General features: G+C 73.3%; 51 protein-coding genes and 1 pseudogene (1 of these 52 running past the window's edge). 24 read left to right on the forward strand and 28 right to left on the reverse strand.

What is annotated here, in order from left to right:
• Positions 1-130: 130 nt before the first annotated feature.
• Positions 131-1,252, reverse strand: a complete 1,122-nt coding sequence (locus ACZ5WG_RS06130) for an LLM class flavin-dependent oxidoreductase (RefSeq protein WP_468721009.1) — start codon at positions 1,250-1,252, stop codon at positions 131-133.
• 49 nt (positions 1,253-1,301) lie between these two features.
• On the opposite strand from ACZ5WG_RS06130, the gene ACZ5WG_RS06135 reads away from it, so the two are divergent.
• Together ACZ5WG_RS06135 and ACZ5WG_RS06140 are read left to right on the forward strand one after the other, a co-directional pair.
• Entirely contained in the window at positions 1,302-1,949 is a 648-nt protein-coding gene (locus ACZ5WG_RS06135; protein WP_468721011.1) for a helix-turn-helix transcriptional regulator, read from the forward strand.
• Positions 1,950-2,137: 188 nt separating this feature from the next.
• Positions 2,138-2,827 carry a glycerophosphodiester phosphodiesterase gene (locus ACZ5WG_RS06140; RefSeq protein ID WP_468721013.1) on the forward strand — a complete coding sequence of 230 codons (690 nt, stop codon included), beginning with the start codon at positions 2,138-2,140 and terminating at the stop codon, positions 2,825-2,827.
• A 27-nt stretch (positions 2,828-2,854) separates the two neighbouring features.
• Here ACZ5WG_RS06140 and ACZ5WG_RS06145 read toward each other — a convergent pair whose 3' ends face one another.
• On the reverse strand, positions 2,855-3,394 hold the full coding sequence (locus ACZ5WG_RS06145) for a GNAT family N-acetyltransferase (protein WP_468721015.1): 540 nt from the start codon (positions 3,392-3,394) through the stop codon (positions 2,855-2,857).
• A 144-nt stretch (positions 3,395-3,538) separates the two neighbouring features.
• On the opposite strand from ACZ5WG_RS06145, the gene ACZ5WG_RS06150 reads away from it, so the two are divergent.
• On the forward strand, positions 3,539-4,069 hold the full coding sequence (locus ACZ5WG_RS06150; protein ID WP_468721017.1) for a DUF5134 domain-containing protein: 531 nt from the start codon (positions 3,539-3,541) through the stop codon (positions 4,067-4,069).
• Between the two features lie 91 nt (positions 4,070-4,160).
• A complete protein-coding gene (locus ACZ5WG_RS06155; RefSeq protein ID WP_468721018.1) occupies positions 4,161-5,099 on the forward strand; it encodes a M56 family metallopeptidase in 939 nt (312 codons plus the stop codon).
• 27 nt (positions 5,100-5,126) lie between these two features.
• Here the strand turns inward: ACZ5WG_RS06155 and ACZ5WG_RS06160 are convergent, their stop codons facing one another.
• Positions 5,127-5,891 carry a dienelactone hydrolase family protein gene (locus ACZ5WG_RS06160; protein WP_468721019.1) on the reverse strand — a complete coding sequence of 255 codons (765 nt, stop codon included), beginning with the start codon at positions 5,889-5,891 and terminating at the stop codon, positions 5,127-5,129.
• A 285-nt stretch (positions 5,892-6,176) separates the two neighbouring features.
• Here ACZ5WG_RS06160 and ACZ5WG_RS06165 point away from each other — a divergent pair, with 285 nt between their 5' ends.
• Complete coding sequence (locus ACZ5WG_RS06165; RefSeq protein ID WP_468721021.1) at positions 6,177-6,806, forward strand: TetR/AcrR family transcriptional regulator; 630 nt, start codon at positions 6,177-6,179, stop codon at positions 6,804-6,806.
• A 12-nt stretch (positions 6,807-6,818) separates the two neighbouring features.
• Here the strand turns inward: ACZ5WG_RS06165 and ACZ5WG_RS06170 are convergent, their stop codons facing one another.
• A complete protein-coding gene (locus tag ACZ5WG_RS06170) occupies positions 6,819-8,291 on the reverse strand; it encodes an LVIVD repeat-containing protein (protein ID WP_468721022.1) in 1,473 nt (490 codons plus the stop codon).
• A 102-nt stretch (positions 8,292-8,393) separates the two neighbouring features.
• On the opposite strand from ACZ5WG_RS06170, the gene ACZ5WG_RS06175 reads away from it, so the two are divergent.
• A complete protein-coding gene (locus ACZ5WG_RS06175) occupies positions 8,394-9,047 on the forward strand; it encodes a DUF305 domain-containing protein (protein ID WP_468721024.1) in 654 nt (217 codons plus the stop codon).
• A 52-nt stretch (positions 9,048-9,099) separates the two neighbouring features.
• A complete protein-coding gene (locus tag ACZ5WG_RS06180) occupies positions 9,100-10,461 on the forward strand; it encodes an FAD-dependent oxidoreductase (RefSeq protein WP_468721025.1) in 1,362 nt (453 codons plus the stop codon).
• Between the two features lie 246 nt (positions 10,462-10,707).
• On the opposite strand, the gene ACZ5WG_RS06185 is transcribed toward ACZ5WG_RS06180, so the two are convergent.
• From ACZ5WG_RS06185 to ACZ5WG_RS06195, 3 genes are all read right to left on the reverse strand, one after another.
• Positions 10,708-11,061, reverse strand: coding sequence for an ArsR/SmtB family transcription factor (locus ACZ5WG_RS06185; RefSeq protein WP_468721026.1), 354 nt, complete (start codon positions 11,059-11,061; stop codon positions 10,708-10,710).
• An 89-nt stretch (positions 11,062-11,150) separates the two neighbouring features.
• Complete coding sequence (locus tag ACZ5WG_RS06190; protein WP_468721027.1) at positions 11,151-12,284, reverse strand: NADH:flavin oxidoreductase/NADH oxidase; 1,134 nt, start codon at positions 12,282-12,284, stop codon at positions 11,151-11,153.
• An 80-nt stretch (positions 12,285-12,364) separates the two neighbouring features.
• Positions 12,365-13,723 (reverse strand): wax ester/triacylglycerol synthase family O-acyltransferase, encoded by a 1,359-nt coding sequence (locus ACZ5WG_RS06195; protein ID WP_468721029.1) that lies wholly within the window; start codon positions 13,721-13,723, stop codon positions 12,365-12,367.
• A 214-nt stretch (positions 13,724-13,937) separates the two neighbouring features.
• Here ACZ5WG_RS06195 and ACZ5WG_RS06200 point away from each other — a divergent pair, with 214 nt between their 5' ends.
• The 3 genes from ACZ5WG_RS06200 to ACZ5WG_RS06210 all read left to right on the forward strand — a co-directional run bounded on the left by ACZ5WG_RS06200 (position 13,938) and on the right by ACZ5WG_RS06210 (position 16,770).
• Positions 13,938-15,029 carry a WD40/YVTN/BNR-like repeat-containing protein gene (locus ACZ5WG_RS06200; RefSeq protein ID WP_468721031.1) on the forward strand — a complete coding sequence of 364 codons (1,092 nt, stop codon included), beginning with the start codon at positions 13,938-13,940 and terminating at the stop codon, positions 15,027-15,029.
• Positions 15,030-15,052: 23 nt separating this feature from the next.
• Positions 15,053-15,739, forward strand: coding sequence for a uracil-DNA glycosylase (locus tag ACZ5WG_RS06205; protein ID WP_383510959.1), 687 nt, complete (start codon positions 15,053-15,055; stop codon positions 15,737-15,739).
• Between the two features lie 110 nt (positions 15,740-15,849).
• Positions 15,850-16,770 (forward strand): sirohydrochlorin chelatase, encoded by a 921-nt coding sequence (locus ACZ5WG_RS06210; RefSeq protein ID WP_468721033.1) that lies wholly within the window; start codon positions 15,850-15,852, stop codon positions 16,768-16,770.
• 90 nt (positions 16,771-16,860) lie between these two features.
• Here the strand turns inward: ACZ5WG_RS06210 and ACZ5WG_RS06215 are convergent, their stop codons facing one another.
• From ACZ5WG_RS06215 to ACZ5WG_RS06240, 6 genes are all read right to left on the reverse strand, one after another.
• A complete protein-coding gene (locus ACZ5WG_RS06215) occupies positions 16,861-17,946 on the reverse strand; it encodes a lactonase family protein (protein ID WP_468721034.1) in 1,086 nt (361 codons plus the stop codon).
• A gap of 59 nt (positions 17,947-18,005) precedes the next feature.
• Positions 18,006-19,142 (reverse strand): nitric oxide synthase oxygenase, encoded by a 1,137-nt coding sequence (locus tag ACZ5WG_RS06220; protein ID WP_468721035.1) that lies wholly within the window; start codon positions 19,140-19,142, stop codon positions 18,006-18,008.
• A gap of 244 nt (positions 19,143-19,386) precedes the next feature.
• Positions 19,387-20,880, reverse strand: a complete 1,494-nt coding sequence (locus ACZ5WG_RS06225) for an FUSC family protein (RefSeq protein ID WP_468721456.1) — start codon at positions 20,878-20,880, stop codon at positions 19,387-19,389.
• Between the two features lie 274 nt (positions 20,881-21,154).
• Positions 21,155-21,811, reverse strand: coding sequence for a class I SAM-dependent methyltransferase (locus ACZ5WG_RS06230; RefSeq protein WP_468721036.1), 657 nt, complete (start codon positions 21,809-21,811; stop codon positions 21,155-21,157).
• A 115-nt stretch (positions 21,812-21,926) separates the two neighbouring features.
• On the reverse strand, positions 21,927-24,131 hold the full coding sequence (locus tag ACZ5WG_RS06235) for an FUSC family protein (RefSeq protein WP_468721037.1): 2,205 nt from the start codon (positions 24,129-24,131) through the stop codon (positions 21,927-21,929).
• A 63-nt stretch (positions 24,132-24,194) separates the two neighbouring features.
• Complete coding sequence (locus tag ACZ5WG_RS06240; RefSeq protein WP_468721039.1) at positions 24,195-24,788, reverse strand: histidine phosphatase family protein; 594 nt, start codon at positions 24,786-24,788, stop codon at positions 24,195-24,197.
• 24 nt (positions 24,789-24,812) lie between these two features.
• On the opposite strand from ACZ5WG_RS06240, the gene ACZ5WG_RS06245 reads away from it, so the two are divergent.
• Both ACZ5WG_RS06245 and ACZ5WG_RS06250 read left to right on the forward strand, forming a co-directional pair.
• Positions 24,813-25,571, forward strand: coding sequence for a YoaK family protein (locus ACZ5WG_RS06245; RefSeq protein WP_468721040.1), 759 nt, complete (start codon positions 24,813-24,815; stop codon positions 25,569-25,571).
• A 206-nt stretch (positions 25,572-25,777) separates the two neighbouring features.
• Complete coding sequence (locus ACZ5WG_RS06250) at positions 25,778-26,290, forward strand: RNA polymerase sigma factor (protein WP_468721042.1); 513 nt, start codon at positions 25,778-25,780, stop codon at positions 26,288-26,290.
• Here ACZ5WG_RS06250 and ACZ5WG_RS06255 read toward each other — a convergent pair.
• From ACZ5WG_RS06255 to ACZ5WG_RS06265, 3 genes are read right to left on the reverse strand one after another with little or no spacing between them, the layout of a single operon-like run.
• Entirely contained in the window at positions 26,217-27,239 is a 1,023-nt protein-coding gene (locus tag ACZ5WG_RS06255; RefSeq protein ID WP_468721043.1) for a MerR family transcriptional regulator, read from the reverse strand. The two genes, ACZ5WG_RS06250 and ACZ5WG_RS06255, sit on opposite strands and share 74 nt — an antisense overlap.
• 37 nt (positions 27,240-27,276) lie before the next feature.
• Positions 27,277-28,653, reverse strand: coding sequence for a cryptochrome/photolyase family protein (locus ACZ5WG_RS06260; RefSeq protein ID WP_468721044.1), 1,377 nt, complete (start codon positions 28,651-28,653; stop codon positions 27,277-27,279).
• On the reverse strand, positions 28,650-30,335 hold the full coding sequence (locus ACZ5WG_RS06265; RefSeq protein ID WP_468721045.1) for an SDR family oxidoreductase: 1,686 nt from the start codon (positions 30,333-30,335) through the stop codon (positions 28,650-28,652). The genes ACZ5WG_RS06260 and ACZ5WG_RS06265 overlap by 4 nt, the downstream gene beginning before the upstream one ends.
• Before the next feature lie 130 nt (positions 30,336-30,465).
• Here ACZ5WG_RS06265 and ACZ5WG_RS06270 point away from each other — a divergent pair, with 130 nt between their 5' ends.
• A complete protein-coding gene (locus ACZ5WG_RS06270) occupies positions 30,466-30,945 on the forward strand; it encodes an Lrp/AsnC family transcriptional regulator (RefSeq protein WP_030296745.1) in 480 nt (159 codons plus the stop codon).
• Between the two features lie 47 nt (positions 30,946-30,992).
• Positions 30,993-31,697 carry an HAD family hydrolase gene (locus tag ACZ5WG_RS06275; RefSeq protein WP_468721046.1) on the forward strand — a complete coding sequence of 235 codons (705 nt, stop codon included), beginning with the start codon at positions 30,993-30,995 and terminating at the stop codon, positions 31,695-31,697.
• A 17-nt stretch (positions 31,698-31,714) separates the two neighbouring features.
• Here ACZ5WG_RS06275 and ACZ5WG_RS06280 read toward each other — a convergent pair whose 3' ends face one another.
• Genes ACZ5WG_RS06280 through ACZ5WG_RS06290 form a run of 3 tightly spaced genes read right to left on the reverse strand, consistent with a single transcriptional unit; the run spans position 31,715 to position 34,191 of the window.
• The gene (locus tag ACZ5WG_RS06280; protein ID WP_468721048.1) at positions 31,715-32,548 is read right to left on the reverse strand and encodes a hypothetical protein; all 834 of its coding nucleotides are present in this window, start codon (positions 32,546-32,548) and stop codon (positions 31,715-31,717) included.
• Complete coding sequence (locus ACZ5WG_RS06285) at positions 32,535-33,461, reverse strand: ABC transporter ATP-binding protein (protein WP_468721049.1); 927 nt, start codon at positions 33,459-33,461, stop codon at positions 32,535-32,537. Before ACZ5WG_RS06285 ends, ACZ5WG_RS06280 begins: the two co-directional genes overlap by 14 nt.
• A gap of 40 nt (positions 33,462-33,501) precedes the next feature.
• Entirely contained in the window at positions 33,502-34,191 is a 690-nt protein-coding gene (locus ACZ5WG_RS06290) for a sporulation-delaying protein SdpB family protein (RefSeq protein WP_468721050.1), read from the reverse strand.
• Here ACZ5WG_RS06290 and ACZ5WG_RS06295 point away from each other — a divergent pair.
• Positions 34,138-35,019 (forward strand): annotated as a pseudogene (locus ACZ5WG_RS06295) (cytochrome P450). The gene ACZ5WG_RS06290 and the pseudogene ACZ5WG_RS06295 overlap by 54 nt on opposite strands.
• Positions 35,020-35,070: 51 nt before the next feature.
• The gene (locus tag ACZ5WG_RS06300; RefSeq protein ID WP_468721457.1) at positions 35,071-36,174 is read left to right on the forward strand and encodes an FAD-dependent oxidoreductase; all 1,104 of its coding nucleotides are present in this window, start codon (positions 35,071-35,073) and stop codon (positions 36,172-36,174) included.
• A 62-nt stretch (positions 36,175-36,236) separates the two neighbouring features.
• Here ACZ5WG_RS06300 and mltG read toward each other — a convergent pair whose 3' ends face one another.
• Both mltG and ACZ5WG_RS06310 read right to left on the reverse strand, forming a co-directional pair.
• Positions 36,237-37,124, reverse strand: a complete 888-nt coding sequence (gene mltG / locus ACZ5WG_RS06305; protein ID WP_468721051.1) for an endolytic transglycosylase MltG — start codon at positions 37,122-37,124, stop codon at positions 36,237-36,239.
• A gap of 62 nt (positions 37,125-37,186) precedes the next feature.
• Complete coding sequence (locus tag ACZ5WG_RS06310; RefSeq protein ID WP_468721053.1) at positions 37,187-39,103, reverse strand: ABC transporter ATP-binding protein; 1,917 nt, start codon at positions 39,101-39,103, stop codon at positions 37,187-37,189.
• 86 nt (positions 39,104-39,189) lie between these two features.
• On the opposite strand from ACZ5WG_RS06310, the gene ACZ5WG_RS06315 reads away from it, so the two are divergent.
• From ACZ5WG_RS06315 to ACZ5WG_RS06330, 4 genes are all read left to right on the forward strand, one after another.
• Positions 39,190-39,651, forward strand: coding sequence for a MarR family winged helix-turn-helix transcriptional regulator (locus ACZ5WG_RS06315; protein WP_266631687.1), 462 nt, complete (start codon positions 39,190-39,192; stop codon positions 39,649-39,651).
• A 68-nt stretch (positions 39,652-39,719) separates the two neighbouring features.
• Positions 39,720-42,656, forward strand: coding sequence for an FAD-binding and (Fe-S)-binding domain-containing protein (locus ACZ5WG_RS06320; protein ID WP_468721055.1), 2,937 nt, complete (start codon positions 39,720-39,722; stop codon positions 42,654-42,656).
• A 145-nt stretch (positions 42,657-42,801) separates the two neighbouring features.
• A complete protein-coding gene (locus ACZ5WG_RS06325; RefSeq protein ID WP_468721057.1) occupies positions 42,802-44,655 on the forward strand; it encodes an ABC transporter ATP-binding protein in 1,854 nt (617 codons plus the stop codon).
• On the forward strand, positions 44,652-46,433 hold the full coding sequence (locus ACZ5WG_RS06330; RefSeq protein ID WP_468721059.1) for an ABC transporter ATP-binding protein: 1,782 nt from the start codon (positions 44,652-44,654) through the stop codon (positions 46,431-46,433). The genes ACZ5WG_RS06325 and ACZ5WG_RS06330 overlap by 4 nt, the downstream gene beginning before the upstream one ends.
• A gap of 90 nt (positions 46,434-46,523) precedes the next feature.
• On the opposite strand, the gene ACZ5WG_RS06335 is transcribed toward ACZ5WG_RS06330, so the two are convergent.
• Positions 46,524-47,315, reverse strand: coding sequence for a metal-dependent hydrolase (locus ACZ5WG_RS06335; protein ID WP_133898761.1), 792 nt, complete (start codon positions 47,313-47,315; stop codon positions 46,524-46,526).
• A gap of 145 nt (positions 47,316-47,460) precedes the next feature.
• Between ACZ5WG_RS06335 and ACZ5WG_RS06340 the strand changes: the two genes are divergently transcribed.
• From ACZ5WG_RS06340 to ACZ5WG_RS06350, 3 genes are all read left to right on the forward strand, one after another.
• A complete protein-coding gene (locus tag ACZ5WG_RS06340; protein ID WP_468721061.1) occupies positions 47,461-49,983 on the forward strand; it encodes a DEAD/DEAH box helicase in 2,523 nt (840 codons plus the stop codon).
• 106 nt (positions 49,984-50,089) lie between these two features.
• Complete coding sequence (locus tag ACZ5WG_RS06345; RefSeq protein ID WP_468721062.1) at positions 50,090-50,992, forward strand: acyl-CoA thioesterase; 903 nt, start codon at positions 50,090-50,092, stop codon at positions 50,990-50,992.
• A gap of 32 nt (positions 50,993-51,024) precedes the next feature.
• Positions 51,025-51,426, forward strand: coding sequence for a YchJ family protein (locus tag ACZ5WG_RS06350; RefSeq protein ID WP_468721064.1), 402 nt, complete (start codon positions 51,025-51,027; stop codon positions 51,424-51,426).
• On the opposite strand, the gene ACZ5WG_RS06355 is transcribed toward ACZ5WG_RS06350, so the two are convergent.
• Both ACZ5WG_RS06355 and ACZ5WG_RS06360 read right to left on the reverse strand, forming a co-directional pair.
• Positions 51,390-52,259 (reverse strand): DUF6397 family protein, encoded by an 870-nt coding sequence (locus tag ACZ5WG_RS06355; RefSeq protein ID WP_468721065.1) that lies wholly within the window; start codon positions 52,257-52,259, stop codon positions 51,390-51,392. The two genes, ACZ5WG_RS06350 and ACZ5WG_RS06355, sit on opposite strands and share 37 nt — an antisense overlap.
• Before the next feature lie 104 nt (positions 52,260-52,363).
• Positions 52,364-52,762: a roadblock/LC7 domain-containing protein gene (locus ACZ5WG_RS06360; RefSeq protein ID WP_468721459.1), complete on the reverse strand. Its 399-nt coding sequence runs from the start codon at positions 52,760-52,762 to the stop codon at positions 52,364-52,366.
• A 108-nt stretch (positions 52,763-52,870) separates the two neighbouring features.
• Here ACZ5WG_RS06360 and ACZ5WG_RS06365 point away from each other — a divergent pair, with 108 nt between their 5' ends.
• A complete protein-coding gene (locus tag ACZ5WG_RS06365; RefSeq protein ID WP_468721067.1) occupies positions 52,871-53,299 on the forward strand; it encodes a PPOX class F420-dependent oxidoreductase in 429 nt (142 codons plus the stop codon).
• A gap of 33 nt (positions 53,300-53,332) precedes the next feature.
• Here ACZ5WG_RS06365 and ACZ5WG_RS06370 read toward each other — a convergent pair whose 3' ends face one another.
• The 4 genes in view from ACZ5WG_RS06370 to ACZ5WG_RS06385 are tightly spaced (at most 17 nt apart) and all read right to left on the reverse strand, a layout consistent with a single transcriptional unit that may run on beyond the window.
• Positions 53,333-53,998 (reverse strand): GTP-binding protein, encoded by a 666-nt coding sequence (locus ACZ5WG_RS06370; protein ID WP_468721068.1) that lies wholly within the window; start codon positions 53,996-53,998, stop codon positions 53,333-53,335.
• Positions 53,998-54,387 carry a DUF742 domain-containing protein gene (locus ACZ5WG_RS06375; protein ID WP_468721069.1) on the reverse strand — a complete coding sequence of 130 codons (390 nt, stop codon included), beginning with the start codon at positions 54,385-54,387 and terminating at the stop codon, positions 53,998-54,000. The genes ACZ5WG_RS06370 and ACZ5WG_RS06375 overlap by 1 nt, the downstream gene beginning before the upstream one ends.
• 17 nt (positions 54,388-54,404) lie before the next feature.
• Complete coding sequence (locus ACZ5WG_RS06380) at positions 54,405-54,848, reverse strand: roadblock/LC7 domain-containing protein (protein ID WP_468721070.1); 444 nt, start codon at positions 54,846-54,848, stop codon at positions 54,405-54,407.
• Positions 54,848-55,431: the 3' end of a sensor histidine kinase gene (locus ACZ5WG_RS06385; protein ID WP_468721072.1), read on the reverse strand. The gene runs 2,071 nt beyond the window's last position; the window shows 584 of its 2,655 coding nt (coding positions 2,072-2,655); its start codon lies off the right edge, out of view; the stop codon is at positions 54,848-54,850. The genes ACZ5WG_RS06380 and ACZ5WG_RS06385 overlap by 1 nt, the downstream gene beginning before the upstream one ends.

Genomic DNA, 55,431 nt, shown 5'->3' on the forward strand with positions numbered 1-55,431 from the left:
CCCCTCTTCCCCCCCTCCGACCGACGTTTTCCCCCCTTCCTCCCCCCGGGGTTCTCTTTTCCCCGCCTCTGGGGGCACCCCCCCCCCCGCGGGGGGGGGGACCCCCCCCCCCCCCCCCGCGGGCGCGGGCTCACTCGCCGCGGAAGTGCGGGATGACCTTCTCGCCCCACTGCCGCAGCGTCTCCAGGCAGGCCTCCTGCGGCACCGTGCCCATCTGGATCAGGCACATGATCTCGTCCGCGCCCGCCTCCTTCAGCCGCTGCACGTACGCGATGGCGTCGTCGGCGCTCCCGTACGCGTGGTCGGCGCGGAACGTGGCTGTCGACGTGGGACGCACCGGGATGTCGTGCTCGTGCAGCCGGGCCACCACCTGCTCGGCCGCCCTGTGCATCTCCGCCGCCTCGTCGGCGCCCGCGACCACGGCCTCGTCCGGGATGCCGGTCCCGCCGTACCAGTGGCCGATGGACTGGGCGAAGAACCGCTGGCCCCGGATGCCGATCCGGCGCGCCTCGGCCGGGTCGTCCAGCACGATGGTCGGGCAGAGCACCGAGAAGTGGTCGTTGACCTCGGTCGAGACGAAGCGGGCGCCGTCCCGGCCGGCCACCGCCCCGTCGTACACGGCCCGCATCCCGGCGATGGACTCCGGCCCGGCGAAGCCCATCACCAGGGCCCCGACCCCCAGTTCCGCGGCCTGTACGAGGGTCTCGGCGCGGCTGCACGCCAGGAACAGCGGCGGATGCGGGGTCTGCCGCGGCCGGGGCAGGATCGGGTGCGGGGCGATGTCGATCAGCTCGCCGTGGTACTCCAGCTCCTCCTCCTGCCAGGCCTTGCCGATGATCCGCAGCGCCTCCTCCACCTCCTGGGCGGTCCGCTCCCTGTCGACCCCGCACAGGGAGGTCTCCTGTTCGGTGCCGCCGCGCCCGGCGCCCAGGTCGAGGCGGCCGCCGGAGAGCAGGTCGAGCATGGCGGCCCGTTCGGCGACCCGGACCGGGTGGTTGAAGTTGAACGGCATGCAGACGACCCCGTGACCGATGCGTATGGTGTGCGTCCGGGCCGCGACCCAGGTCAGGAAGACCTCGGGTGCGCTCATGTGCGCGTACCACTTCAAGGAGTGGTGCTCGACGGCCCAGATCCGGTCGAAACCCATGCGCTCGGCGAGCACGGCCTGTTCCACGCAGTCGTGGATGACCTGGTGCTCCCGTTCCACGGTCGGGTCGGCGAGCTGAGCTTCGAAGATCACGGAGAATTTCACGATGCCTCCAGGGTTGCGTCCCGTGCCCGGCCACACTTCAATTCGGAATATGACTAGTAGTCATACGTCGAAGAAGCAAGACCTTCCGCCGACCGCATGGGCGGTGCTCGGGCTGCTGTCCTTCCCCGGGGAGCGCACCGGGTACGAGCTGAAGAAGTGGGCGGACTCCTCCCTGCGCTTCTTCTACTGGTCCCCGGCCATCAGCCAGATCTACGCCGAGCTGCGCCGGCTCGAGGAGCTGGGGTACGCGGCCTCCGCGCGCTCGGGCCCCGAGGAGGCCCGGGCCAAGCGCCGCTACGCCATCACCGACGCCGGCCGCGAGGCCCTCGCCGGCTGGGCCTCGGACACCGCCGAGGCCGGTCCCCCGGTGCTCAAGCACGGGCTGCTGCTGCGGGTCTGGCTCGGCCACCTCGCCGAGCCGGACCGGCTGCGCGCGATGGTCCGCGAACACCTGGAGCGCACCCGGGGCGAACTGGCCGCCGTACGGGAGGCCGTGGAGCAGGCGGGCGACGTGCCCCAGTGGGCCTTCCCGGCGCTCGCGCTGCGCTGGAGCGAGCGCCGGCACCTGGCAGAACTGGAGCTGGGCGAGGCCTTGCTGGCGGATCTGGCAGAGCTCTCCGGGACCGGGACGGGGGCCCGGAGCGGAGCCGCGGACCCGGAGCGTCAAGGCGGCGGGGACGCGCCCACGCCCGGGTGACACGGCAGGGCCGCCCCGGGGCCCGCGGCGGCGTACAGCCCTGGCGGGAACCGGCCGACGGCCTCGTTCCGAGCGCTGCACGGGCGGTCTCATCGCATCCCCGGCGCACTAGCATGCGTCCTCACCGCGCGGCCGGCAGGGACACCGCGACCGCGCGGGGAGCCGCCGTCGACGGAAGCGAGAGAACCTTGACTTTCCTCACCATCGGTCACCGCGGGGTCATGGGTGTCGAACCTGAGAACACCCTGCGGTCGTTCGTCCGAGCGGAACGTTCCGGAATGGACGTCATCGCTCTGGACGTGCAGCTGAGCAAGGACGGCGTGCTCGTCGTCCTGCACGACGCCGAGGTGGACCGGACCACCGACGGCGCCGGGGCCGTCGCCGATCTGACCCTGTCCGCGCTGCGCGAGCTGGACGCCGGCCAGGGCGAGCACGTGCCGGCCTTCGAGGAGGTCCTGGACGCCGTCCGGACCCCGCTCCAGGTGTCGGTCCACGACGGGGCCGCCGCAGCCGCGCTGGCGGAGCTGGTCCTGCGCCGCGACCTGAGCGCGCGGGTGGAGGTGGCCTCCTGCCACGACGAGGTGCTCGCCGAGACGACCCGGCTGCTGCCGGGCGTGCGGAGCGTGCTCCATGCGGACCTGAGTGGCGGGGCCGAGGACGTCGTGGCCCGGGCCGTGGCCTCCGGCGCGCTCACGGTCGCCCTGAACATCCGCGAACTCACCCTGGACACGGTGGAGTCGGTCCACGCGGCCGGGCTGAAGGTGACCGGCTGGACCGTCAACACCCTGCAGCAGCTGCGGCTGGCCCGGGCCCTCGAACTGAACGGTGCGGCCACCGACTTCCCGGAGATCCGCAGCACGGGCCGGTTCCTGGCCTGACGGCTGCGCCCGGCCCGGGCTCCCGCGCTACAGCGGCTTGACCAGCAGCTCGAAGGCCAGGTCGTCGCGGAGCGGGATGCCGAAGCGCTCGTCGCCGTACGGGAAGGGGCTCAGCTCGCCGGTGCGCCGGTAGCCGCGGCGCACGTAGTAGGCGATGAGCTCCTCCCGTACGTTCACCACCGTCATCCGCATCTCCTTGGCGCCCCAGGTCTCGCGGGCGCGGCGCTCCGCCTCGGTGAGGATCTCCTTGCCGAGGCCGCCGCCCTGCAGCCCCGGGCGGACCGCGAACATCCCGAAGTAGACGTGGTCGCCCCGGTGTTCGAGCTGGCAGCAGGCGACGAGCTCACCCGCGCGCTCGACGACGAGCAGGACGCTGTCGGCGGAGTCGATGATCGCGCGGACCCCCTCGGGGTCGGTGCGCTGCCCGTCGAGGACGTCCGCCTCGGTGGTCCAGCCGGCCCGGCTGGCGTCCCCGCGGTAGGCCGACTCGACGAGCACCACCAGTTCCGGTACGTCCGCTTCTACGGCACTGCGGAAGTTCAGGGCGGTGGGGTGAGCGGTCGACATCGGGGCTCCGTTCGGCTCGGCGGCATATGACATGCCCGGTGCGGCACCGAGAGCCTAACCCGGGGCGGCGTGCGGGCGTCCGGGCCGGGGCATCTCTTCCGGTGACGCCGACGAACCGGGGGTTCCGCCGTGCACGGTCCCGCGATGTCCCTTCCCGATTCCCTCCCCGCCTGGCTGCTCGTGCTGCTGTGCGCGGTGAGCGGTGCGTACTGCCTGCGGCGGGTGCTGCGCAGATCGGGCCGGGAGGCGCGCGGCGGGGCGGCGGGCGAGGCGCTGATGGGATTCGGGATGGCGGTGATGGCCGTGCCGTCGGGCATCGGCCCGTGGGGGCCCGGGATCCTGCTGGCCGTCTTCTGCGGGGCCGCGCTGCACGCCCTGTGGCTGCTGCGGGGCGGGGTGCACCACGCCCACCACCTGGTCGGCTCGCTGGCCATGGCGTACATGGCGCTGACGATGACCGCCGGCCAGGGTCACGGCGGGGGCCTGCCGCTGGTCACCGGGTCGCTGCTGCTGTATTTCGCGGGGTACGTGCTGCTCGGCGGGGCGCGGCTGGTGACGGCGGGCGGGGGTGCGCAGCCGGTCCCGGGCGGGCCGCGCGCGGTGCCCACGGAGCTGACGCGGGCGTGCCGACTGGCCATGGGGATGGGCATGTTGGCGATGCTGCTGAGCCTGTGACGCTCTCGGACGGGGCGGGCAAACGTGTCCTGCGTCACCAATGCCGAAAGCCCGTACCCGCAGGTAGCCCCGCGCTCATAGGCTGGCGGGCATGATGGTCCCCGCCGCACTCCTGTTGCTCGGCGCCCTGACCGCGGTGCTCGCCCCCCGTCTGCTGGCCCGGGCCGAATGGCCCGACCGCGAGCCCGTCGTCGCGCTGTGGGTGTGGCAGTGCGTGGTGGGCGCGGTGCTCCTGTGCTTCGCCCTGTCGATGGTGCTGAGCGCGGCCGCCGCCTGGCTGGCGGTCCGGGGCCGGCTCTTCGCGGCCGCGCCGCACGGGGTGGTCGACGCGTACGCGCTGGGCCCGACCGGCGGCCCGTGGGCCGTGGGCACCGCGCTGGCGCTGGCGGGCGGCGGGCTGTGGACCGGGGCCCGGCTGACCCGGGAGGTGCTGCGGGCCCGGTCCCGGCGGCGGGCGCGGGGCGCCGAGCTGCTCGTACGGGCGCCGCTGCTGCCCGGGGAGGACCCGGCCGGGGCGCGGCTCGTCGTACTGGAGGGAACGCGGCCCGACGCGTGGTGGCTGCCGGGTGCGGCCCCGCAGCTGGTGGTGACCACGGCCGCGCTCGGGCGGCTCAAGGGGAGCCAGCTGGATGCCGTACTGGCGCACGAGCAAGGTCACGCGGAGGCCCGGCACGACTGGCTGCTGCACTGCTCGCGGGCGCTGGCGGGTGGATTCCCGCAGGTGCCGGTGTTCGCGGCGTTCGAAGCGGAGATGCACCGGCTCGTGGAACTGGCCGCCGACGACGTGGCCTCGCGGCGGTACGGGAGGCTGACGATCGCGCTCGCGCTGGTCGGGCTCAACGAGGACCGGGGGGTGTTCGGGCCCTACCCGAGCCCCCTGCCGCACGTGTCCGAGCGGGTGCGGCGGCTGCTGTCGGCGGCGCCCCGGCTGTCGGCGGGGCGCCGGCTGCGGCTGACGGCCCTGGCCACGCTGGTCCCGGCGGTACCGCTGGTGGTGGCCCTGATGCCGGGTCTGAGCGCGCTCACCTGACCGTGTCCCGGCCGGGAGCCCGGCGCCCTACCCGCCGAGCTCGGCGGCGAAGAGCTCGCGCACCCGCGCCCACGAGTCCTCGGCGGCGGCCTTGTCGTACGGTTCGCGCCCGGGGAAGAAGAAGGCGTGCCGGGCGCCGGGGTAGACGATCTCCTCGTGCCGTACGCCGGCCGCCGTGAGCGCGTCACCGATCTGTGTGCGCTGCTCCGCATCGATGACGTGGTCGAGTTCCGCGAAGAACATGACCACCCGCACGTCGCGCTCGGCAATGGAGCCGGTGGCCGCCAGCAGGGGCTCGGGGCGGCTCAGCGCGGTGCCCGCGACGGGCAGCCAGCCGGGGTAGAAGATCGCCGCGGCGGCGAGGTCCAGCCGGGTGGCCGCGAAGTAGGCGATGTGTCCGCCCAGGCTGAACCCGAGCACACCGGTCGTCTCCGTGGCCTGCGCATGCGCGCGGACGTGGGCGATGGCGGCCCGCAGGTCCTCCTCGACTCCGTCACGGGTCAGCCGGCCGAGCAGCTCGAAGGCGCGTTCCCGGTTGGCGGCATTCTCGGTCAGGCCGTCGGCGGTCCCGGCGCCGGACCGGTGATAGAGGTTCGGGGCGATCGCGACGTAGCCGAGCGCGGCGACCTGCCGGACGATGTCGCGCACGTCCTCGGTCACCCCCCACAGCTCCGAGCCGACGAGCACGGCCGGGTGGCTGCCGGATCCCGCGGGGCGGGCCACGTACGCGGTCATCGGCGCGGCGCCGCCCGTCGCGATCTCCACTTCCCGGGCGGTGATCTCGTAGGCCATGGGAACCCCCTCCTGCAGTGTGCGGAACGGCCAACTCGCCGAGCCTGTCACATCACTGACGGAGTGTGGAGATCCGTGTCGACACGCGGACGGCATGGGGCCGATCGCACGTGCGAGGGACCGGGATCAAGGGTGCGCCGCCGGGCGCCCGCCGGGGTGGGCCGAAACCCGCCGTCCCGTGAAGGTGTGGAAGTCCCTGCTCTGGGCGATCCCCCGCGTCGCCCAGAGCAGGCGACCCCGTGCGCTGAGTATATTGGCTGGGAGCCAGTCAACGCAGGAGTAAGCATGTCCCCGCGCAGCGCATCGGTCAATGAAGAATTGCGCAGACGTTCCCGGGAGCGGCTGCTCCAGGCCACGGTCGATCTCGTCGCCGAGCGCGGCTACGAGGCCACGACGCTCGGCGACATCGCCGACCGGGCGGGCACGGCCCGCGGCCTGGTCTCGTACTACTTCCCGGGCAAGCGGCAGCTGCTGCAGTCGGCGGTGCACCGGCTGATGCACCTCACGCTGGACGCGGCCCTGGAGCGGGAGCCGCGCAGCGAGGACGGCCGCGAGCGGCTCGCCCGCGCCATCGACGCGGTCCTCGGGCTCGCCCGGGACCGGCCGCTGCTGATGCGGACCCACATGGCGGGCATCCTCCAGGCCGAGGGGTTCGTACGGTGCCCGGAGCAGCAGCGGCTGGCGGAGCTGCTCCGGGACACGGTCACGCGGTACGGCTCGGCGGACGTGGACACCGACTACCCGATGCTGCGGGCGCTGCTGATGGGCGCGGTGGTCGCGGTCCTGCTGCCGGGGGCTCCGATGCCGCTGGCGCGGCTGCGGGCGGAGCTGTTCCAGCGGTACGGGCTGGACTGGGAGCTCGGCGTCCCGCCGGACGGCGGACCGCCCGGCGGAACGTTTCCCTCAAGAGGCTGACACCGTCGGCCGTCAGTGGTACACGGGCTGGCTCTGCACGTTGAGCCGGTCCATCCGCACCCACTTCGCACCCTCGGTGCGCCAGTCGTCGATCCGCAGCGCGTCGAGGCCCTTGGCGATGTCGTTCGAGTAGATGTGGCCGTTGTAGTAGTACGCCGACCAGGACCCGCCGAGGCCGAGCTTGTCGGTGGTGAGCGGGCCGCGCTCGAAGTAGCCGATCTCCTTGGGCCGGGCGGAGTCGGTGAAGTCCCACACCGAGACGCCGCCCTGGTACCAGGCCTGGACCATGATGTCGCGGCCGCCGCCGACCGGGATCAGCGAGCCGTTGTGGGCCACGCAGTTCTCGGTGTCGGCCTGCAGGCGCGGGATCTTGAAGTAGCTGCGGAAGACGAGCTTGCGCTGGTCGCCGCGGCCGGTGATGTCGTAGATGCCGTCGGCTCCGCGGTTCGGGCCGGTGGCCTCGTTGCAGGTGGGGCCGCCACCGCCGCCCAGCTCATCGGTGAACACCACCTTGTCGGCCTTCTCGTTGAAGGTCGCCGAGTGCCAGAACGCGAAGTTCACGTTGTCCTGCACCCGGTCGATGACCCGCGGCTGCTCGGGCTTGCTGATGTCGAAGAGGATGCCGTCGCCCATGCAGGCGCCGGCGGCCAGCTTCTTCGACGGCAGCACGGTGATGTCGTGGCAGCCGGTGGTCTTGGTGACGCCGGGGTTGGTGGGCCCGCCCGGGTTGCCGCCGTCCGGGAAGAGGACGGGGAAGGCGACGACCGCGGCCTGCGTCGGGTCCTTCTTCGGGACCTTGATCACGGAGATTCCGTCGTGCGGCGGCTGGCAGTCCGGGAACGTCTCGTTCGGGGAGTAGGAGGCCACGTAGAGGTAGAGGTCGCGCTCGCCCGGCACCAGCGTGTGGGTGTGGGAGCCGCAGTTGGTCTCGACGGACTTGATGTACTTGGGGTTCTTCTTGTCCTTGATGTCGAAGATCTTGATGCCCTCCCACGAGGACTTCTCCGTCGCGGGCTGCGAGACGCTGTTGCAGGAGTCGTCGCTGCGCGAGGAGTCGGTGGAGAGGAAGAGCAGGTCCCCCTGGACGGAGACGTCGTTCTGGCCGCCGGGGCAGAGCACCTGGCTGACGGCCTTCGGGGCCTTGGGGTTGGCGATGTCGTAGATCGTGAAGCCGTTGTAGTTGCCGGCGTAGGCGTATTTGCCCTGGAAGGCCAGGTCGGTGTTGATGACGCCCGGGTAGGTGCTCGGGATGTTGGCCAGGTGCCTGACGTTCGCGCTGTGCACGATCTCGTCCTGGCCGGGGATCTCGCCGGGGGCGAGTTCACGGCCCGCGGCCGGGTCCGCACCCTGCGCGGACGAGGCGCTGCCTGCGCTGCCGGGTGATAAGTCCCCCGGATCGGGGGTGGCGGCCGCGGGACCGGCCGCGAACAGCGTGGCGAGCAGCCCGGCCGCGGCCACGGCCGCCCCCAGACTCCTGTGCCGCACTCTGGTGGTGTGCTTCGAGGTCACTGTGCCCTCCCATGGGAGTCCGATCGATTCCGCTCGTGGTGGGAACGGAACCAGGACCCCGGCAGTATGTTCCTTACCATGGACATGGCAAAGGGCTTACTCGGTCGAACCACCGGAGCGGTCGTGGCCGCGGGCCTCCTGCTCGCCCTGGCCGGCTGCCGCAGCGGCGACGGCCACGACGCGGCGGAGCAGGACGGTGCGCAGGTCATCGCCCCCGGCAGGCCGGGCGAGAAGGCCCGCACCCTCTCTCCCCGGGAGGCTGCCGAGCGGCAGCCCGACGACAAACCCAACGCGGCGGACCGGGCCTACGTGCAGCACATGGTCGAACACCACCGGCAGGCGCTCACCATGAGCGCGCTGGCCCCGGAGCGGGCCTCGGCGGACGGGGTCAAGCGGCTCGCCGAGCGCATCTCGGCCGCCCAGCAGCCCGAGATCCGCGCGATGGAGAACTGGTCGGCCCGCTACCCGGCCCCCTCCGGAGCTCCGGCCGCCCACGACCACGGCGCGATGCCGGGCATGGCGACCGAGCAGCAGCTGAAACAGCTCACCGAGGCGAAGGGCGCCGACTTCGACCGGCTCTTCCTCACCCTGATGACCGCCCACCACGAGGGCGCGGTGAAGATGGCGGGCGAGGCGCTGGCCGCCGGAAACAACGGGGCGGTGGAGGAAATGGCCAACGAGGTGGTGGCCACGCAGACCGCCGAGATCCACCGGATGCGCGCGATGGGCTGACGGCCGCCGGGCCCGGTGGCATGCTGGGAGCACCTGCGGGAGGAGCTCCGCCGTGCTTCGTGTCGCCGTCGTCGGTTCGGGCCCCAGCGGGGTCTACGCCGCTCAGACACTCGTACAGCAGCGTGAGGTGCCGGGCGTCCGCGTCGACGTGCTGGACCGGCTGCCCGCGCCGTACGGGCTGGTGCGCTACGGGGTGGCCCCCGACCACGAGAAGATCAAATCGCTGCAGGGCAGCCTGCGCACCGTCCTGGAGGACGAGCGGATCCGCTTCCTCGGCAACGTCGAGGTCGGCGGGCCGCAGCTGACCACCGAACGGCTGCTGGAGCTGTACCACGCAGTGGTGTACTGCGTGGGCGCCGCCCGCGACAGGATGCTCGGGATCCCCGGCGAGGAGCTGGCCGGTGTGCATTCCGCGACGGCCTTCGTCGCCTGGTACAGCGGGCACCCGGACGCCGAGGGCGAGGCCTTCGACCTGCCCGGGGTGGGCTCGGCGGTGGTCGTCGGGGCGGGCAACGTCGCGGTGGACGTGACGCGGATGCTGGCCCGGGGCGAGCCGGAGCTGGCCCCGACCGACATGCCGCAGCCGGCCCTCGGCGCACTCGCCGACAGCGGGGTGAAGTCGGTGTCGATGGTGGCCCGACGCGGCCCCTCGCAGGGCAAGTTCACCACCAAGGAGCTCCGGGAGCTGGGCACGCTACCGGGCGTGGCCGCGGTGGTGGACCCCGCCGAGCTCGCGCTCGACCCCGCGTACACCGACCAGGACACGGCCGCCGCACTGCCCGCGGTGGCCCGGCGCAACCTCGAGGTGTTGCGCGGCTGGGCCGAGCAGCACCCGGGCGACGCCCGGCGCCGGATCGCCCTGCGGTTCTACCTGCGCCCGGTGGAGGTGCTGGGCGGCCCCGACGGCCGGGTCGCCGGGATGCGCTTCGAGCGGACCGCCCCGGACGGGCGCGGCGGGGTCACCGGGACCGGCGTGTACGAGGACATCGAGGCGCAGTTGGTACTGCGCTCGGTGGGGTACCAGGGCGTTCCGCTGCCCGGCCTGCCGTTCGACCCGGCGAAGGCCACGGTCCCGCACGCCGCGGGCCGGGTGTTGCGCGCGGGCCGGGCCTCGGTCGGCGAGTACGTGGCGGGCTGGATCAAGCGCGGCCCGACCGGGGTGATCGGCACCAACCGGCCCTGTGCCAAGGAGACGGCCTCCTCACTGCTGCAGGACGCCGGGGCGCTGGCCCGGCGGGAGCTGCCGGGCGACCCGCTGGACGCGCTGCGGGCGGCGGGCCTGCACCCGGTGGAGTGGCCGGGCTGGCTCGCGATCGAGGCGGCGGAGGCGGACCTCGGGCGCTCGCTGGGCCGGCGCTCGGTGAAGATCCCGGGCTGGACGGGCCTGCTGGGCGCGGCGGCCACGGGCGCCTGAGCCGGGGCCGATGCCTGAGGGCTGTCCCGCAATCCCCGGTGGATCAGCGCACGGCGTCAGATGCGGTGCATCGCAGGGCGGAGGAGCGTCCTCATACTGGGTGTATCCGGGCGCTGGGCGTATCCGGGCGCTGGGCGTATCCGGGCGCTGGGCGTATCCGGGCGCTGGGCGTATCCGGGCGTTCCGACAACGCGGCGAGGTGCCGCAGCTGTCGTCGTGCGCCCGCCGGGGATTACGCGACAGCCCTCAGGGGGTGTCCGCCCGGCGTGCCTCCTCAGCGGCGGCCGCGGTGAGCACGCTGTCGAGCAGTCCCGGGAACAGGCTCTCCAGCTCCGCACGGCGCAGGTCGTTCATCTTCGCCGTCCCGCGGTAGGTCTGGCGGATCACGCCGGCCTCCCGCAGGACACGGAAGTGGTGCGTGGTGGTCGACTTGGTGACCGGGAGGACGAAGTACGAGCACGCCAGCTCGTCCGGCGTCACCGCGAGGTCCCGCACGATCGACAGCCGCATCGGGTCCGACAGCGCGTGCAGCACGGCCTCGAGCCGGATCTCCGCAGGCTCGGGATGGGCGAGCGTACGGGTGGTGGCCGTATCCGTCACGTCTGCTGCTCCGTTCGCCCCCGCTCCGATGTGTTGTACGAGAAACACCGTAGTACACCGACCGACCGCACCACCCCGGCCGAGTTGCCCTACCAGGCGCGGTGGTACGGGGCGGGCACCCTGGCCACGGCGCCGAGTCCGGCGGCCGCACGGCGGGCCCAGTACGGGTCGCGCAGCAGCTCGCGGCCCAGCAGGACCGCGTCCGCCTGCCCGTCGGCCAGGATCTTCCCGGCCTGCTCCGGCTCGGTGATCAGCCCGACGGCGGCCACCGGCAGCCCGGTCCGGGCCCTGACCTCGGCCGCGAACGGCACCTGGTAGCCCGGGCCCACGGGGATCTTCGCCTTCGGGGCCATCCCTCCGGTGGACACGTCCAGCAGGTCCACCCCGTGCGCCTGGAGCAGTCCGGCCAGCCGGACCGTGTCCTCGGGGGTCCAGCCGGAGTCCTCCAGCCAGTCGGTGGCGGAGACCCGGAAGAACAGCGGCAGCTCCTCGGGCCACACCGCCCGTACGGCGTCGACGACTTCGAGGGCGAAGCGGGCCCGGTTCCCGAACGAGCCGCCGTACCCGTCGGTGCGCCGGTTGCTCTCGCCGGAGAGGAACTGGCCGATGAGGTAGCCGTGTGCGCCGTGGATCTCGACGACCTCGTAGCCGGCGGCCAGCGCACGCCGCGCGGCGGCCGCGAATTGGCCGGTGATCTCGTGGATCTCGGCGGTCGTCAGCTCGTGCGGCACCGGGTCGCCCTCGGCGAACGGCGCCGGACTCGGGGCGCTCGGCAGCCAGCCGTCCGCCTCGGGCCCGACGTAGCGGTCGCCCTCCCAGGGGCGGCCGGTCGAGGCCTTGCGGCCGGCGTGGGCGATCTGGATGCCGGGGACTGCGCCCTGGGCCTTGATGAACGAGGTGATCGGGCGCAGCGCCGCGACCTGGGTGTCGTTCCAGATGCCGAGGTCGTACGGGGAGATCCGGCCCTCCGGGGAGACGGCGGTGGCCTCCTGGAGGATCAGGCCGGTGCCGCCCACCGCGCGGGCGGCGTAGTGCGCGAAGTGCCATGCCTGGGCCACGCCCGCGTCCGGGCCGGAAGCCTCGGCGACGTGCTGGCACATCGGCGCCATCCACACCCGGTTCGGCACGGTGACCGAACGCAGGGCGAGGGGTGCGAAGAGGGCGGCGAAGGCGGCGGGAACGCCGGCGTCAGGGGCTACGGGGGCAAGCGGGACAGCACTCATGAAGGACTCTCCGGATGTGGCCGGGCACGCCGACGACCGGCGGCTTGTACGAGAGTCACCGTACTACGAAATTTCTCGTACTACGAGACCTCTCGTACAAGCTCGTCGAGCTCGGCGTGCAGCGCCTCTGCGAGGGCCGCCAGGTCCGGGACCGCCGCCGCATCGGCGACCAAGCCGTAGTGGACCGTGCCCTTGTACGTGGAAACCGCGACCGCGAGTGAGTGGCCGCGGGCGAGCGGGGCGAGCGGATAGACCTCCCGGACCCGGCTGCCGCCGAGGGAGAAGGTGAAGCTGGGCAGCGGGACGCTGGTGACCAGGATGTCGAAGAGCAGCCGGGCGGCCTGTGCGACCAGCGGCCCGCCGAGCCGGTGGCCGAGCGGGTGGACGTGGTCGGCCAGCAGCGCGACGGCACCGGCGCCACGGGCGGGTCCGGCCTCCTTGTTGCGGTCCATGCCGGTCCGCACCCGGTGCAGGCGCAGCAGCGGGTCCGGCTCGGCGAGGGGCAGCCGGAGCAGGTAGCCGGAGAGCCGGTTGCCGTACTGCGCGCCTCCCGGCCGGCGGCGGGAGACCGGCATCAGGGCGCGCGGCCCGGGACCCTCCGGCTCGGGGTCGCCGCGGCCCACCAGCCAGCGCCGCAGGGCGCCCGCGACCATGGCGATCAGGACGTCGTTGACGGTGCCTCCGGCGACCTTCCGGATGCGGTTGACGTCGTCGAGGTCGAGCGCGAGGCCCGCGACCGCGCGGGTGCCGGTCTGCGCCGGAACGGCCGTCAAGGCGGCCGGGACACCGAGGGGCAGCCCGCCGCGGGCGACGGACGCGCCGATCTCCAGGGCCTGGCCGACGTCCTGGACCCGGGCGGCCAGGACCCCGGGAAGGCTGCGCAGGGCGGAGCCGCCGGGCCGCGGTACGGGGGCCGGCCGCGCGGGACCCCGTACGGGCGGGCCCTCGTCGAAGAGCATGGCCGCCAGCGCGAGGGCGCCGAGCCCGTCGGCGAGGGCGTGGTGGAACTTGAAGAGCACCGCGAAGGAGCCCGGGTCGGGCCCGGCCAGGACGTGCGCCTCCCACGGCGGCCGGCTCCGGTCCAGCGGCCGTGCCATGAGTGGCCCTGCGGCGGCCTGCGGGTCGCCGGTGCGGACGAGGAACACGTGCCGGGCCGGATCGAAGTCCGCGTCGGACGACCAGGCGGCCGCGCCGATCGGCAGCAGCACGTCGTGGATGCGGCGGCGCAGGCCGGGGACGGCGGCGCAGCGGGCGGTGAGCAGTGCAGCGGCACGGACCGCGGCGTCGGGGCAGGCGTGGCCGCGGCCGGAATCAAGGTCGGCGCCGGGGTCCTGCGGGGCGGCTTCGAAGACCGCGAGGGCGCCGAGGTGCATGGGGTGGGCGGCGGATTCGATCCGCCAGAAGGCGAGGTCGAGCGGTGAAAGGTGCTCGGTGGCCACGTAGTGCCTCTCGTGCGGTGGCAGAGGTGGAAGTCAACCCCTTTCGGCCTCCTACGATCAAGTAGCCACCCTTTGGATACGCCGGTTGATCGATGGCGACCGGCTGGTCAGCGCAGCGGGGCGGCTGTCCTGCCGCTGCCGTCGGGCGGGTGCAGACTGGCCGGAACGAAGCTCAGCACGACGACCGGGACGGCGAAGTCCGGAGGTGTCGACCATGACCGAGGTGCTCCTGCTCGCGGGAACCCGCAAGGGCCTCTTCATCGGCCGCAGGCGTGGCGGCGGCCCGTGGGAGCTCGACGGGCCCCATTTCAACGCCCAGGCCGTCTACGCCGTCGCCGTCGACCGGCGGGGACCCGTACCCCGGCTGCTCGTCGGCGGGGACAGCTCGCACTGGGGGCCGTCCGTGTTCAGCTCCGACGACCTGGGGGCGAGCTGGCAGGAGCCCGCGGAGCCCGCCGTGAAGTTCCCGAAGGACACCGGCGCCTCGCTGGAGCGGGTCTGGCAGCTGCATCCGGCCGGCCCCGAGGCGCCGGACGTCGTCTACGCGGGGACGGAGCCGGCCGCCCTGTTCCGCTCGACGGACCGCGGGAACTCCTTCGAGCTGGTCCGTCCGCTGTGGGAGCACCCGAGCCGGGGGAGCTGGGTGCCGGGCGGCGGCGGAGAGGGCCTGCACACGGTGCTGACGGACCCGGCAGACCCCGACGCGGTGACGGTGGCGGTCTCCACCGCCGGGGTGTTCCGCACCCTGGACGGCGGCGCCGCCTGGGCCCCGTCCAACGAGGGGGTCTCCGCGGTGTTCCTGCCGGATCCGCATCCGGAGTTCGGCCAGTGCGTGCACAAGATCGCCCAGGACGCCGGGAACCGGAAGCGGCTGTACCTGCAGAACCACTGGGGCGTGTACCGCAGCGACGACGCCGGGGCCCGGTGGACCGACATCGGCGGCGGCCTGCCCTCCGACTTCGGCTTCGCGGTGGCCGCGCACCCGCACCTGCCGGACACCGCGTACGTCTTCCCGCTCAACGCCGACTCCGACCGGGTCCCGGCGGAGCACCGGTGCCGGGTCTTCCGTACGCGGGACGCGGGCGCCAGCTGGGAGCCGCTCTCCCGCGGGCTGCCGGCCGGGGACCACTACGGGACGGTGCTGAGGGACGCCCTGTGCACGGACGACGCGGACCCCGCGGGGGTCTACTTCGGCAACCGCAACGGCGAGCTGTACGCCAGCCACGACGACGGGGACAGCTGGCAGCTGCTGGCCGGGCACCTGCCCGATGTCCTGTGCGTGCGGGCGGCGGTGCTGGCTCACTGAATGGGCCAGTAGAGTGACTCACTGTGGCAGCACGACCGTTGAACGAGATCGTCGAGCCGGGCTGGGCCCGGGCTCTGGAGCCGGTGGCGGCGCAGATCGCCGCGATGGGCGACTTCCTGCGCGCCGAGATCGCGGCGGGGAGGACGTACCTGCCGGCCGGGGCGAACGTACTGCGCGCCTTCCAGCAGCCCTTCGACGAGGTGAAGGTGCTGATCGTCGGCCAGGACCCGTACCCCACCCCCGGGCACGCGATGGGCCTGTCGTTCTCGGTGGCGCCCGACGTCAGCCCGTGGCCGCCCAGCCTGGACAACATCTTCCGCGAGTTGTACGCGGACCTCGGGGTGCCCCGGCCGGCGAACGGGGACCTGACCCCGTGGACCCGGCAGGGCGTGCTGCTGCTGAACCGCGCGCTGACCACCGCCCCGCGCAAGACCGGGGGCCATCGCGGCAAGGGCTGGGAGGCCGTCACCGAGCAGGCCATCCGGGCGCTGGCCGCGCGCGGGAAGCCCCTCGTGTCGGTGCTGTGGGGCCGGGACGCCCGCAATCTGCGGCCGCTGCTGGGCGAGTTGCCGGCCGTGGAGTCCGTCCACCCCTCCCCCATGTCCGCGGCCAACGGGTTCTTCGGCTCCAGGCCGTTCAGCCGGACCAACGACCTGCTGGTCCGTCAGGGGGCGCAGCCGGTGGACTGGCGCCTTCCCTCCGCCAGTTGATCATTTCGGTTGAACGGTATACGACATTCAACGGATAAATACGGACAGAAGCCGCCCGATGAGGCCCTGCCCGAACACTGCGTTCCGATAAGCCAGTAGCATGCGGCGCCATGAGCTCCCCCACTGGGCCCGCAAATGGCCTGCCCGTACGAATGCCGCGACCCCGCCCTGCCGGACGGCACCGCCGACCCGAGCCCGCGGTGGCGCCCGAGGGCGCGCCCGCGCTGGTGCTCGCCGTGCCCGGTGCCCCTTCGGCCGCCTCGCGGGGGCTGGCGGAAGAGATCATCAGCATCGGCCGCTCCGAGCTGCCGGGCCTGGACGCCCGCATCGGCTTCCTCGAGGGCGATGACGCCGAGGGCTCCGAGTTCCCGGCCCTCGCCGGCGTGCTGACCGCCGTCGCGGCCGAGCGCGTCGCGCGCGCGGAGTTCGCCCGCGCCGCCGGCCACGAGGTACCCGCGCCGACCGGCCCGGACGCCGTGGTCGTCCCGCTGCTGGCCGGCCCCGACGCCGACCTGCTGCGCCGGATGCGCCAGGCCGTCATGGACTCCTCGGCCGCCGCCGAGCTGGCCGAGGTGCTCGGCCCGCACCCGCTGCTCGCCGAGGGCCTGCACGTGCGGCTCTCCGAGGCGGGCCTGGCCCGCGCCGACCGCGCCCGGCTGTTCACCGTCACCACCGCCGCCGACGGCATCATCGTCGCCACCACCGGCGGCGCGGAGGCCGTCCAGGTCGCCGGGGTCACCGGCATGCTGCTGGCCGCCCGCCTCGCGGTGCCCGTCAAGGCCGCCGCGCTCGACCAGGAGGGTTCGGTGGCCGCGGTCGCCGAGCAGCTGCGCAGCGAGGGCTCCACGCAGCTCGCGCTGGCCCCGTACCTGATCGGCCCGGAGGCTGCCGAGGGGCTGCTGGACACGGCGTGCAAGGAGGCCGACTGCGCGGCCTCCGAGGTGCTCGGCGCCTACTCGGCGCTCGGCAAGCTCGTCGTCACCCAGTACTCCGCGGCGCTCGGCCTCTCCCAGGGCGCCGCCGCCCACTGATCCTTCCCAGGACCGCTCGTACGAGGGCCCGCGCCCCGGGAACCTTCCCCGGGGTGCGGGCCCTCGGCCGTGCGCACACGGGTGGCCCCGTCAGCCGAAGACCACGCAGGTGGCGGCAGGCACCGCCACCGAGCCCGCCCGGCGCGGCTGCCCGGACAGCGGGTCGACGTCGAACCAGGTGACGTCCCCGGAGCGCTCGTTGGCCGCGTACAGCCGGCGCCCCGAGGGATCGGCGGCGAGGTCTCGCGGCCAGCTGCCGCCGCAGTCCACGCTGCCCGTGAGCCGCGGTTTCCCGGCCCCGCCGGCGAGCGAGAGGGTGGCGATGGTGTCCGCGCCGCGGACGGCGGCCCATACGAACCGGCCGTCGGGCGAGGCCACCACGGCCGAGGGATAGGCCCGTACGCCCCCTGGAGCGCCCACAGAGGCGACCGGAACCTCCTCGACCGGTTCCAGTTGCCCGGAGCCCGGATTCCAGCGGCAGACGGTCAGCTGCGGCTCCAGCTCGTGCAGGACGTAGACCACCGCGCCGTCCGGGTGGAAGGCGAGGTGGCGCGGGCCCGTCCCGGCGCGCAGCGCGGTCTCGCCGTGCATGCGCAGCACCCCGGTGGCCGGGTCCGGTGCGCAGACCCGGACGGAATCGGTGCCGAGGTCCACGCTCAGCACCCAGCGGCCGCTCGGATCGGACAGCACCTGGTGGGCGTGCGGCCGCTCCTGGCGGCTCGTGTCGGGGCCGGATCCCCGGTGGGCGAGGACCGAGGCGGGCCCGGACAGTGCGCCGTCCGCGGCGAGCGGGAGGCTGCTGACGCTGCCGGAGGTGTAGTTGGCGGTCAGCAGCCGGCGCCCGGCCACGCTGAGGTGGGTCGGCCCGGAGCCGCCGACCCGGACGGCGGGGCCGAGGGCGGTGAGGCCCTCGGGAGTGGGCCGGAAGGCGGCGGCGGCACCCTGCTCGGTCTCGCTCACGGCGTAGAGCACGCCGGTGGCCGGGTCGACGGCGAGGTACGAGGGGTCCGCGACCGCATCGGCGACGGAGAGCAGGGTCAGCGCACCGGTCGCCGGGTCCGCGGCCGCGGTGGTGATGCCGCGGCCGCCTCCCGAGGTGAACGAGCCGATGTGGACCCGGTGTCCGCCGCGCCGGGCGCTTTCGTACGCGCCATCCGTACCGTCCGCGTCGCCCACGGGATGCCCCTCTCCACCGTTCCGGATCGATCCGTGCGGAGCCGACGGTAACAGAAGGTCTAGACCAGATCCCGCCCTTGGGCGCGTTCCTGTGCTCCGGGGTGGTGCACGTACGCCGTCGAGCTCGGCCGGTCCTCGTACGTGCGGTGGAAGACCGGGGTCGCGGAGCCCGAGATCGGCGGCACGATCCAGGACCAGTCGGCGCCCACCTCGCGCCCCTTGCGCTCCTCCCGCTCCATGTGGCTGAGGAAGCGCCGCGACTCGGTGTGGTGGTCCGCGATGGTGACCCCGGCCCGGTCGAAGGAGTGCAGCACGGCCCGGTTGAGCTCGACGAGCGCGCGGTCCTTCCAGAGCGAGCGGTCGCTGGAGGTGTCCAGGCCCAGGCGGCGGGCGACGGCGGGGAGGAGGTTGTACCGGTCGGTGTCCGCGAGGTTGCGGGCGCCGATCTCGGTTCCCATGTACCAGCCGTTGAAGGGCGCGGCCGGGTAGTGGATGCCGCCGATCTCCAGGCACATGTTGGAGATGGCGGGTACGGCGTGCCAGCGCAGCCCCCAGGCGGCCCAGCCCGCGTCGTCGGGGTGCTCGATCGGGACCTCCAGCACGGCGTCGGCGGGGGTGTCGAACCAGCGGGGCTTGTCGTCGACGCCCTGGACCACCAGCGGCAGCAGGTCGAAGGGCGTCCCTGCGCCCCCGGCCCAGCCGAGGGCGAGCAGCGCACTGGTGAGCGGCGCGTTGCGGGCATCGCCCACGGTCACGGAGTGGTGGTCGCCGTAGCCTGCGTACCGGACGAGCTGCTCGCTCCAGATCAGCGGGCCGGGGCGGTCCGGGGCGTCCGGTGCGAAGACGGTGATGGTGGGTCTGACCCGGCCCCCGTTGGTCGCGTCGCGCAGGTGCTCGAAGCACTCGGCGGCGATGTCGTCGGCGGCGGTGAGCCCGCGGCGGTCGCGCACCCGCAGCGAGTTCCAGTACAGCCTGCCTATGCAGCGGTTACTGTTGCGCCAGGCGACACGCGCCCCGTGGACGAGCTCCTGCGGGGTGTGCCGGTAGCTTCCGGTCTCCGCGAGCTCGGCCCGCACGGCTGCGAGCCGGGCCCGTGGATCACCGGCCTCCGGATTCTCCCGGTGGAAGAGTCGGACGAACTCCTCGGCTGCTTCCCACACTTGGGCTGTGGTCGAGCGCTGTTGAAGTATTTCCATCCCGGGCGGTTACCCCCTGTCCGACCAGATCCACCCTGTACGTGCCGGATGAATGTGCAATCAACAATCACCCGTTGTACATGCCGCAGGTCAGCGGGATACGGCACGCGCGTCCGGAACACTCCACCGAGTGATCTTCGGGCCATTGCCCTGCGGGGCGGAGCTGACAGGGCGTAGGATCCGCCGTCATCAGGTCTCTGACCTCGGGAATCATGCACAGGGCGGGGCCGTCCTCGGGACGGGATCAGGCGCTGATCACGAGGGGCGAGCGCGGGTCGGTGCGCAGCGGGGCGTGGAGGGCCACGAGGGCGTGCTCCAGGCCGTGCAGGTGCGCGAGGGCCGGTTCCGCGGCGGCGGGCCTGGGGTTGCTGGGAACGGCGGGTTCCGCCGTGGTCCGCGGGGTGGTCAGCGCCTCCACTGCCGCCTCCACCCGCCAGCAGGCCGCGGCCAGCCGGGCGTCGTGCGAGGCCTGCGGATCGGCGGCGACGGCCACCAGCCCGCGCACCTCCCGGGCGCAGTCGTCGAGCAGTCGGAGGACCTGCCGGGCCCGCGCCTTGCGGGCGCGCAGCGGGCTCAGCGGGTGGACGAGGGGCGCGAGGGCCATCCGTACGCGGCCCAGCAGCAGTTCGAGTTCGGCCGCGTGCGGGGCGGGATCGGCGTCGGGGTCCCCGGCCAGGCGGTCGAGCGAGGCCGCGGTGGAGGCCCGTACGCAGTGCAGGGCGCGCTGGATCCAGGCGTCGTTGGCGGCGTGGGTGGTCACCGGGAGGACGAGCACCACGGCGAGGGCGGCACCCAGCGCGCCGATCGCGGTCTCCTGGAAGCGCAGGACCAGCAGTCCGGGGTGCAGGACGCCGAGGAGCCCGTAGAGCAGTCCGGCCATGACGGTGACGAAGAACATCATCCAGGAGTACGAGGGGGCCGCGGTGTAGAAGATCCCGAAGACGCACACGGCGACCAGTGCGGCGGTGGCCGCGGGCGCGCCGTGCAGCGGTACGGCGATCAGCAGCCCGGCGGCGATGCCGACGACCGTGCCGAGGACCCGGCGGAACCCGCGGACCAGGGTCTCGCCGCGGGAGGCGGTGTTGACGAAGATCCACCAGGCGGTGCCGACGGCCCAGTACCAACGGTCGTCGGAGAGCGCCTGGCCGATGCCGAGCGCGAAGGCGCAGGCCGCGGTGGCCTGGAAGGCCTGCCGCGTGGTCGGCCGTGCCAGGCCGGTGCCGGGCAGGCCGGGCGGGGCGGCGGGCGGCGGGGTGCGCCGCTCGATGGGCCACACCAGGAACCGCACCGCGCCGGCGGAGAGCAGCGCCAGTCCGACGGCGGCGTACAGCTCGGGAAGCTGGCCGGGGACGGCGTGCAGGAACTGGGTCACGAAGAACATCATGAAGCCGAAGATCCCGAGGGCGTGCCCGCGCGGCCCCCAGCGGCGGGCGTAGACCCCGGCGAACACGACGGCGAGGAAGGCGGCGTCCCGGGCGAGCGGCACCCCGTGCAGGGTGGTGGCCAGCGCGAGGACGGGGAAACCGGCGACGGGGAGCAGGGCGCTGGTCACGCGCTGGGCCGACACGGTCGGGTCGAGCACGGTGAACAGGGTGAGCAGGGCCGCGAGCCCCCCGGTGATGGAGGCGGTGAGGGAGAGGCCGCACAGCTCGGCCACGGCGACGGCGAGCCCGACGCCGAGCACGGCCCGCAGCGAGTTCCTCAGTCTCAGGCGCCCCGGATCCGGAGCCACGAACATTCTCTTCACGGCGGTGTGCCGCCCCCCTCGAGATGGTGCGCGCCGGCCCGGCGGCCGCCCGGGGGTGGTGGGCGGTAGGCGGGCACGACGAAGGCACCGCGCTCCGGACCGGCCTCGTTGCCGCCCGGCGCTGCGCGGCGCCGTAAGTACATGGATACAGCACAGATAAGCATCCGAAGGCCCACTGGCTCAACACGGCACCCGATCACTGGGCCATTGGCCCAGTGCCGAGGCCTGCGGTTCGGCCACCCCCGGCCAACGGACCAGCAGTCGCTCAGTCGGGGCGACGGGCGTAGCAGAAGAGGTGCTCCTCGGGCTCGACCGCCTCGGCGGCTCCGGCGGCCCCTGCGTGCCCGGCCTCGGGCCGGAACAGCGCGGTGTGGTGCTCCAGCACCTCCAGCCCGGCCGCGCCCAGCAGCCGCAGGTGCTCGGCCGTGGACAGGCTGCTGACGGTGACCTCGTGCCCCATCCACACGATGTCGAGACCGCTGATGTCGCCCGGCACGGTGGCCATCACGAAGTACCCGCCGGGTGCCACCCACGAAGCCATCCGCTCCAGCGCCGCCGCCACCTCCTGCTGGGACATCACCAGCAGCGGGAAGAAGGAGCAGACCGCGTCGAAGGCGCCGGCCGCGGCAGCGTACGTCCGGACGTCGGCCTGCTCGAACCGGGCCTGCGGCACCCGGGAGCGCGCGAGGCCGACCATGTGCGCCGAGACGTCGATGCCGGTCACCGCGCAGCCCGCCCGCACGAGCGCCTCGGCGGTCGGGCGGCCCGTACCGCTGCCGACGTCCAGCACTCGGGCGCCGGGGGCGAGCCGGCCTTTGAGCCAGTCCAGTGCGGCGAGCTGCCCGGGAACCCGCCCGAACACCTCCTCGTACCGTGCGCCGACCTCGTCGAACACCTCCGCCGCGGACTTTCCGGCACTCATCGGCGCCCCTCACCCTCGTCCTCGTCCTCGGTTCGTGCTTCCCGCCGCCCGCTCGGTCCCGGACGCCGTGGGGTTCCTGCCCGGGCGCACGGCCGGGAAACGGCACGAACGGGGGTCACTGCGGGCGGTGGAGTGCCGCCGCGGCGCGGCCCGACTCGATGGTCCCGAGGTCCGCCGTCAGCGAGTCGAGCCAGGCCGTCGTGGCGAAGTAGACGGGCCCCGCGTCTGGCGGCGCCGCCTCGGCGGACCCGGGCGGGACCGGCACACCCGGCCCGGCGGCCCCGGGACCGCCCGGCGTGCCGGTCCCGCCCGAACGGGTCCTGTCGCCGGTCCCGTCGCCGGTCCCGTCACGGGTCTTGTCACGGGTCTTGTGCGGGACGTCGGCCACCACCGCCGCCCGGCGCAGTCCGGCCGCCACACGGGTCGCGTAGTCCCCCAGCTGCGCCGCCTCGCTGCGCGCGAGCGGCGTCCCGTCCGCGCTGCCCAGCACCCGCCCTGCGCCCCAGAGCACGTGGTGCCCGGTCATCACCGTGGCCTGCCAGTCCCGGCCCGGGCCGGCCGGGCGCTGCGTCTCGCTCTGGTACTGGGCGTACGCCGACTCGGCCATGACGAGCGTGACCCGGACCCGGTGCTCCGCGTCCCCCGGGGACGGCTCGAGCCCGCGGGGCGCCGTGACGACGGCGGTGGTCGACTCGACGTCGTCGGCGCACGCGCGCAGCATCCCGGCCACCGCCCGGCCCAGTTCGTCGTGGGCCCCGCGCGGCCAGGCCAGGATCCCGCACACGATCCCGATCGCGCTGCCGATGGTCACGTCGAGGAAGCGGACCTCGGCCAGCTGCCAGGTGACCGCGGACAGCTGGGCGAAGACCACGGCGACGACCAGCGTGAACAGGGCCTGCGCCCAGCCCACGCCCCGCACGGGCCCGATGGTGAACGTGAACAGCATCAGCGGCGGGAGCACGATCGCGTACACCAGGGTCTGCCCACCGGTCAGGGCGAGCACCGTACCGGCGGCGAGCGCGCCCAAGGAGGTGCCGATCAGCGCGGTGCGCACGGTTCCGCGGGTCTGCACGGCGGTGGTCCGGGTGAGGCTGAGGACCGCGAGCATCGCCCAGAAGCCGTGCGGGAGGGAGTCGAGTCCGGCCACGGTACGGGCCACCGCGAGGGCCAGCGCGATCCGTACGGCGTTCTGGAAGTGCACGGACCGCGGCCCGGCGTGTGCGGATATCCGGTGCCACCACAGCCGCACGGTGTGCTGCCGGACGTACCAGAACCGGTCCGCGGCGTCCCCCTCCGGGTGCGCGCCGCGCCCCTCCACGGCGATCTCCGCTGCCGTACGCAGCGCCACCGCGGCGTCCGCGACCTCCAGCAGCGCGGCCTGCCGGCGGCGGGACTCGGGCAGCTCGGCCGGGGTCCGCGAGTTCCGGGCGCGCAGGCGGAGCAGTTCCGTCGAGTCCGCGACGGGCCGCCGTCCGTCGCGCAGCAGTGTGGAGCTTCCGGTCGCCGATGCGCGGACCGCGCCCAGCAGGTCGAGTCCGGCCTGTCTCGGCTCCCGGCCGGGCGGCGGTGCGGGCAGGTTGCGGAGCCGGGAGAGCAGGGTGCGTGCGGTCAGCCCGGTGTGGGTCAGTGCCCGTTCGCGCAGGCCCGGCCCGGCGGGGCGTTCCGCCTCCGGGACCCGGGAGAACCGCAGTGCCTCGGCGGCCGCCAGGGCCCGGTCGGATGCGGAATCGGTCAGGACGTAGGGCGGCCGCTCCAGGGCGGCGGCGCAGCGGGCCGCCTCGGCCGCGGAGCCCGCGGCCCGCTCGGCGTACGTCGGCACCCGCGGGTCGGGCAGCACCCACGCCTCGGCCAGGATCAGCAGCAGGAGGCCGGTGAGGGTGCCGCCGAGCCGCTCGTCGAGGGTGTGCGGGGCGTACGGCGGGAAGCTCGGCAGGATGTACAGCAGTTGCAGCCCGGCCGCGGCGCCCGCCGGCCGGGGTCCGGCCGCCGCCGAGAAGGCCACGCAGAAGCCGATGACGGCCATGCCGAGGACGGCGCTCCAGGTCCGCACGGCGAGGAAGGTGCCCAGGGTCACCAGGGCGCAGGCCACCGGCAGCAGCCTGACCATCATCGCGGCGCGCTGCCGTCCGGTACCCGGGATCCGGGAGAGGCCGGCCAGGGAGACGGCGCCGAACAGGGCGTAGGTGGCGCTGACGGGCTGGCCGAGTCCGTAGAGGAACAGGTAGAAGCCGGTGCAGGCGGCGAGCGTGGTCCGGACGGCCCGGCGTGCGGCCGCCGGCAGGGCGCCGGTGCCCGTACGGAGTTCCGCGAGGACTCGCACGGTTTCAGAATCCCATGGGATGCGGCGGGGCTCTCGGCGTGGACCTCCGCGGGGCCCCGGACCTCAGGGGTGGGTGTTCCAGCCCGCGATCACCGGGAGGCCGTGTTCGGTGGACAGGACGCTGACCGTGCCGGTGCGCAGCAGGAAGAGCCGTCCGTCCTGCGGGGGCAGGCCCAGGTAGCGGGCGGTGAGGACGCGCAGGAAGTGGCCGTGGGCGACGAGGACGGCATCGCCGCCGCCCTCGGCGAGGACCCGGGCCGCCCGCGCCAGGGCGCGGTCCGCGCGGGCGCCGACCTGGGCCGCACTCTCGCCGGGGTGCTCCGGATCGCCGGGCGGGACGCCGTCGGTCCACAGGGACCAGTGCGGCCGGGTCCGCTGGATCTCGGCCGTGGTGATGCCCTCGTACCCGCCGTAGTCCCATTCGCACAGGTCGGGGTCGGTGACACCGCCGGTGAGTCCGGCGAGTTCGGCCGTGGCGACGGCTCGGCGCAGCGGGCTGGTCAGTACCAGGGCGAAGTGCCGGTCGCGGAAGTAGGGGGCCAGCGAGATGGCCTCCTCGACGCCGACGGCGGTCAGCGGCACGTCGGTCCGCCCGGTGTGCCGCCCCGTGGCGCTCCATTCCGTCTCGCCGTGCCTCACCAGCAGCAGGTCGCTCATTCTTCGGACCTTAAGCCCTCCGGCATGTCGGCGCCGGGGGATCAGGGCGGCATGTCACTGTCGGGCGTCATGGACGTGAGCGCGCTCCCGTTGCAGCCGCCGCGGTTGCCCGTGCTGTTGGTCGCGCTGACGGTCGTCACCGGAATGATCGAGGCCGTCAGCCTGCTCGCGCTCGGCCCGGTGTTCACGGCGATGCAGACCGGTAACGTGCTGTTCCTGGCGTTCGGGACCGCCCGGGAGGGGAACCTGCCCGCCCTGGCGCCCACGGTCTCACTGGCCGCCTTCGCCGTCGGGGCGGTGTGCGGGGCCCGGCTGGAAGCGGCCTCGGAGGCCCTCGGGCGGCGCTGGTTCGTGATCGGCCTGGTGATCGAGGCGGGGCTGATCCTGGTCGCGGCGGGCGCCGGCTGGGGCCTGCCGCCGCACTACGGGAAGCCGACCGGGCGGTACATGGCGGTGGCGGCGGTCCTGGCCGTGTCGATGGGGATGCGCAATGTCACGAGCATGCGGGTGAACATGCCCGGGCTGCCGACCACGCTGGTCACCCGCTCCATGACCTCCTTCCTCGGCGGATCGGCGCTGGGGCGGGACAGCACGCTCGGGTACGGGACGGCGGCCTGGGAGCGACGGGCCGTGGCCGTCCTCGCGATGTTCGCCGGAGGGCTGGCGGGGGCACTGCTGGTGCGGGCCGGCTGGCAGGTCGACTGGCTGCTGGTGCCGCCGGCCGCGATGGTGCTGGCGGTGGCTCTGACGTATCTGCCCCAGCCTCGGCTGCACACGCTCTGAGCCACCGGCCGCCGGAGCCCCTAATCGATGCGCAAACGCTGCGAGTGGCTCGCCCGGTGCGTGGTGGCGAGGCTCGGGCCATGGACGGAACGGCGGTTTGGACGGCGGATCGGGCGGCGGATCGCGCGGCCGGTTCCGCGGCGGATTCTGCAGCGGGTTTCGCGGCGGGTTTCGCTGCGGGTTTCGCAGCCGGCGACGAGCGCTGCATGGAGGCGGTCTACCGGCGCTGGCGGCCGTTGGTCCACTCGCTCGCCCACCGGTGCCTCGGCGACGAGCGGGAGGCCGAGGACGTCACGCAGCAGGTGTTCCTCGCCGCCTGGCACGGCCGGCGCCGCTACCGGCCCGGGCCCGGCGGGTTCGGGGCCTGGATCACCGGCATCACCCGGCACAAGGTGGCCGACGCCCTGGAGGCGCGGACCCGGCGGGCCCGGGCGGCCGCGGCCGCCGCCCGCGCCGCCCCCGGTGCGGCCTGCCGTCCCGGCGGCCTGCCGCGGCAGGAGTCTGAGCAGGTCCTGGACCGGGTACTGGTCCTCGGCGAACTGGCCAGGCTGCCGTTCGAGCAGCAGCGGGTGCTGCGCCTCGCGTTCTACGCGGACCTGACGCAGACGCAGATCGCGGACCTCACCGGGCTGCCGCTGGGCACCGTCAAGAGCCATATGCGAAGGGCTCTGTGCCGGCTGCGCCGGTCACTGCCCGCGCCGGCGCGAGCGACTCGATGACCGCGAGGCCCGAGCGCAGCCCGTACAGCCGCTCGGTGCGCGGGGCGTGCGCGTCCGGGCTCCAGCCGGGTCCGGCGAGCAGCAGCGCCGGGCGGGTGCGGGCACCCCGCAGGCCCCACTCGATGCCGGCCACCGACCGGGCCAGGGCCGGGTCGGCGGTCGTACGGGACTGCGCCCACAGGACGACGGCCCGCGGGCCGGTGCGCCGCACGGCGTCGCGCAGGGCCTCGGCGGGCAGGGCGGCCCCGAACATCCGGGCGGGCAGGCCCCGTTGGCCGAGGACCGCGGTCAGGGCCTCGATGGGCAGGCTGTGCTGCTCGCCGGGGACGCAGGCGAGGAGTACGGGCGGGGTCCCGGGCGGCTCGGGCGCGGGCCGGATCCGGTGCAGCGCCGAGGAGACCTGCCAGGACAGCAGGTGTTCGACCTCCACGTAACGCTCCCCGGCGGTGGCCCATTTGCGCCCGACGGCGTGCAGGGTCGGCGCGATGACCTCCTCCCAGGCGGTGACCAGGCCGTGCTCGGCCAGGGCCGCCTCCAGCAGCTCCGCCACGGTCGGCGCGTCCAGGCGTACGGCGGCCCGCGAGAGCCCCCGGCACTCCGGGCGGACCGCCCCGAGCGGGAGCGCGCCCGTCCCGCCGGGGGTCGGCGCCGGTGCCGCCGCCTCGGCACCGCGCTCGCCGAGGGCAACCGCGAGGGCTGCCCTGGCCGCTTCGGCCGGCGGTACCCCGTCGGCGGTGAGCCGGCACATCAGCTCCATCCGGGCGATGTCCTGCGGGGTCCAGCGGCGGTGCCGGCCTGCCTCGCGACGGGCCGGGCCGATCGCGTACCGGCGCTCCCAGGAGCGCAGCGTGGTCGGCGAGACCCCGAGGCGGCGGGCGACCGCGCCGGTGCTCAGCGCGGCGGCGGGCCGGGGCTGGGGCTGCGGTGGTGTCTGGGGCACGCGGTCCACCCGCTCACGATAGGGCTCCGGGGCCGGGGCCGGGCGCTCATGCGGTTCCGCGTCCGCGCCGGAACCGGTCGAGCCCGTCGGCGAGTTCCACGATCCGGTCCGGGTAGGCGTAGCGGGCCCGCTCGGGCGCGGGCAGCCGCCAGGGTTCGTGCACCTGCGGGGCGTCCAGCCCGGCGAGCTCCGGCACCCAGCGGTGCACGTAGCGGCCCGCCGGGTCGTAACGCAGGCCCTGGCGGACCGGGTTGAGGACCCGGTTGGGGCGGGTGTCGGTGCCCGTCCCGGCCACCCACTGCCAGTTGAGCTGGTTGTTGGCGAGGTCCCCGTCCACGAGGAGGTCCAGGAAGTACCGGGCCCCGATCCGCCAGTCCACGTACAGGGTCTTGGTGAGGAAGCTGGCGGTGAGCAGCCGGCCCCGGTTGTGCATCCAGCCCTCGTGGCGCAGCTGGCGCATGGCCGCGTCGACCACCGGGTAGCCGGTGCGGCCGTCCTTCCAGGCCTCGGTCTCCTCCTCGGCGGCGGCCCCGGTGCGCCAGTGGTCCCGGCGGTCGCGGTAGTCCCGTACGGCGGTCTCGGGGCGGGCGGCGAGCACCTGGTGGTGGAAGTCGCGCCAGCAGATCTGCCGGACGAAGGCCTCGGCGCCGGGGCCGACGGCGGCGGCGCGGGCACGGTGGACGGCCTCGGCGGGCGAGAGAGTGCCGAAGTGGAGGTGCGGGGAGAGCCGGGAGGTGGCGTCTCCGGCCAGGTCGTCGTGGGCGTCCTCGTAGCGGGAGAGGCCGGCGCGCAGCCAGCGCCTGAGAAGGTCGCGGGCCGTGCGCTCGCCGCCGCGGGCGAGGCCCGGGGAGACGCCGGTGACGGCCGCGCGCCGGGGCAGCGGGTCGGAGCCGATGCCGTCGGGCACGCGGACGGAGCGCGGGGCGGGGGCGACGGCGCGGGGCGGCAGTTCGGTCCAGCGGCGGAAGTACGGGGTGAAGACGGCGAAGTGGTCGGAGCCGGCGGGGAGCACGGCCCCGGGGGCGGCGGCCGTGATGACCGCCTCGTGCACGTAGAGCCGAACGCCCTCGGCTTCGAGGGCGGCGCGGAGCCGTTCCTCGCGGGCGTGGGCGTAGCCGCTGACCCCGGCCGCCATGTGGACCTCGTCGGCGTCGCACTCGTGGACGAGGGCGCAGACCTCGGCGACGGCGTCGCCGGAACGCAGCACCAGGCGGCCGCCGCGCTCGCGCAGCCCGGCGTCCAGGTCGGCCAGGCAGTCGGCGAGGAAGGCGAGCCGGTTGGGAGCGGCGAAGCCGGCCGCCTCGACGGCCCGGTCGCGGACGAAGAGCGGCACCACCCGGTCGCAGGAGGAGAGGGCCGCGCGCAGCGGCGGATGGTCGTGCAGGCGCAGGTCGGAGGTGTACAGGACCACCGCGACGTTCATGGGTTCTCTCGCTCCGCGTCGGGGCCGGGGGGACGGCTGTCGTCCGGTACTTCGGCGCGCACGGGCCGGTCGGATGCGGATGCGGTGTCCCGGGATGCGGTGTCGGTGGATGCGGTGTCCCGGGATGCGGAGTCGGTGGATGCGGAGTCCCGGGTCGCGGCTGCCTCGTCGTCCAGGCGGCGCGCGGCGCGGGCGATGTTGCGGGCCATGCCGCCGAAGACGACGGCGTGGAAGGGCGACACGCTCCACCAGTAGAGGTGGCCGAGCAGCCCGCGCGGATGGAAAAGGGCCCGCTGCCGGTAGCGGGCGCCCCGGACGGCGCCGCCCTGGTCCGGATCCGGCGGCGGGGCCGGGTCCGCGTGCATCTCCAGCCAGGCCAGCCCCGGCAGCCGCATTTCGGCGCGCAGCCGCAGCAGCCGGCCCGGTTCGATCTCCTCCACCCGCCAGAAGTCCAGGGAGTCCCCTACCCGCAGCCGGGCTGCGTCGCGCCGGCCGCGCCGGATGCCGACCCCGCCGACGAGCCGGTCCAGCCAGCCCCGTACCGCCCAGGCCAGCGGGAACGAGTACCAGCCGTTCTCCCCGCCGATACCCTCCACCACCTGCCACAGCGCCGCGGGTGAGGCGTCGACCGTGCGTTCCCGCCGGTCGGTGTAGAGGCTGCCGCCCGCCCAGTCGGGGTCGGTGGGCAGCGGGTCGCTGGGCGCGCCGGGCAGGGAGGCGGAGGACCAGCGGGTGGTCACGTTCGCCTCGCGCACCCGCTGCAGGGCCAGGGACACGGCCTGGTCGAAGCCGATCGGGGCGCCGGGCGGGTCGGGGACGTACCGCGCGATGTCGTGTTCCGCGCAGACGACCTCGTGGCGCAGGGATTCGGCGAGCGGCCGGGCCAGGGCCCGCGGGACAGGGGTGACCAGGCCGATCCAGTGGCTGGACAGCCGCGGGGTCAGCATCGGGACGCGCAGGATGAGCCGGTGGGGCAGGGCGGCGACGGCGGCGTAGCGGCGCATCATCTCCTCGTACGTGAGCACGTCGGGCCCGCCGATGTCGAAGGCGCGGTTGACCTCGGGCGGCATGTCGGCGCTTCCGACGAGGTAGCGCAGGACGTCGCGGACGGCGATGGGCTGGACGCGGGTGCCGACCCAGCTGGGGGTGACCATGACCGGCAGCCGTTCGGTCAGGTAGCGCAGCATTTCGAACGAGGCCGAGCCGGAGCCGATGATGACGGCGGCGCGCAGGACAGTGGCCGGCACCCCGGAACCGAGGAGGATCTCGCCGACCTCGGCGCGGGAGCGCAGGTGCGGGGACAGGTCGCGGAGCGGGATCCCGGCCGGGGTGAGCCCGCCGAGGTAGACGATGCGGCGGACGCGGGCCGCGCGGGCCTGTTCGGCGAAGATGCGGGCGGCGGCGCGGTCTCGCTCCTCGAATCCGGATCCGGCGCCGAGGGCGTGGACGAGGTAGTAGGCGACGTCGATGCCGTGCAGGGCCGCCGCGACGGACTCGGCGTCGGCGGCATCGCCGCGGACGACCTCGGCGCGCCCGGCCCACGGGTGGTCGCGCAGCTTCCCGGGGGACCGGGCCAGGCACCGGACGCGGTGCCCGGCGTCGAGGAGCTCGGGCACCAGACGGCCGCCGATGTAGCCGGTGGCCCCGGTGACCAGGCAATGCAGGCCGGTGGTGTTCGTCATCGCTGTCTCCGCTCCTCGTACGTGTCCGCAATCCCGCAGTCGGCACCCCCGCAAGGGATTCCCCTGGAGCGGCGCCGGCGGATGCACTGCGACGACGGGCACTCCACTGGGCCATTGGTACAGTCCTGTCATGGCGGTGGACGAGCTCGACACCCGGATCCTGCGCCTGCTGATCGAGCAGCCGCGCACCAGCGTCCGCGAGTACGCCCGGCTCCTCGGGGTCGCGCGCGGCACCCTGCAGGCCCGGCTGGACCGGCTGGAGCGCACCGGGGTGATCACCGGGACCGGTCCCGTGCTCTCCCCCGCGGCGCTCGGGCATCCCGTACTGGCCTTCGTGCACATCGAGGTCACCCAGGGGCATCTGGACGAGGTCGGCGAGGCGCTGGCCGCCGTACCCGAGATCATCGAGGCCTTTTCGATCACCGGCGGCGGGGATCTGCTGACCAGGGTGGCGGCCCGGGACAACGCGCACCTGGAGGACGTGATCCAGCGGCTGATCCGGCTCCCGGGTGTGGTCCGCACCCGTACGGAGGTGGCGCTGCGCGAGCGGGTCGCGCACCGGCTGCTGCCGCTGGTGGAGTCCGTGGGCCGGGCGGCCCGCAAACCCTGACCTGGAGACGCTGGAGGTCCCCGGGGTCCGGTACGGGATCGGGGCCGGTGGAACAGCTGCCGGCCGAGCAGAACGCCGCCTGCCTGGAGCCGGCCCGGACCGGGACCGAGGTCTTTCCCGAGATGCGGAAGTTCGGGGAGCGACGGTCCGCGCAGGGTGTCCCGACGGCGGTGGCCTCCGGGTCCTCGCGCGCGGCGCTCGACGCCGTGCCGGCCGGGACGGGCCCGGATGCGCTGCTGACCACGGTGGTCTCCGCCGAGGAGGTGGCGCACGGCAAGCCCGCTCCCGACGTGTTCCTCGATGCGGCCCGCCGCCTCGGCGCGGATCCCGCCGACTGCGTGGTCCTCGAGGACGCGGCGCCGGGCGCGCAGCCCGCCCACCCGGCCGGCACGGCCTGCGCGGCCGACCCGTACCGCCACCGGGTGGGTGACGGCCCGCGCCCGTCAGCCGATGACCACGCGGAAGCCGCTCCCGTTGCGCGGGCCGAGCCGAGCGGTCACTCGGAGTTCGGGCATCGAGCCGTTCACGTTGAACTCCCCGTGTCCCGCACCCAACCGGGCCGATCGCTGACCGCGGTAGCGGAAGTACACCGCCAAGTGGTGAGTCCCGGCCTCAACGGGGATTTCTGTCGTCCCCCACGCCGCTTCCCGCTCGACGCCGTCGATGTCCACCAGCGGTCTGGTGAACGCGCGATGGAACGGCAGCGCGATCAGGGACGGTTGGATGTGGATCAGCAGTTTCGTCATCAGTAGGTCCCCAGTAGATCGATTCAGGAGGAGCCGAGCACCGATTCGGGACGGAATCCGCGCGCGGCACCGACCAGCGCGCAAGCCGTGATCAGGGCGGTGATGCCGCCTGCGCTGATCAGCAGCCGGACCGGTCCGAGTTCGGTCAGACCGAGCGCCAGCGCCAGCAGGGCTCCGAAGCCGGGTGACATGGCGACGATGCTGATTAGTGCACCGCCATTGCCTGCAAGGCCCGTCTGCCCCGGTTGGGCCAGGCGCGGGAACGACAGGCTGAGCATGAGGGCGAGCGCGGCACCTGCCCAGGCCGCCAGCAGGGGCAGGCCAAGGGCCAGTGCCAGATATCCACCGTCCGGCGAAAGGCTGTCGTGGTGGAGCCAGTTGGAGACGGCGAGGGCAAGTGCTCCGAGCGCTGTCATCACCGCCCACTGGCTGGTGGTGACGACGAGGGCGTAACCGAGCAGCCCGCCGGCGATGCTGGCCGGGGTATACGGAGCCGCGAGCATCGCCTCCAGTGCGCCGACTCCGGCTTCGGCGCCGATGGCATTCCGTACGGCCAGCCCGGCACCGAGAGTGCCGTGTACGGCCACCACGCCGGGAATCAGCGTGAGCAGGAGGCCGGCGGCGATCACATCGCCCGTGGCCCCGTACTGGAGGCCGAGCGCGGCGCTGCTGTCGGCGCCGTTCGTGCCGCTGTCATCAGAGGCCAGCGGCAGGGCGACAGCCGAGGCGAGTGACAGGACGAAGGGGAGGAAGACAGTGGCGAGACTCCGTAACCGTTCCCTTCGCACCCGCCACAGCAGCGCCGTTGCCAGAGTCCGCGACCGCGCCAGGCAGAGTGCCGCGTCACTTCGTGTCACGAGCCGTCCCTTCCGCCTGGAGCTGGAGGTATACCTCTTCCAGCGGGTTGCGCACGGGCACCACCTCGTGCACCCCTATGCCCTCTCCGATGAGCCCCGCCACCAGGACTTCGGCAGCCCTCTCGGAGGCCACCTCGACGACGACCGGACCCTTCCTCTGCCGCTCCCAGCGATGACCCAGCCTCTCCAGGGCGGCAGGTAGGTCCCCCGAGCCCCGTATCTGCAGACGGTAGGAACTGCCCAGCAGGGCTGCCCGAAGCGCCGCCGGCTCGCCGCGCCCGACTATCCGTCCGCCGTGCAGGACCGTTACGTCGTCGGCCAGCCGGTGCGCCTCGGTCAGAGCGTGTGTGGAGGTGACGATGGTGTGGCCGTGATCGGCCAGCTCCGTCAGATGATCCGACAGCTGCTCTGCCGTCGTCGGATCGAGACCTGACATCGGCTCGTCGAGCAGCAGGATCGGGGGCCGGCCGAGGAATGCTTTGGCCAGGCCGACTCGCTGGTTCTGGCCGCGGCTGAGGCTGCCGACCCTCTGATCGGCGAGTCCCTCAAGTCCCAGCAGCGTCAGGACATCGGCGATCCGTGCCTCCGAAGGCCCGGATGGCATGCCCAGCACCCGGACCCAGTAGCGCAGGTTGTCCATCACGCTCAGCCGGGGCGCCAGCGCCGACCGATGACTGGCAAGCCCGATCGCGGATTTCGCGTCCGCCTGACGGTACGGGTTCTTGCCGTTGACCAGGACGGTCCCCTGCATCGGGGGCAGGATCCCGGCGAGGACCCGGAAGGCCGTCGTTTTGCCTGACCCATTGGGTCCGAGCAATATGTGAACCCCCGGACCGTATTCGAGGTCTATATCCCGTAAGACGACGCTGCCCCGATACCCTGCGCAGACTCCCTCTGCCGTCAGTGTGGCCATGGGTCCCGCCTCGCACCGCAGATGATCAGTCACCCTTCCGTCAGACCGTGCCGAGTTCGGCCGGCGATCGGGCGAACCCGGGCTTCTCTCCGTGGATCTCGCCCGGTTCCTCGGTATGTGGGGCAACCGACGCGGGCATGGCGGCGACGACCGCACAACCGATCATCACCAGGGCGAAGCTCCACAACCCCATGGTCACAATGATCATCCCACGGAGCAGGACGTCAAACACCAGGGCGACTTTTCGCCATCGGTCGGACCCGAGCAGGCACACAGCGATGATCAGCTCCACGACCAGGGCCCCCCAGGTCATGCCGACCACCACCACGGGAATCTTGGAGAGTTCCAGGAACAGTCCGTCCAGTGGCTCACTAATGCCGAACATGTTGTCCCGCAGGAAGTAGTACTCCGCTGTGCCGTTGGCCCAGTCGGCCACACCGAACTTGCTGATGGCAGTGTCGAGGTAGAGGTAGGCGAGCTGGATGCGAATCGCCCAGAAAGCGGCGAGGGCAATCGCGCGACCATTCAGCCGAAGCGGTTTGTCCGGGCTGCTCCAATGCCACCTGCGGTCGTCCGCCAGGCATATCGGCAGCATGAGCAGCGAGATGATCAGGGCGACCGACTCGCCGCCGTCCGGCACTGAAATGCTCACAGCGATCGAATAGACGGCCCAGAGTTGCGGAAGCGCCGTCCACCGGGGTCGATACCCGCTGGCCGCAACCGAAAGCACTGCAACTGGGGGCTGACGCTGTTTCTGCCTCCATGGGTGCAGACGCCGGGGCGGCGCCGGATGCGCGCGGCGGTGGTGGTCCTCGACCGGGAGATCGAGCACGTCATACGCGAGCACGAGGAGGCCTCGGCGAGCGGCGCGGAGCGCGACGACCTGCTGAGCCGACTGCTCGCGACCCGCGACGAGCACGGCGGTCCGCTGTCCTGTAGGGAGCTGCGCGACGAGTCGATCACCCTCTGCATCGGCAGTCACGAGGCCACCTCGACCTGGGCCTGGCAGCTGCTGTCGGGCGCCCCCGAGGCGCAGGCCCGGCTGGGCGAGGAACTGGAGCGGGTGCTCGGCGGACGGCTGCCGACGTACGAGGACTAGGAGCGGCTGACCTGGACCCGGCAGGTGGTCAGGGATTCGCTGCGGCTCTATCCGCCGGTCTGGCTGATCTCGGCGGTGGCCGGGGAGGGCGCCGTGATCGGCGGGCGGCTGATGCCGGCGGGCACGGGCGTGTGGACCAGCCCGTGGTCGATGCACCCGGACGCGCGGTGGTTCCCCGACCCGGAGGCCCTCCGTCCGGAGTGCTGGGACGCGGACGCCCCGCATCCGGTCCCGGAACACGCCTGGTTCCCCTTCGGCGGCGGGCCGCGGGCCTGCCTGGGCGCCCGGTTCGCCCTGGTGCTGGCGGTCCGGGCCCAGCGCTTCCTCCTGGACACCGGACGCGCCCCGGTTCCGGTCTTCCCGGGCCTCACCCGGCAATCCACCACCCCGGTCCCGGCCACCCTGCGGCGGGCGGGAACGCCACTCCGGCCCGCCGCCGCGCACTGTTCGCGCCCCTGACCGGGCGGGAAGATCCGGGCGGGTCCGCGAGTTGGTAGAACCGTGAACGACATGATGCGGGGTGCGGCGGACGTCGACGTGGTGGTCGTGGGAGCCGGGCAGGCGGGGCTGTCCAGCGCGTACCACCTGGCGCGGGCCGGGATCGACCACGTGGTGCTCGACCATGCACCGAAGCCCGGCGGCGCGTGGCAGTTCCGCTGGCCCTCGCTGACGTACGGCAAGGTGCACGGGATGCACGCCCTCCCCGGCATGGAGCTCACGGACGCCGACCCGCTGCGGCCGTCTTCGGCGGTGATCGGGGAGTACTTCGGCGCGTACGAGGACCGGTTCGGGCTGCGCGTACGGCGGCCCGTGGACGTCAGGGCCGTACGGGACGGGGCCGACGGGCGGCTGCGCGTGGAGTCCTCGGCCGGGACCTGGTCGGCACGGGCCCTGATCAACGCGACGGGGACCTGGGACCGGCCGTTCTGGCCGCGCTACCCGGGCCAGGAGACCTTCCGGGGCCGCCAGCTGCACACCGCGAACTATCCGGGTCCGCAGGAGTTCGCCGGGGCCAGGGTGGTCGTGGTGGGCGGCGGCACCTCGGCGGTGCAGCACCTGCTGGAGATCGCCGAGGTGGCGGCGGAGACCACCTGGGTGACCCGGCGTCCTCCGGTGTTCCGCGACGGGAGCTTCGGCGAGGCCGAGGGCCGGGCCGCGGTGGCCCTGGTGGACGAGCGGGTGCGCCAGGGGCTGCCCCCGCAGAGCGTGGTCAGCGTGACCGGACTCCCGCTGAACGAGGCCGTCCGGGCCGGGCTGGCCTCGGGGGTACTGGACCGCCGGCCCGTGTTCGACCGGATCACGGCGACGGGTGTCGCCTGGGCGGACGGGCGGCAGGTGGAGGCCGACGTGATCCTGTGGGCCACCGGGTTCCGGGCCGCCATCGACCACCTGGCCCCGCTGCACCTGCGCGAGCCAGGCGGCGGCATCCGGGTCGAAGGCACCCGTGCGGTCCGCGACGAGCGGGTCCACCTGGTCGGCTACGGCCCGTCGGCCTCGACGATCGGCGCCAACCGCGCCGGCGGCGCGGCGGTGCGCGAGATCCGCCACTTGCTGGCCCGAGGCGCCGATGACACGGAAGGCGCCCGCGAACCGGCCGCCGTCGGCTCCGTCTGAGCGGCCTCGGGGAGGTGCCGTGCCGGGCGGCGTGGAGGCGTGCCCCACTTCCCCGCGGCCGCTCAGCCGGCGCGGGAGCCCGCTTGGGCCCGCCCGGCGCCCTCACTGCTCCCCGTGCCGGCACCGGCGCCGGCCCGGATCCGGTTGAACTCCGCGACGTGCTTCTTGTGTTCCTCGTAGCTCGCCGAGAAGCGGGTGTCCCCCGGCTTCACGGTGACGAAGAACAGCCAGTCGCCGGGTGTCGGCGCGACGGCCGCCGCCATGGCCTCCAGGCCCGGGCTGTCGATCGGCGTCGGCGGGAGCCCTTGGCGCTCGTAGGTGTTGAAGGGGCTGTCGATCCGGGTCTCGCTCAGCGTGGTGTCCACCGTGTTGCGGCCCAGCGCATAGTTGATGGTCGAGTCCATCTGGAGCGGCATCGACCGTGCCAGCCGGTTGTGGACCACCCGGGCGACCTTGCCCTGGTCGGCGCGGGATTCGGCTTCCGCCTCGATGATGCTGGCGAGGGTGGCCGTCTGATACGGGGTCATCCCGTGCGCCTTGCCACCGTCGGCGACGGCCTTGGTCGCGAGCTTCCGGTTGGCCGTCTGCACCATGTAGGCGAGCAGGGTGGCCGGTGTGGACTTCGAGGTCACCGGGTACGTCGCCGGGAACAGGAAGCCCTCCGGATTGCCCTTCGCCTCTGCGGGCAGGGCCAGTCCGGCCGTGGCGACCGCCGCCTTGGCGGAACCTGCCGGGAGCTTCAGCTCGCGGTCGATCGCGGCGTACACCTGGGGTGCCCGCCAGCCCTCGGGGATGGTCAACTGGCGGGGCTTCTCGGGGGCCTCCGCGCTCCGCAGCAGCGGGAAGAGGGCGGCCACACCGAGGGCGAGCAGCATGCCGAGGAGGAGCGCCAGACGGCCCCGGCGGGTGAGCCGGGAACGACGCCGTGGCGGCTGGTACTCATGACGCATGCGGGCACGCTAACCCGCGAAGTGCCGCATGTCGGGCATTACGCCGCCCATCGGTCATACGATCACACGTTTACCGGCGTGGGCTGCGCAGCTCCGTCGGCCGACCCGACGGTCTTGGCCAACGACACGTCCCGGACCACTCGGGCCGCGGCCGTCTCCGGGGTGAGCGCAGTTTCCCGATCCCGGCGGACCAGGGCCGCGTACCGGCCGTCCGCCTCCAGCAGCTCCTCGTGCGTACCGCGCTCGGCGATGCGGCCCTTGTCCAGTACGACGATCTGGTCGGCGTCGCGGACCGTGGAGAGCCGGTGCGCGATGGTGATCGTGGTACGGCCTTGGGACAGGTTGTCGATGGCCCGCTGCACGGCATGCTCGGTACGGGTGTCCAGAGCACTGGTCGCCTCGTCGAGGATCAGCACCGGTGGGTCGCGCAGGATGGTGCGGGCGATGGCGAGGCGCTGCTTCTCACCTCCGGAGAAGCGGTAGCCGCGCTCGCCGACCAGGGTGTCGTACCCGTCGGGCAGGGACTCGATGTGGTCGTGGATCTGGGCCGCACGGGCCGCCTCGGCGATCTCCTCGTCGGTGGCGTCCGGCTTGGCGAAGCGGAGGTTGTCGGCGACCGAGGCGTGGAAGAGGTACGTCTCCTGGGAGACCACGCCTATGGAGCGGGCCAGCGAGTCGAAGTCGAGTTCGCGTACGTCCACGCCGTCGAGGGCGACCCGGCCGCCGGTCACGTCGTAGAGCCGGGGCACGAGGTAGCTCAGGGTGCTCTTGCCCGAGCCGGTCGGGCCGACCACGGCGAGCGAGCCGCCGGCCGGGACGGTGATGTCGATCCCCGTCAGCGTGGGCCCGTGCTTGGCGTCGTACGCGAAGTGCACGTCCTCCAGCCGGACCTCGCCCCTGGCCCGGTCCAGGCGCACCGCGTCCGCGCGCTCGGTGATGTCCACCGGCAGGTCGAGGTACTCGAAGATCCGGCCGAACAGGGCGAGCGAGGTCTGGATCTGCACGCCGGTCGACAGCAGGCTCACGGCGGGCCGGAACAGGCCCTGCTGGAGCGTGACGAAGGCGACGAGGGTGCCGACCGAGAGCGAGGGGGCGCCCGACTGCAGGGCCATGCCGGCGGCCCAGTAGATGAGCGCGGGCATGGCGGCCATGACGATGCCGATGGTGGACATCCGCCAGCGCCCGGCCATGCTGGAGCGCACCTCGAGGCCGACGAGCTTCTCGGACTCGTCGGAGAACGACTGGGTCAGCGAGTCGGCGCGGCCCATCGTGCGACCGAGGAGGATGCCGCTCACCGACAAGGACTCGGTGACCGTGGCGGCCATGGCGGCCATCTGCTTCTGCCGCTGGAGCGTGATCTTCTTGCGCTCGCGGCCGACGCGCCGGCTGATCCACACGAACACCGGCAGCAGGAGCAGCGAGACGAGGGTGAGCCGCCAGTCGAGCGCGAGCATCGCGACGACGGAGGCGATCACGGCCGTCAGGTTGGAGACGAGCGAGGTCGCGGTGGAGGTGACGGTGGCCTGCATGCCGCCGATGTCGTTGGCTATGCGGGACTGCACCTCGCCGGTCCGGGTGCGGGTGAAGAAGGCCAGCGGCATCCGCTGGAGCTGGGCGTACACGGCGGTGCGCAGGTCGTGCATGACGCGCTGGCCGACGGTGGTGGAGATCAGGGTCTGGAGCACGCCGAACACGCTGGTGACGACGGCGGTGAGGATCATGCCGAGCGCGAGCAGGCTGAGCAGCCCGGTACGCCCCTCGGGGATCGCGACGTCCAGGATCTCCTTCAGCAGGAACGGCGAGGCCACTCCGACCAGCGAGGAGGCGCAGACGAGCAGCCCCACGACGGCGAGGCGGCCGCGGTAGGGGCGGAACAGGCCCACGATCCGGCGCAGCTCACGCGGCTGCTCCTCGGGGGCGGGGCGATTGGGGTCGAGGGCTTCTTTCGATGGGGTCCACTTCGGTTCTTCGGGGCGCATGGGCCTCCTTCTGACGAGACTCGCATGAGCATAGCTCATTGTTACCTATGCTCACAATGAATCTGGTCCTGGTACTGTTTCCCAGTATGAGCACCGCTTCCGAAACCGACAGCACAGACGGCGTCCTCGCCGAACAGCTGCTGCGGCTGACCCGCCGGCTGCACCGGATCCAGAAGCGCCACCTGGAACCGCTGGGCATCACCCCCGCCCAGAGCCGGCTGCTGCGCCTCGTCTCGCACTACGACGGCGACGAGCCGCCCCGGATGGCGGACCTCGCCGCCCGTCTGGAAGTCGTGCCCCGCGCCGTGACCACGCTGGTGGACGGCCTGGAGGCCGCCGAATGCGTGCGCCGCGCGCCCGACCCGGCGAACCGGCGCGTCATAAGGATCGAGCTCACCGACACGGGCCGCGCCACGCTGCGCCGGCTGCGCAACGCGCGAACCGACGCGGCAGAGGAGATCCTGGCTCCGTTGACCGCCGGGCAGCGCGAGGTGCTCGGCGGCCTGCTGAACGCTCTGACGGACGCCCCGATGGAGCGCCGCTGCTGAGAAGGCCGCTCCCGGGGCCGGGAAAGACTCCCCGGGACTAGGCCGAACGAGTAGGCAAGGGGTCGCGCATGCCGCTGCTGGAACCGAGGCCCGGCGCCCTGCGCCCCCGCAGCATCAGCGGCCCCGCCCCCGAACGGGTCCCCGAGCACCACGCCGCCGGTACCCCGGAGCCGCTGCGCACCGAGCTGACGGAGCTGCTGGGCGCCGAGAAGGTGCTGTGGAAGGTCTCCGACCTGGTCCGCTACGCCTCCGACGCCTCGCCGTACCGGTTCGTGCCGCAGGTGGTGGTGATCGCCGAGGACATCGACGACGTCTCCGCGGTCCTCTCCTACGCCCACGGCCGCGGGCGCGAGGTCGTCTTCCGGGCCGCCGGGACCTCGTTGAACGGCCAGGCCCAGGGCGAGGACATCCTGGTCGACGTACGCCGCCACTGGGCCGGCACCGAGGTGCTGGAGGACGGCCGCCGGGCCCGGATCCGGCCCGGCACCACCGTGGCGCGGGCCAATGCCGCGCTCGCCCGGCACGGCCGCATCCTCGGCCCCGACCCGGCGAGCGCCATCGCCTGCACCCTCGGCGGGGTCGTCGCCAACAACGCGTCCGGCATGACGGCGGGCACCACGCGGAACTCGTACCGCACGCTCTCCTCCCTCACCTTCGTGCTGCCCGGCGGCACCGTCGTGGACACCGCCGATCCGCTGGCCGACGAGGAGCTGGTGCGCGCGGAACCGGCGCTGTGCCGCGGGCTGATGGAGATCAAGCAGGAGATCGAGGCCGATCCCGAGCTCGTCGCCCGGATCCGGGCCAAGTACGAGATCAAGAACACCACCGGCTACCGCCTCGACGCGTATCTGGACGGCGCCACGCCCGTCGAGATCCTGCGCGGGCTCATGGTCGGCTCGGAGGGCACGCTCGGCTTCATCGCCGAGGTCGTCTTCGACACCATGGCGCTGGACCGCGAGCTCACCAGCGCCTTGCTCTTCTTCCCCTCGCTGCCCGCGGCGGCCGCCGCCGTACCGCTGTTCAACGAGGCGGGCGCCCTCGCCGTCGAGGTGATGGACGGCAACACCCTGCGCGCCTCGGTCAGCGTCGAGGGCGTCCCCGCCGACTGGGCCGGCCTGCCGAAGGACACCACCGCCCTGCTGGTGGAGTTCCGCGCTCCGGACGAGGCGGGGCGCGCCGAGTACGAACGGCGCGCCGCCGCGGTCCTCGCCGGGCTGGACCTGGTCGCGCCGGTGGCCTCGGTCACCAACGCCTTCACCCGGGACACGAAGACGATCAACGGCTACTGGAAGGCCCGCAGGGCCTTCGTCACCGCCGTGGGCGGGGCCCGCGCCTGCGGCACCACCCTGATCACCGAGGACTTCGCGGTGCCGCCCTCCCGGCTGGCCGAGGCCTGCGAGGCGCTCCTCGCGCTCCAGGCGGAGCACGGCTTCGACGCGGCCGTCGCGGGCCACGCGGCCCACGGAAACCTGCACTTCCTGCTCGCCTTCGACGCCGCGAAGCCCGCCGACGTGGAGCGGTACGGGGCCTTCATGGAGGCGTTCTGCCGGCTGACCGTGGAGCGGTTCGACGGCTCGCTGAAGGCCGAGCACTCCACCGGCCGCAACATGGCCCCCTTCCTGGAGCTGGAGTGGGGGCCCCGGGCCACCGAGCTGATGTGGCGGACGAAGCGGGTCGTCGACCCGGACGGACTGCTCGCCCCGCGCATCCTCCTCGACCGCGACCCGAAAGCCCATCTGCGCGGGCTGAAGACGATTCCGCAGGTGGAGGCGGTGGCCGATCCGTGCATCGAGTGCGGCTTCTGCGAACCGACCTGCCCCAGCGAGGACCTGACGACCACGCCCCGGCAACGGATCGTGCTGCGCCGGGAGATGATGCGGCAGCAGCCGGGCTCCCGGGTGCTGGACGGACTGCTCGAGGCCTACGGCTACGACGCCGTGGACACTTGCGCGGGCGACTCCACCTGCAAGCTGGCCTGCCCCGTCGGCATCGACACGGGCGCCCTGATGCGGGACTTCCGCCATCGTCGGCACAGCCCGCGCGAGGAGCGGGCCGCCGCGCTCGCCGCGACGCGGTTCAAGACCGTGGAGAGGGCCGCCCGGCTGGCCGTGGCCGCCGCCGACAAGATCACAGACCGGGTCGGGAACCGGCTGCTGGAGGCGGTCACCGGGGCCGCGCGCAAGGCCGTACGCCCCGACCTGGTTCCGCAGTGGCTGCCGCAGATGCCCGGCGCGGCCGCACGGAAGCTGCCCGGCACCCGGCGGGTGGGCGCGGCGGCCGTGTACTACCCGGCCTGCGTGAACCGCATCTTCGGCGGTCCCGAGGGCCCGCCCGGGCCCTCCCTGCCCGAGGCCGTGGTGGCGGTGTCGGAGCGGGCCGGGAAGCCGGTGTGGATCCCCGGTGACGTCGCGGGCACCTGCTGCGCGACGATCTGGCACTCCAAGGGCTACGACGCGGGGAACCGGGTGATGGCCAACCGGATCGTGGAGGCCGCCTGGGGCTGGACCGCCGGCGGGCGGCTGCCGCTGGTGGTCGACGCGTCCTCGTGCACGCTGGGCATCGCGCACGAGGTGGTCCCGTACCTGACGGACGACAACCGGTCACTGCACGCGGAGCTGACGGTCGTCGACTCGATCGTGTGGGCGGCGGACGAGCTGCTCCCGCACCTGGAGATCCGGCGCACGGTGGGCTCGGCCGTGCTCCACCCGACCTGCTCGATGCGGCACTTGGGCGACGAGGCGCAGCTGCGGGCGGTGGCCGGGGCGTGCGCGACCGAGGTGGTCGTTCCGGACGATGCGGGCTGCTGCGCCTTCGCGGGCGACCGGGGCATGCTGCACCCGGAGCTCACGGCCTCGGCGACGGAGCGCGAGGCCGCGGAGGTGACGTCGCGCGCGTTCGACGCGCATCTGTCGGCGAACCGGATGTGTGAGGTGGGCATGGACCGGGCCACCGGCCGCAGCTACTACTCGGCGCTGCTGGAACTGGAGCGGGCCACCCGTCCTTGACGTGGCGATACGTGGCCGGTCAGGCCGCAGGAACGCCGCACATCCCGCCACGTAAGGCCTTGGCCAACGCAAAATCGATTGCCCGGGACCGGTCCGGAAGGCGAACCTTGCACGGTTTGAACCCCTCGACCAGTCATGAGGCGTCATGCAGATCAGCGATCTTCCGTATCCGGATCCCGGGGTACCCGATGCTCGCTCCGGCCCGCGCTTCCTGGTGTGGCTGGGGCGGGGCCAACTCGGCGGGCAGGTCAGGAGCCTGTGCTGGGGACTGGTGCACTTCTGCGGCATCGCCGGGCTCCCGTACGTGCTGGGGCTGGGCGTCGACGCGGTCGTACGGCGCAACGGCACCGGGCTGCTGCTGGTCGGCGCGCTGCTGGTGCTGATCGGCGTCGCCATCTCGGCCGGCGACGCGATGCTCCACCGGACCGCCGTCACCAACTGGATCACGGCCGCCGCGCGCGTGCAGCAGCTGCTCGCCCGCAAGACCGCCGAGCTGGGCTCCGCCCTGACCCGGCGGGTCGCGGCGGGCGAAGTGGTCGCGGTCTCCACGGGCGACGTGGAGAAGATCGGCTGGTTCGTCGAGGCGGTCTCCCGCTTCCTCGCCGCCGCCTTCGCCGTCGTCGCCATCTGCGTCGGCCTGCTGTTCTACGCGCCGTCGATCGGCGTGGTCGTGGCGATCGGCGTCCCGGTGCTCGCCCTGTCCGTGCTGCCGCTGCTGCCGCGCGCCACCCAACGCGCCGACATCCAGCGCGAGAAGGCCGGCAAGGCCACCGAACTGGCCTCCGACACCGTGGCCGGCCTGCGGGTGCTGCGCGGCATCGGCGGCGAGGAGCTGTTCCTCGGCCGCTACCGCGAGGCCTCGCAGGAGGTCCGCAAGGCGGCCGTGCGCAGCGCCCGGATGTGGGCGCTGATCTCCGCGATCCAGGTGCTGCTGCCGGGCGTACTGCTGATCACCGTGGTCTGGTACGGCTCCGTGCTCGTGCTGGGCGGCCGGCTGGCGGTCGGTGAACTCGTGGCCGCCTTCAGTGCGGTGGCCACGATGCTCTACCCGCTGCGGCACTTCGAGGAGATCGCCATGGCGTACTCCTTCTCCCGGCCCTCCGCCAAGCGGGCCGCCCGGGTGCTGTCGCTGACGCGTACGGACGCCCCGGTGCCGGGGGCGCCTGAAGCCGGGATCGCGCAGGCTCCGACCCCCGGCGGTGACCTGTACGACCCCGCGACCGGACTGCTGGCCCCGGCGGGCCGTTTCACCGCCGTGGTGTGCGGGGACCCGGACCTGGCGGGCCGGCTCGCCGAGCGCCTCGGCGGCCATCCGGCGGACGACGGGCCGGCTGCCGACCGGGTGTCGGTGCTGCTGGGCGGGGTCGCGCTGGACGAGCTCGCACTGGACACGGCGCGCACGCTGGTCCTCGTACAGGACAAGGACCCGGTGCTGCTGTCCGGAACCCTGCGCGAGCTGTTCGCCGTACCGGCGTCCGGAGCGGTCGAGCCCCAGGACGCGCTGGCCGCCGCCCAGTGCGGGGACGTCCTGGACGCGCTGCTGCAGTCGGCGCCGGACGGGGTGGACGACCCGATGGACGCGCGGATCACCGAGCGCGGCCGGTCCCTGTCCGGCGGGCAGCGCCAGCGGCTCGCGCTGGCGCGGTCCCTGGCCACCGACCCGGAGGTGCTGGTGCTGGACGAGCCGACCTCGGCGGTCGACTCGCACACCGAAGCGCGGATCGCGGACGGGATCACCGCCCTGCGCGCCGGGCGCACGACGGTGGTACTGGCCTCCTCGCCGCTGCTCCTGGACCGTGCCGACCGGGTGGTCCTGGTCCACGAGGGCGCGGTCGCCGCGACCGGTACGCACCGCGAACTGCTGCACGGCGAACCGCTCTACCGGGCGGTCGTCACGCGCGAGACCGACGAGGAGCAGCGCGTGGCCCGTATCGAACTGCCCCGGCTGGAAGAAGCCCAGCTGGAAAAGGCACTGACAGAGATCGAGGAATCCGCATGATCGGCGTGGCGCCGCCGCAATACGATCCGGCGGCCCCCGAATCGGCCGCCACCTTGCCCGTGGGCACGACGGCGACCGTCCGGGGCTATGTGCGCGGCCTGTTCCGGCGGCACCGGCGGGCCTTCGTTGTACTGGTGACGGTCAACGCGGTCGCGGTGATCGCCTCCATGGTCGGCCCGTACCTGCTGGGCCGGGTCGTGGACCAGCTGGCGGCAGGGGCGCGCGAGCTCCATCTGGGGCGCGTGGCCCTGCTGTTCGCGCTGGCCCTCGTGGTCCAGACGTTCTTCGTCCGACTGGTCCGGCTGCGCGGCGCGATGCTCGGCGAAGAGATGCTGGCCGACCTGCGCGAGGACTTCCTGGTTCGGTCCGTGGGCCTGCCCCCGGGCGTACTGGAGCGGGCCGGCACCGGTGATCTGCTGTCGCGGATCACCACCGACATCGACCGGCTGGCCAACGCGATGCGCGAGGCCGTTCCGCAGCTGGCGATCGGCGTGGTCTGGGTGGGGCTGCTCTTCGGGGCGCTCACCGTGACCGCGCCGCCGCTGGCCCTGGCCGCGCTGGTGGCGCTGCCGGTGCTGGTGATCGGCTGCCGCTGGTACTTCAAGCGGGCTCCCTCCGCGTACCGCTCGGAGGCGGCCGGGTACGCGGCGGTCGCGGCCGTGCTCACCGAGACGGTGGACGCCGGGCGCACGGTCGAGGCGCACCGCCTCGGGCCGGGCCGGATCGCGCTGTCGGAGCGGCGGATCAAGGAGTGGACGGCGTGGGAGCGGTACACGCTGTTCCTGCGGACGGTCCTGTTCCCCGTCGTCAACGTCACCTTCGTGACGATCCTCGGCTCCGTGCTGATGATCGGCGGCTACTGCGTGCTGCAGGGCTGGATGTCGGTGGGGCAGCTGACCACGGGCGCGCTGCTGGCCCAGATGATGGTCGATCCGATCGGACTGATCCTGCGCTGGTACGACGAGCTGCAGGTCGCCCAGGTCTCCCTCGCCCGCCTGGTCGGCGTCCGGGAGATCGAGCCGGACGCGGGCGACGCGGCCGTCTCCCCGGCGGGACGGGATGTCCGGGCCGACGAGGTGCGCTTCGGCTACCGGGAGGGCGTGGACGTGCTGCACCAGGTGTCCATGTCCGTGCCGCCGGGCACCCGGATGGCGCTGGTCGGTCCCTCGGGGGCGGGCAAGTCCACGCTGGGCCGGCTGCTGGCGGGCATCTACGCGCCGCGGACCGGCGAGGTGACCCTCGGCGGGGCGCAGCTGTCGCGGATGCCCGCGGAGCGGGTGCGCGAGCAGGTGGCGCTGGTCAACCAGGAGCACCACGTGTTCGTGGGCTCGCTGCGGGACAACCTCCGGCTGGCGCGCACCGAGGCGGCCGACGCCGAGCTGTGGGCGGCTCTGGAAGCGGTGGACGCGGACGGCTGGGCCCGGGCTCTGGAGACGGGTCTGGACACCGAGGTGGGTTCGGGCGGTACGGCGCTGACCCCGGCGCAGGCGCAGCAGATCGCGCTGGCCCGGCTGGTGCTGGCGGACCCGCACACGCTGGTCCTGGACGAGGCCACCTCGCTGCTGGACCCGCGGGCCGCACGGCATCTGGAGCGTTCGCTGGCCCGGGTGCTGGACGGCCGTACGGTGATTGCGATCGCCCACCGGCTGCACACCGCGCACGACGCGGATGTGATCGCGGTGGTCGAGGGCGGCCGGATCAGCGAACTGGGCTCGCACGACGAGCTGGTCGCGGCGGACGGCGCCTACGCGGCGCTGTGGCGCTCCTGGCACGGCTGACCCGCCGCGCGCCGGCTGCCGTACGAGGCCCCGCTCCCCCGCTGCTGCGCGGGGACCGGGGCTTTGCGCGCCCCACTTCCCCGAGGCCGCTCAGATGAAGCCGAGGGCGGAGGCTCCGCCTATGCCGCCGAGCAGCATGAACACGGGCATGAGGACCTTGAGCTCCACCCAGCTGCCGGCCCGGAAGCGCATCCCCTTGGGCGGGCCGATGGGGTACCAGCGCTTCCCTGCGATCGGCAGGGGCCACAGGATGGGGCAGCCGGAGACGGTCAGGGCGTCACCGATGTCGTGGACCAGGGCGCCGAGCAGGATCGGCAGGCCGAGCCAGAGGTATTCCTGGCCGGGGCCGGTGAACAGCCATCCGGCGCCGTTGCCGGGCTGGTCGAGGACACCGGCCAGGATCCAGGCGCTGGTGGCGCCGAGCAGCCAGACGAGGACGTCGCTGGACATCCGGGCGGCCCGCCACAGCAGGCCCTCGACGGCCAGGACCAGGTGGACGAAGAGCAGGACGAGCACGCCCCAGCGGTCGGTGGTGGCCGCCAGCGCGGAGGAGCCCGCGCCGATGAGGACGGCCCACAGCCAGGTGTGCGTCAGGGTGCGGTGACCGCCCGTGCGGCGGGCGTCCTTCGGGGCCCGGGTGGCTTTGTAGACGGCGTAGGAGATCTTGTCGACCACCTCGCACAGGCCCCGGGAGAGCGGGCCGAAGGCACGCGAGATCGTCGCCGACTTGTGGTCCAGGTCGGGGGCGAGGGCCGCGCCGGCACAGATGAGCGCGCCGACGACGAGGACCGGCCAGGGCATCGGGTGCCCGGCGGCCGCGGCCGCCGCTCCCACCCCCAGCCAGGCTGCCGCCCCGGACAGTGAGTGCGCCGGACCCATCATGGTCGTTCCCCGCCCCAGTCGTGTGGTGGTCGGGCCCTGTTGACGGTTTCGTTCGGGCCCGGTCGACGGCACAGCGTACCGTCGGTGATCTTCGCCGTATCCGCCGGTTCCCTGTTCCGGCGGGAAGCCAGGCAAGATGGGGGGTGTGACCCTCATTGATCAGCTCCCGCCGAACGCCGACCCCGACGCCCTCTTCGAGGCTTTCTCCTCGTGGGCGGAGGATCAGGGCATCACCCTGTACCCGGCGCAGGAGGAGGCGCTGATCGAGGTCGTCTCCGGGGCGAACGTGATCTTGTCCACCCCGACCGGCTCCGGCAAGAGCCTGGTCGCGGCCGGCGCGCACTTCACCGCCCTCGCCCAGGACAAGGTCACCTTCTACACCGCCCCGATCAAGGCGCTGGTGTCGGAGAAGTTCTTCGACCTGTGCAAGCTCTTCGGCACCGAGAACGTCGGCATGCTGACCGGCGACGCCTCCGTGAACGCGGACGCCCCGGTGATCTGCTGCACCGCCGAGGTGCTGGCCTCCATCGCCCTGCGTGACGGCAAGTACGCCGACATCGGCCAGGTCGTCATGGACGAGTTCCACTTCTATGCCGAGCCGGACCGCGGCTGGGCCTGGCAGATCCCTCTGCTGGAGCTCCCGCAGGCGCAGTTCGTCCTGATGTCGGCGACCCTCGGCGACGTGAAGCGGTTCGAGGAGGACCTGACCCGGCGCACCGGCCGGCCGACCTCGGTGGTCCGCTCCGCGAGCCGGCCCGTCCCGCTGTCGTACGAGTACGTCACCACTCCGATCACCGACACGATCACCGAGCTGCTGGAGACCCGGCAGGCCCCGGTCTACATCGTGCACTTCACGCAGGCCCAGGCGGTCGAGCGCGCGCAGTCGCTGATGAGCATCAACATGTGCACCCGTGAGGAGAAGGACAAGATCGCCGACCTGATCGGCAACTTCCGCTTCACCACCAAGTTCGGCCAGAACCTCTCCCGCTACGTCCGGCACGGCATCGGCGTCCACCACGCCGGCATGCTGCCCAAGTACCGGCGCCTGGTCGAGAAGCTGGCCCAGGCCGGCCTGCTGAAGGTCATCTGCGGTACCGACACCCTCGGCGTCGGCGTCAACGTCCCCATCCGCACGGTGCTGTTCACCGCGCTCACCAAGTACGACGGGAACCGGGTCCGCACGCTGCGCGCCCGCGAGTTCCACCAGATCGCCGGCCGCGCGGGCCGGGCCGGCTTCGACACGGCGGGCTACGTGGTCGCCCAGGCGCCCGAGCACGTCATCGAGAACGAGAAGGCCCTCGCGAAGGCGGGCGACGACCCTAAGAAGCGCCGCAAGGTGGTGCGCAAGAAGGCTCCCGAGGGCTTCGTCGCCTGGTCGGACACCACCTTCGAGAAGCTCATCGCCGCCGACCCGGAGCCGCTCACCTCGCGGTTCAAGGTCACCAACATCATGCTGCTGTCGGTCATCGCCCGTCCGGGCGATGCCTTCCAGGCGATGCGCCACCTCCTCGAGGACAACCACGAGCCGCGCAAGGCGCAGCTGCGGCACATCCGCCGGGCCATCGCGATCTACCGCTCGCTGCTGGACGGCGGTGTGGTCGAGAAGCTCGACACCCCTGACGCGGAGGGCCGCACCATCCGGCTCACCGTCGACCTCCAGCAGGACTTCGCGCTCAACCAGCCGCTGTCCACCTTCGCCCTGGCCTCCTTCGACCTGCTGGACCCCGAGTCCCCCTCCTACGCGCTGGACATGGTCTCCGTCGTCGAGTCCACGCTGGACGACCCGCGGCAGATCCTGGCCGCCCAGCAGAACAAGGAGCGCGGCATCGCCGTGGGCGCCATGAAGGCCGACGGGATCGAGTACGAGGAGCGGATGGAGCGTCTCCAGGACGTCACCTATCCCAAGCCGCTCGAAGAGCTCCTCTTCCACGCCTACGACGTGTACCGCAAGAGCCACCCGTGGGTCGGCGACCACCCGGTCTCCCCGAAGTCGATCATCCGCGACATGTACGAGCGCGCGATGACCTTCACCGAGTTCACCTCCTTCTACGAGCTCGCCCGCACCGAGGGCATCGTGCTGCGCTACCTGGCGAGCGCGTACAAGGCGCTGGACCACACCATCCCCGACGACCTCAAGTCCGAGGACCTCCAGGACCTCATCGCCTGGCTGGGCGAGCTCGTCCGCCAGGTCGACTCCAGCCTGCTCGACGAGTGGGAACAGCTGGCGAACCCGGAGGTGGAGACGGCGGAGCAGGCCCAGGAGAAGGCCGACCAGGTCAAGCCGGTCACCGCGAACGCGCGCGCCTTCCGCGTCCTGGTCCGCAACGCCATGTTCCGCCGCGTGGAGCTCGCCGCGCTGGACCACGTCGACCAGCTCGGCGAGCTGGACGGCGAGGCCGGCTGGGACGCCGACGCCTGGGGCGAGGCCATGGACGCGTACTGGGACGAGTACGACGACCTGGGCACCGGCCCCGACGCGCGCGGCCCGAAGCTGCTCCAGATCGAGGAGGACCCGGCGCACGGCCTGTGGCGCGTCCGCCAGACCTTCGCGGACCCGAACGGGGACCATGGCTGGGGCATCAGCGCCGAGGTCGACCTCGCGGCCTCCGACGAGGAGGGCCGTGCAATCATCCGGCTGACCTCGGTCGGTGAGCTCGGCGCGCTCTGACCTCCCCCTGGACTCCGTCCGGGGGGACCCCCACCCGCAAGCGACCGGCCCCGCCGGCTCCGGTTTCCCTCCGGCGGCGCCCGGACCCGACAGTGGAGAACCTCTGATGACGAACCCGGCCGAGAGACTGGTCGATCTGCTCGACCTGGAGCAGATCGAGGTCAACATCTTCCGCGGTGCCAGCCCGCAGGAGTCCCTCCAGCGGGTCTTCGGCGGGCAGGTCGCCGGCCAGGCGCTGGTGGCCGCCGGCCGCACCACCGAGAGCGACCGCCCGGTCCACTCTCTGCACGCGTACTTCCTGCGCCCCGGCATCCCCGGGGTGCCGATCGTGTACCAGGTGGAGCGGGTGCGCGACGGGCGGTCCTTCACCACGCGCCGCGTCACCGCGGTCCAGCAGGGCAAGACGATCTTCAATCTCACCGCCTCCTTCCATCATCCGGAGGAGGGCAGCATCGAGCACCAGCTGCCTCCCCGACTCGACTTCCCCCACCCGGACGCGCTCCCGAAGGTCGCGGACGAGATCCGCGAGCACTTGGGCGCGCTGCCCGAGGCGCTGGAGCGGATGGCCCGCCGCCAGCCGTTCGACATCCGGTACACGGACCGGCTCCGCTGGGCTCCGGAGGAGCTCAAGGACGCCGATCCGCGCAGCGCGGTGTGGATGCGCGCGGTCGGCCCGCTGGGCGACGACCCGCTGGTGCACACCTGCGCCCTCACCTACGCCAGTGACATGACCCTCCTCGACGCCGTGCGCATCCCCGTGGAACCCCTGTGGGGCATGCGCGGGTTCGACATGGCCTCGCTGGACCACGCCATGTGGTTCCACCGGCCGTTCCGCGCGGACGAGTGGTTCCTGTACGACCAGGAGTCGCCGATCGCGCACGGCGGCCGGGGCCTGGCCCGTGGCCGTATCTACGACTTGGAGGGCAGGTTGCTGGTCTCCGTGGTCCAGGAAGGCCTCTTCCGCCCGTACGCCGAGAACGCGGCCAAGCCGCCCGTGTCCCCCCAGTAGTCCGCCCCGTCCCCGAAGAGCTGAGCACACCCATGCCCACCCCGGCCCTCCCCTGCCCCTGCGGACTGCCCGCCGCCTACCCGGAGTGCTGCGGCCGCTTCCACTCCGGTGCGCAGCAGGCGCCCACCGCCGAGCTGCTGATGCGCTCCCGCTTCAGTGCGTTCGCCGTCGCCGACACCGCCTATCTGCTGCGCTCCTGGCACTCGAGCACCCGGCCCGCCCGCCTCGACCTGGATCCCGACCAGCGCTGGGAGCGCCTCGAGGTCCTCGCCGCCGAGCGCGGCGGGATGTTCGAGACGGAGGGCTCGGTGGAGTTCCGGGCGTACTACCGCGAGGGCCGGCACGCCGGTTCCCTGCACGAGCACAGCGCTTTCGCACGTGAGGCAGGGGCCTGGGTCTACGTCGGCCCCCTCTCCCCCGTCGACTTCGACTGACCGCGCGCTCCGGTCAGCGCGAAGTCCAGGCTGGTGCGGTACCAGTGGATCTCGTCCGGCGGCTCCGCCCGTAACAGCCGGAGCGCCACGGCCGCGGCGGCCGGGATCTGCGGGTGCCCGCTCGGCGGGGGCGGGGCGAGCGCGGTGAGCACGATCCGCTCCGCCGGGTCGGGAACGGCCTCCCGCAGCTCGTCCTCCGGGAGTACGGAGGCCAGGACCGCAGCCCGCTCCCAGGGGTCGGCCGTTCGTCTCAGCAGCAACCCCACATGCCGCCCGCGCCACTTCCGCGGCCGCAGGTCCGCCCCGGCCGCCATCAGCTCCCGGTCCGCCGGGGGCGCGCTCCCGCGCAGCATCCCTGCTTCCCGGGCGGCGAACTCCCGCAGCTCCGCGACCAGATAGAGCCACACCACCACCCGCCAGCGGTTGATCCGGTAGCCGACCGGGGTGATGTGACCGCAGCGCGCGAGCCGGGTGAACCGGCCCGGGCTGATCCCCAGCACCCCGCCCGCGGCCTCGGCTCCGGCCACGGTCTCGACCCGCTCGCGCAGCGCGCCCGGGAACCCGTCCGCCGACCGGACCCGGTCCAGCTCCGCCCGCGTGTAGCGCGCGGCCCCGCCCGGCGCCGGCGGCCCTGCGTGCACGATGCCCAGCTGGACGGCCCGGGCGAACTCGGTCCGGGTCAGCCCCAGTTCCCCGGCGGCCCGGGCACCGCCCACCGCCGCGTCCGGCAGCGGGTCCGCCCGTACCACCGCCGACCCGTACGCCCGTACGTCCGGCCGGGCCGGCGCCCCTGCGTCCGCCGGCACACGCCCCGGCTGCGTCGCGACCTTCATGACGGTCCTCCCCCACGAGTGATGATTACTCTGCGTGAAGACCGTAACTCAGCGCCACAACACCCCGCGAGGCCTGTGGATAACTCCGGAAAGCCCGGGAGGCATCAGCCCCCGGTGATCCGCCGCTCTGCCACCCCCAGGTGCTCTCCCACCCGGTTGACCAGCAGCGTCATCTCGTACGCGACCTGCCCGATGTCGGCCTCAGCGGCGCTGAGCACGCACAGCGAACTCCCCGCGCCCGCCGCCATGACGAACAGGACACCGTCGTCGTATTCGACCATCGTCTGCCGTACCTCGCCGGCCCGGAAGTGCCGGCCCGACCCCTTCGCCAGGCTCTGCAGCCCCGCCGCCACCGCAGCCAGGTGCTCCCCGTCCTCCCGAGCCAGCCCCGCGCTCGCGCCCGTCACCAGACCGTCGTTGGACAGCACCACCGCATGCCTGACCTGCTGGACCCTGCGCGTCAGGTCGTCGAGCAGCCAGTCCAGCTGCTTGTCCAGTGCCATTTCGAGCCCCTCCCCGTCGACGCCGCCGGCGTGGCTGCGCCCCACCCCTCGTAGTGAGTGCACGCCAGCCTTCCCCACCAGCGCCTTTCGGGCAAGGAGGATGTCCCCATGGCGAAGAAGATGACTCAAGAGGAATGGCGGGCATTCGTCTCGTACGGGACCCGCACCGGCAAGCTGTCCACCGTCCGCGAGGACGGCAGTCCGCACATCGCACCCGTCTGGTTCGTTCTCGACGGCGATTCCTTCGTGTTCAACACCGGCAAGGGCACGGTCAAGGGCCGCAACCTGCTGCGCGACGGACGGGTCGCGCTCTGCGTCGACGACGACCGCCCGCCGTTCTCCTACGTCGTCCTCCAGGGGCGCGCCGAGATCAGCGAGGACCTGGAGGAGATGCTCCCCTGGGCGACGCGCATCAGCGCCCGCTACATGGGCGAGGAGCGCGCCGAGGCCTTCGGCCGCCGCAACGCCGTCCCCGGCGAACTCCTCGTCCGCGTCACCATCGACCAGGTGATCTCCGTTGACGGCGTGACCCACTGAGGCGAGCACCTCCCAGCCCACCGCAGGCCCGCCTCACACGGAATCCGCCTGCGGCTCCACCGAGTCGAGCAGCCGGGCGGTGTGCACCCGCCCGGCGTACTCGACCAGCCTGATCAGCACCTCCTTCCCCGAATCCCGGTCCCGCGCATCGCACAGCACCACCGGCGTCCCCGACTCCAGGTCCAGTGCCCGCGAGACCTCGTGCGCCCCGTACCGCCGCGCGTCGGTGAAGCAGTTGACGGCCACCACGAACGGAATGCGCCGGTGCTCGAAGTAGTCCACCGCCGGGAAGCAGTCCTCCAGCCGGCGGGTGTCCGCGAGCACCACGGCGCCGAGGGCGCCCTGCGACAACTCGTCCCACAGGAACCAGAACCGGTCCTGCCCCGGCGTACCGAACAAGTAGAGCGACAGCCCGGACCGGATGGTGATCCGGCCGAAGTCCATGGCCACGGTCGTGGTCGTCTTCTGGGCCACCCCGCCCGTGTCGTCGACCAGTTCGCCCGCCTCGCTGAGCAGTTCCTCCGTCCGCAGCGGCCGGATCTCGCTGACCGCGCCGACCATCGTGGTCTTGCCGACCCCGAACCCGCCCGCCACGAGTATCTTCAGCGCGAGCGCGGCCAGTTCCCCGTCGGCCTCCGGGTCCTGGTCCGGGCCGGGCACCGGGCCCGGTCCGCCCTGTCCGTCGTGGTGTTGTCCCATCACAGCGCTCGCAATCCCTCGATGACTTCACGCAAAATCCGCTCGTCCGGCAGCAGGGCGGGCGGCACCGGCCGGCTGACCTTGACGTGCCCGCCCTCCAACAGGTCCCCGAGCAGCACCCGCACCACGCCCACGGGCAGGTCCGCGTCCGCGGCGAGCTCCGCCACCGACTGGGTCTCGGACCGGCAGAGCCCGAGCAGTGCCCGGTGTTCGGGGCCCAGCAGCGACTCGGCCACCCCATCGGTGCCCGCAGCGCCCTCGTTGTCCATGACGACCAGCGCGATCAGGTCGAACCGGACCCCGTGCGGACCCGGCTTCGTACGCCCGCCGGTCATGGCGTACGGACGGACGAGCGGGCCCGCGTCGGCGTCGTACCACTGGCCGTTCATGTACCGGACCGCCGCTCTCAGCCTGCGGCCGGCGGCCGCGCCGCGGACCGGGGCGGGGTGTACAGGTGCTCCCCGACCCGCTTCACGAGCCGGGCCATCTCGTAGGCGATCAGCCCGATGTCGGCGCTCGCCGCGCTCAGGACGGCAAGGCAAGAGCCGTCCCCGGCGGCCGCGACGAAGAGGAACCCGTCGTCCATCTCCACCATCGTCTGGCGCACGCCCCCGGCGTGGAAATGCCGGCCCGCGCCCTTCGCCAGACTGTGGAATCCGGAGGCCACGGCGGCCAGGTGCTCCGCGTCCTCCCGGCTGAGCGCACTGGACGCGCCCACCGCCAGGCCGTCGTTGGACAGGACCACGGCATGCCGGACCTCGCGGACCCTCACCACCAGGTCGTCCAGCAGCCAGTCCAGTTCGCCGGACCTGCGGACGCCGTCGAGATCGAATCTCTGGTGCTCGATCATCACACTTCTCCTTCACTGCCTGCGTGGGCGGAGTTCTCCTGGGCCCCGCGGACCCAGCCGGCCCGGTAGGCCGCCATCCGGTCCCGGGCCTGCTCCGGGCTGCGCCCCGGCGGGTCCTCGGCCGGGCGCGCCCCGGCCGGGGCCTTCGGGGCGGGGGTCTCGCGCAGCTGCGGGACCAGGCTGGCCTGGCGTACGCGGCGCGGCAGTTCGGTGACCGAGGCGTCGGGCACCGGGGCGGAGCCTGCGGCGAGCCGGGGGGCCGGTGCGGGCGCGGGCACCGGAGCGGAATCCTCCGCCGACAACGGAACCGGTGCGGCCTGCGTACGGGCGGCCGCGCCCCCGGGACCCCGCGGCCGCAGCGCGGCCACCGGGGCCGGGCTCGGCTCCTCCCGTACGGGGTTGCGGTCCGGGAGCGGGATACCGCGCCCGTCCTCCCGTAGCGCCGAGCGGCGGGCGTCGTCCCGTACGACGGACATTGCGGGCGGCTGCGGTGCCGGCTCCCCCCGTCCCGCCGGGGCCTCCACCAGCGGGTCCCGGTCCGGGGCCGCCGGCGCGGAGCCGGTCTCGATCGCGCCCTGGAGCA

It is taken from the genome of Streptomyces sp. NPDC032745 (assembly GCF_055579465.1).

Bases quoted from the DNA above. Each gene is read 5' to 3' on its own strand.
- ACZ5WG_RS06245 (WP_468721040.1), top strand. From the start codon at position 24,813: ATGTCGGCGCCGGGGGATCAGGGCGGCATGTCACTGTCGGGCGTCATG.
- ACZ5WG_RS06165 (WP_468721021.1), top strand. From the start codon at position 6,177: ATGTCCCCGCGCAGCGCATCGGTCAATGAAGAATTGCGCAGACGTTCC.
- ACZ5WG_RS06200 (WP_468721031.1), top strand. From the start codon at position 13,938: ATGACCGAGGTGCTCCTGCTCGCGGGAACCCGCAAGGGCCTCTTCATC.
- ACZ5WG_RS06270 (WP_030296745.1), top strand. From the start codon at position 30,466: ATGGCGGTGGACGAGCTCGACACCCGGATCCTGCGCCTGCTGATCGAG.
- ACZ5WG_RS06260 (WP_468721044.1), bottom strand. From the start codon at position 28,653: ATGAACGTCGCGGTGGTCCTGTACACCTCCGACCTGCGCCTGCACGAC.
- ACZ5WG_RS06220 (WP_468721035.1), bottom strand. From the start codon at position 19,142: ATGGAAATACTTCAACAGCGCTCGACCACAGCCCAAGTGTGGGAAGCA.
- ACZ5WG_RS06300 (WP_468721457.1), top strand. From the start codon at position 35,071: ATGATGCGGGGTGCGGCGGACGTCGACGTGGTGGTCGTGGGAGCCGGG.
- ACZ5WG_RS06240 (WP_468721039.1), bottom strand. From the start codon at position 24,788: ATGAGCGACCTGCTGCTGGTGAGGCACGGCGAGACGGAATGGAGCGCC.
- ACZ5WG_RS06345 (WP_468721062.1), top strand. From the start codon at position 50,090: ATGACGAACCCGGCCGAGAGACTGGTCGATCTGCTCGACCTGGAGCAG.
- ACZ5WG_RS06335 (WP_133898761.1), bottom strand. From the start codon at position 47,315: ATGATGGGTCCGGCGCACTCACTGTCCGGGGCGGCAGCCTGGCTGGGG.
- ACZ5WG_RS06325 (WP_468721057.1), top strand. From the start codon at position 42,802: ATGCAGATCAGCGATCTTCCGTATCCGGATCCCGGGGTACCCGATGCT.
- ACZ5WG_RS06135 (WP_468721011.1), top strand. From the start codon at position 1,302: ATGACTAGTAGTCATACGTCGAAGAAGCAAGACCTTCCGCCGACCGCA.
- ACZ5WG_RS06370 (WP_468721068.1), bottom strand. From the start codon at position 53,998: ATGGGACAACACCACGACGGACAGGGCGGACCGGGCCCGGTGCCCGGC.
- ACZ5WG_RS06145 (WP_468721015.1), bottom strand. From the start codon at position 3,394: ATGTCGACCGCTCACCCCACCGCCCTGAACTTCCGCAGTGCCGTAGAA.
- ACZ5WG_RS06315 (WP_266631687.1), top strand. From the start codon at position 39,190: ATGAGCACCGCTTCCGAAACCGACAGCACAGACGGCGTCCTCGCCGAA.
- ACZ5WG_RS06310 (WP_468721053.1), bottom strand. From the start codon at position 39,103: ATGCGCCCCGAAGAACCGAAGTGGACCCCATCGAAAGAAGCCCTCGAC.
- ACZ5WG_RS06210 (WP_468721033.1), top strand. From the start codon at position 15,850: ATGAGCTCCCCCACTGGGCCCGCAAATGGCCTGCCCGTACGAATGCCG.
- ACZ5WG_RS06355 (WP_468721065.1), bottom strand. From the start codon at position 52,259: ATGAAGGTCGCGACGCAGCCGGGGCGTGTGCCGGCGGACGCAGGGGCG.
- ACZ5WG_RS06320 (WP_468721055.1), top strand. From the start codon at position 39,720: ATGCCGCTGCTGGAACCGAGGCCCGGCGCCCTGCGCCCCCGCAGCATC.
- ACZ5WG_RS06250 (WP_468721042.1), top strand. From the start codon at position 25,778: ATGGAGGCGGTCTACCGGCGCTGGCGGCCGTTGGTCCACTCGCTCGCC.
- ACZ5WG_RS06330 (WP_468721059.1), top strand. From the start codon at position 44,652: ATGATCGGCGTGGCGCCGCCGCAATACGATCCGGCGGCCCCCGAATCG.
- ACZ5WG_RS06380 (WP_468721070.1), bottom strand. From the start codon at position 54,848: ATGATCGAGCACCAGAGATTCGATCTCGACGGCGTCCGCAGGTCCGGC.
- ACZ5WG_RS06285 (WP_468721049.1), bottom strand. From the start codon at position 33,461: ATGGCCACACTGACGGCAGAGGGAGTCTGCGCAGGGTATCGGGGCAGC.
- ACZ5WG_RS06350 (WP_468721064.1), top strand. From the start codon at position 51,025: ATGCCCACCCCGGCCCTCCCCTGCCCCTGCGGACTGCCCGCCGCCTAC.
- ACZ5WG_RS06360 (WP_468721459.1), bottom strand. From the start codon at position 52,762: ATGGCACTGGACAAGCAGCTGGACTGGCTGCTCGACGACCTGACGCGC.
- ACZ5WG_RS06190 (WP_468721027.1), bottom strand. From the start codon at position 12,284: ATGAGTGCTGTCCCGCTTGCCCCCGTAGCCCCTGACGCCGGCGTTCCC.
- mltG (WP_468721051.1), bottom strand. From the start codon at position 37,124: ATGCGTCATGAGTACCAGCCGCCACGGCGTCGTTCCCGGCTCACCCGC.
- ACZ5WG_RS06155 (WP_468721018.1), top strand. From the start codon at position 4,161: ATGATGGTCCCCGCCGCACTCCTGTTGCTCGGCGCCCTGACCGCGGTG.
- ACZ5WG_RS06375 (WP_468721069.1), bottom strand. From the start codon at position 54,387: ATGAACGGCCAGTGGTACGACGCCGACGCGGGCCCGCTCGTCCGTCCG.
- ACZ5WG_RS06150 (WP_468721017.1), top strand. From the start codon at position 3,539: ATGTCCCTTCCCGATTCCCTCCCCGCCTGGCTGCTCGTGCTGCTGTGC.
- ACZ5WG_RS06265 (WP_468721045.1), bottom strand. From the start codon at position 30,335: ATGACGAACACCACCGGCCTGCATTGCCTGGTCACCGGGGCCACCGGC.
- ACZ5WG_RS06225 (WP_468721456.1), bottom strand. From the start codon at position 20,880: ATGTTCGTGGCTCCGGATCCGGGGCGCCTGAGACTGAGGAACTCGCTG.
- ACZ5WG_RS06365 (WP_468721067.1), top strand. From the start codon at position 52,871: ATGGCGAAGAAGATGACTCAAGAGGAATGGCGGGCATTCGTCTCGTAC.
- ACZ5WG_RS06160 (WP_468721019.1), bottom strand. From the start codon at position 5,891: ATGGCCTACGAGATCACCGCCCGGGAAGTGGAGATCGCGACGGGCGGC.
- ACZ5WG_RS06175 (WP_468721024.1), top strand. From the start codon at position 8,394: ATGGACATGGCAAAGGGCTTACTCGGTCGAACCACCGGAGCGGTCGTG.
- ACZ5WG_RS06230 (WP_468721036.1), bottom strand. From the start codon at position 21,811: ATGAGTGCCGGAAAGTCCGCGGCGGAGGTGTTCGACGAGGTCGGCGCA.